Source organism: Mesorhizobium sp. BR1-1-2, from assembly GCF_020165435.1.
GTDB lineage: Bacteria > Pseudomonadota > Alphaproteobacteria > Rhizobiales > Rhizobiaceae > Mesorhizobium.
This window is the reverse complement of record NZ_JAIUID010000002.1, coordinates 504304-558460: the sequence shown is the minus strand read 5'-3', so window position 1 is coordinate 558460 and position 54157 is coordinate 504304. Positions and strand designations below refer to the sequence as shown.

Sequence of the window (54157 nt, the reverse complement as noted above, 5' to 3'; positions counted from 1 at the left end):
CACCACGCCGATGTCGATGCGCACTGACGCCGGCCATGCGGCCGCGCGTGTCGTCACCTTCCTGCACGATCGTGCCAAGGCTTCGAACACGCCGACCGTCGCCACCGTCGGCACGATGCGTTTCGAGCCCAACGCCATCAACGTCATTCCCTCGCGAGCGGTCTTCACCATCGACCTGCGCGATCCTTTCGAGCACCGGCTGCAGGCGGAGGAAGCAGCACTCGCCGCTCACCTCGAAGAACTCGCCGCCGCCGAAGGCGTGACGATCTCGGTCGAGCGGCTGGCGCGCTTCGAGCCGGTGATCTTCGACAGCCGCATCGTGAAGCTGATCGAGGCCGCCGCCGACAATCGAGGGCTGGTTTCGAAGCGCATGACGTCCGGCGCCGGCCATGATGCGCAGATGATGGCGCGTATCGCACCTGCCGCGATGATCTTCGTGCCGAGCGCCGGCGGGATCAGCCATAATCCGCGCGAATACACCGAGGATACCGAGCTCGTCGCCGGCGCCAACATTCTGCTCGATGTCGTCACCCGACTTGCAACCTAGTTGAGAGGGGCGGAGTAATGGCCAAAATCGATCTCGATGCCTTGAAGCAGGAGATGACCGGCTGGCGGCGCGATCTGCATGGCCATCCGGAATTCGGGTTCGAGGAAAAGCGCACCGCGGCCTTCGTCGCCGCCAAATTGCGGGAATTCGGCCTCGACGATGTGACCGAGGGCGTCGGCGGCACCGGTGTCGTCGGCACGCTGAAGCGCGGCAGCGGCAACAGAGCGATCGCGCTCAGGGCCGATATGGATGCCCTGCGCATCACCGAGCAGTCGGCCGTGGCCTATCGCTCGCAAAATCCCGGAATCATGCACGCCTGCGGCCATGACGGTCACACCACCATGCTGCTCGGCGCGGCAAAGCTGCTGGCCGGGGAGGGTGGGTTCAACGGCACGGTGCGCTTCATCTTCCAGCCGGCCGAGGAGTGGGGCAAGGGCGCGCTGGCCATGCTCGATGACGGCCTGATGCGCCGTTTTCCCTTCGATGAGATTTTCGGCCTGCACAATCTGCCCGGATTGCCGATTGGCCATTTCGAAACCCGCCCCGGCCCGATGATGTCGGCCGAGGACGTCTTCGAGATCGTTCTGAGAGGTCTCGGCGGCCACGCTGCCGGGCCGCAGGACGGCCAGGAGACACTGGTCGCCGCTTGCGCGCTGGTTACCAATCTGCAAACCATCGTCTCGCGCCGGCTGAGCCCGGCCGACATATCGGTGGTCTCGGTGACCGAACTGATCACCGACGGCACCCGCAACGCGCTGCCCGGCCTTGCCCATATCCTGGGAGACGCCCGCAGCTTTCGCCCCGAGGTCAGCGCCGAGATCGAAAAGCAGATGCGCACCATCGCCGCCGGCACCGCCGCCGCCTACAACGTCACCGCCGAGGTCGCCTACAGCAGGGAATTCGTGCCGCTGCACAACGACGCCGAATTGGTCGACGAGGCCTTTGCAGCCGCCGGAAACGTGTTCGCGCCCGAAGACATCGCCGTGGCCCGCGAGCCGATGACCGGCTCCGAGGATTTTGCCCGTTTCCTCGATCACGTGCCCGGTTGCTTTGTCTTCCTCGGCAATGGCGAGACGGCGCCGCTGCACAATCCGAGCTACGACTTCAACGACGACGGCCTGCTGTTCGGCACGAATTTCCATGCCGCGGTCGTCAGACGGCGATTGGGAGCATGAACGGCGCGGTCTTTCCAGAACTTCGCGGGAAGCCAAAGGGGTGGAATCCCCATGACGCTGCGGCAAGACTCAGCTAACATCCGCTTTGCGGCGGACCTGATATCCGCCTGGCCGGCGCTATCAGGCACCTCCCAAGCGGCGCCGGCCGTCCTTTCCAGGCTGTGCTACTGTCCCGCTGTGGTCCGCGCCATTGCTGCACGCATGCCAACTCATTTGCCGGTCTTATCGGCTACAGGGTTGCCGTCGGCGTGCGGGTTTTCCGCTGCCGGAGCTTTGGTTGGCGGGACGTTGTTGTCGCAGGCCGAGACTGCCAGAATGATCAGCAAGAGGCTTAGGGAGAGCTTCTTCATCGCTACCTCCTCTCGCCTGACAACGGGACGACCTCGGTTTGGTTGCGACGATCAAGCCAGGGGAACAAAACCCCATGTCCCCGGTTGGATCAGGCAAAGGAGGACTGCTGGATGATCCGTCTGCTCTTGGCCTGCACCATCGCCTTTGTCACTTACCGCCTCGCGCGCAAGCTGATCGAGGACGTGCCCGACACCGTCGATCCCCTGTTGCTGCCGGTCCCAAAGAATGATCGGGAGGCATTGCGCAGGCAGTCTGCGGCCATGGGTGTCGATCCGGAACGCTGACCTGTCGACGCTGAGCTCGTTGCGCCGCTTCCTTGTTGCGAACAAAGCGGAAACGATGCTTGATGGGCGATGAACCTCGCCGCTCATGATTCGACATTTTCGGAATCGACTTCCCAGCCCGCTTATCTCGCGAGGCTGAACGACGCCCAGCGCCAGGCCGTCGAGCATGGCGACGGCAGGATCGCCGGACCGCTCCTGGTCATTGCCGGCGCCGGCTCGGGCAAGACCAACACGCTGGCGCATCGCGTCGCTCACCTGATCGTCAAGGGCGCTGATCCGCGCCGCATCCTGCTGATGACGTTTTCACGTCGCGCCGCCTCCGAAATGGCCAGGCGCGTCGAGCGCATCGCCGGCGAGGTGCTCGGCCGCGACGCCTCTATCGTCATCGATGCGCTGACCTGGGCCGGCACCTTCCATGGCATCGGTGCGCGGCTGTTGCGCGATTACGCGCAGGAGATCGGTCTCGACCCGGCTTTCACCATCCACGATCGCGAGGATTCGGCCGACCTGATGAACCTGGTGCGCCACGAGCTCGGCTTCTCGAAGACGGAAGCGCGCTTTCCCACCAAGGGCACCTGCCTTGCCATCTATTCGCGCGCCGTCAACGCGCAGGCGCCGCTAGGCGAGGTGCTCGGCTCCGCCTTTCCGTGGTGCGCCGGTTGGGCCGAACAGCTGAAGCAGCTGTTCGCCGGCTATGTCGAGGCCAAGCAGGCGCAGAACGTGCTCGATTACGATGACCTGCTGCTCTACTGGGCGCAGATGACGGCAGAACCGGAGATAGCGACGCACCTGGGCGGGCGCTTCGACCATGTGCTGGTCGACGAATACCAGGATACCAACCGGCTGCAGGCCTCGATCCTCATGGCGCTCAAACCCGATGGCGCCGGGCTGACGGTGGTCGGCGACGATGCGCAATCGATCTATTCGTTCCGCGCCGCTGAGGTGCGCAACATTCTAGATTTTCCCAAGCAGTTCGCGCAGGCCGCCGATGTGGTGATGCTGGAGCGCAACTACCGCTCGACCGAAACCATTCTGGCCGCCGCCAATGCGGTGATCGGCGAGGCCTCGGAGCGCTTCACCAAAAACCTGTGGTCGGAGCGCAAATCCGCCGCCAAGCCGAGGCTGGTGACCGTGCGCGACGAGGTCGAGCAGGCCAATTTCGTCTGCGAGGCGATCCTGGCCGAGCGCGAGGCCGGCACGGCGCTGAAATCGCAGGCGGTGCTGTTTCGCGCCTCGCACCACAGCGGGCCGCTGGAGATCGAGCTGACGCGGCGCAACATTCCCTTCGTCAAGTTCGGTGGGCTGAAATTCCTCGATGCTGCTCACGTCAAGGATGTGCTGGCGGTGCTGCGCTTTGCCGAAAACCCGCGCGACCGCGTCGCCGGATTTCGCGTGCTGCAGCTTTTGCCGGGCATCGGCCCCTCGGCCGCCGCGCAGATCGTGGAGACGATGACATCGGCGCTGGATGAGGCGATGGGCCTTGCCGGCTGGCGGCCGCCCCAACGCGCGGCGGATGACTGGCCGGGCTTCGTCTCGCTCTACACCGGGCTGCGTGCAGGCGCCAAATGGCCGGCCGATCTCGAACAGGTCAGGCTATGGTACGAGCCGCATCTCGAGCGCATCCACGAGGACGCAACCACACGCCGGGCCGACCTTCTGCAGCTCGAGCAGATCGGATCCGGCTACGCTTCGCGCGAACGGTTCCTGACCGAGTTGACGCTCGACCCCCCGGACGCGACCAGCGACCAGGCCGGGCCGCCGCATCGCGACGAGGACTATCTGATCCTGTCCACGATCCACTCGGCCAAGGGCCAGGAATGGAAGAACGTGTTTGTGCTCAACACTGTCGATGGCTGCATTCCGGCCGATCTCGGCGTCGGCACCAGGGAAGATATCGAGGAGGAGCGCCGGCTGCTTTACGTGGCGATGACAAGGGCCAAGGACAGCCTCAACCTGGTCATGCCGCAGCGCTTCTTTCCGCATGGCCAGGCGGCGCGCGGCGACCGCCATGTCTATGCCTCGCGCACGCGCTTCATCCCGGCTTCCCTCCTTGCGGCATTCGAACAGACGGTATGGCCGGCAGCGCGAGCAGCACCGGGCAGGGCGCCTCGGCCGGAGATACGCGTCGACATTGGCGCGCGCATGCGCGGCATGTGGAAATAGCCGCGGCGATGGCGCCAGTCAGGATCGCAGTTGCCGGTGCGCTCGGCCGCATGGGGCGCCAGATGGCGGACGCCGTGCAGGCCGACTCTCGCCTGGCGCTCACCGCCCGCTTTCATCGAACGGGCATTGCCGGCGATGGCCTGGTCAGTCGGGACGAGGCGCTCGGCCTGGCCGATGTGGTCATCGATTTTACCGCGCCCGCGGCATCGGCCGATCTGGCAAGAGCCTGCGCCGGCCGTCGCGGGCCTGCCATGGTCATTGGCTCGACCGGTTTCGATGACGCTGAATTGGCAGCCATCGCCGATGCCGCGAAAGCCGTCGCCATCGTGCGCTCCGGCAGCTTTTCGCTTGGGCTGAACACGCTGGTCGGATTGGTTGAGCAGGCGGCGGGAGCGCTCGGTTCCGCGGACTGGGATGCAGAGATTTTCGAGGCGCATCACCGCAACAAGATCGACGCGCCATCGGGCACCGCCCTGATGCTCGGCCAAGCCATTGCCGACGGACGTAATGTCGAGCTCGATGCGATGGCGAGGCGTGTTCGCGATGGTGTCACCGGTGCGCGGCCTGCCGGCGAGATCGGCTTCGCGGTGCTGCGCGGCGGCAGCATCGTCGGCGAGCACGGCGTCAGCTTCTGCACCGGGGGCGAGACCGTCACCCTGTCGCACGCGGCCGAGGATCGCGCCATGTTCGCCCGTGGCGCCATCGCCGCAGCCCTCTGGGTGACCGGGCGACCGCCCGGTCAATACGGTATGCGCGACGTCCTTGGCTTTGGCGCTTCTTGACGGGCCAGAACCCGCCGCTTTCCATTTCTCCAGTCGCCAAAATGATTGAAGGCTCGGGCCTGCCACGGCGAGTGCGAAGCCACCCCGTGGAGAATACGGCGCGCCTCTGGGCCGTCCTCCACCCCGTTTGCAAGCCATAATCCCGACCCAGCTCAACGCCCGGATGCCGCTCGCGCGACCGCTCCTGCAAAAAACCGAACCGTTCGGTTCGATTTCTGTTGACGGACCGTGCATCAAACGGTGAACGCAGGCTCCGCAAAAAACGGGTAGGCGCAATAGAGTTCCCTCAATAAACCCCTGAATAGAAATGATAAAATTGTGGCACGCAGCGAGGGCTTTCAATTTCAAGGGTCATTTCCAGAGCTTTTTCGGCACATTTTCGTGACTGGAAACGACAACATCACAGACCCATCTCGGGGTGGTCCGAGCGACGCGAAATCCTCCCAAGGGCACGCCACTAGACGGACAGAACAAACATACTGGAGTAACCAAAATGACCAAGATCGCTCTTACCGCCGCTGCCATCCTCGTTGCCACGGGCACCGCTTTCGCCGGCAGCGACAATTATGGTTCGGCCAACGCCAATCAGCCCGCCGCCGCTGTCGACCATTCCGTCACCGCTTCGACCTCGAAGACGAACGGAACCATCCAGGCCCCGGCTTCGCAGGGCGCCGACCGCAACCTTTTCGGCCGTTGATCGCGACTGCCGACATCAATCACTTGAACTCAGGAGTAAAGAAATGACCAAGATCGCTCTCACCGCCGCCGCCATTCTCATTGCCACGGGCAGCGCCTTTGCCGGCAGCGACAATTATGGCTCCAACAATGTCAACCAGCCGGTTGCCAACCAGTCGACCTCCAACGTCGACACCACCCATACCGGCTCGATCGCCAAGTCCGTAAAGGCGCAGGGCGACGCGAACGCCAACGTGCCGGCTCAGTCTGGCCAGGGCATCTGGGGCCGTTGATTCTGTAAGTCTTCGACCACAAAGAGCGGTGGGCCTGGCCCGCCGCTCTTGTTTTTGCGCATGACCAATCCTCCAGCTCGGCAGAAAACAATCCGAGCCCAGGAATAAAACAGGACTGCCTGGGGTCTTGTCCTTAGCGGAACCGTCCTCCCAAGACGCCGCCTAACGGATGAACCCAGGAGATTGAAATGAACAAGATCGCCCTCGCCACCGCCGCCATCCTCGTTGCGACCGGCAGCGCCTTTGCCGGCAGCGACCACTATGGCTCCGACAATGCCAACCAGCCCGTCGCCCCGATAGCGGGCGTGGACCACGTTGTCACCGGCGCGCTCAAGGATACCGGCATGGCCGGCCACGAGACAGGCGATGCCGAGACGAAGCCCGCTACCGGCTGGCCCGAACCCGGCCAGGGCATCTGGGGCAATTAACGTCCCGCGCATGCAGCGGCCTTTGGCTGCCAGCTTAACCCCGGATTTCTAGCGCAGGTCCTTCGGACGCAGGCAATGCGTCAGCCGCGCGGACGACAGGTTGGACCAGGCGCCCTCGAAAACGAAGCGCGCAAAGGCTGCCGTTGGAAATTTTCCTTCGAGCCTCCTGCGCGCCTTGGCCTCCGACCCTGGCCCGGCAAGTTGTTTCGCCAGATATTGCAGGCCGGGATTGTGGCCGATCACCAGCAAGCTGCCGTTCGACGGATCGACGTGACGAATCTGGCTCAGAATATCCGTCGCGGAGGCTTCATAAAGCGCCTCGGAGAACGCGACCCGTGGATGCGCCGGCAACTCCGCGTCCACCAGCCGCCAGGTCTCGCGGGTGCGCAGCGCCGGCGATACCAGCGCCTGGTCCGGCAACCACCCGCGCGCCGCGAGTTCGCGCCCTATCAATTGGGCCGCCTTCAATCCGCGTTCGGCGAGCGGCCGATCGAAATCGTCGAGATCCGGGTCGTCCCAACTCGACTTGGCATGGCGAAGCAGCAGAAGCTGGTTCACCGGCATTGGTCAGGGCCGGCGAAGCTGGCCAGACGAGTGCGGGCCTTGTGCTTGATCGCCTCTATGTCGAAGGAATCGAATAGGCCGCTTTCCAATCCTTCAAGCCAAGCTCTGCGTAGCCTATCCGTTTCGATCTGGTGTGAATTCTGATTTAGCGATTCCGAGCCAAGCGACATGCCATCATTCCCGATCTGAGTCCCTACGGCGTGATCCGCGCCAATTGCTCGAAATCGATTTCCTCGCGCAGCGGGCTCGGTGCAATGATCGTCGAGGTTGCATTGTCGGCATCGTCGGCGAAGCGGGCAAACACGGCGCGGCCCTTTTCCATCCGGACCTTGCCCTCGGCGACCAGCCCCAGCGCCAGCGGATAGAGCTGGTGTTCCACCTTCAGCACCCGTGCGGCAAGTGTGTCGGCATTGTCGCCGACCATTACCGGCACCGCCGCCTGTGCGATGATCGGGCCGTCATCCATCTCGGACGTGACGAAATGCACCGTGCAGCCATGGATGCGCATGCCGGCGGCAAGCGCGCGCGCATGCGTGTCGAGCCCCTTGAAGGCCGGCAGCAGGGCAGGGTGGATGTTGATCATGCGGCCCTGCCATTTCTGGACGAGGCCGGTGGTCAGAATGCGCATGTAGCCAGCCAGCGCCACGATCTCGGCATTGAAGGCCGTGAGCGCCGCATCGATCGCGGCGTCATGGGCCTGCTTGCTGGCGTGGTCGGCCCGGGAAATCACCTGGGTGGCGATGCCGCGCGCCCTCGCCATGCCGAGTCCGGCGGCATCCGCCTTGTCGGAGATGACGCCGACGATTTCGGCGGGGAAAGCCGGGTCGCTGGCGGCGGCGATCAGCGCCGTCATGTTGGAGCCGCGCCCCGAGATCAGGACGACAGTGCGTTTCTTCTGCGCGCTCATAGACCGATCGAACCCCGATAGATGACGCCGGCGTCGCGGCGCGGCACGATCCGGCCGATCGGCGTCACCGTCTCGCCGGCCTCCTGCAAGACGGCAGCGACCTGCGCCGCCTGGCCGGATGCCACCGCCAGGATCATGCCGATGCCGCAGTTGAAGGTGCGCATCATCTCTTCCGGCGCCACACCGCCGGTCTTGGCCAGCCATGAGAACACAGGCGGCACGTCGATGGCGTCGAGATCGAGCTCGGCCGAGAACTCCTTCGGCAGAACGCGCGGAATGTTTTCAGGGAAGCCGCCGCCGGTGATATGAGCCAGCGCCTTGATGCCGTGCGTGTTGCGGATCGCCTTCAGGATCGATTTCACATAGATCCGGGTCGGCTCGAGCAGCGCCTCGGCCAATGTGGCCTCGTCATTGAAGGGAGCCGGATCGGTCCATGCCAGGCCGCTGGTCGCAACGATGCGGCGCACCAGCGAAAAGCCGTTGGAATGCAGGCCCGAGGAACCCAGCCCCAGCAGCACGTCGCCCTCGACGATGTCGTCGGTGGGCAGAAGCTGGCCGCGCTCGGCCGCGCCCACGGCAAAACCGGCAAGGTCATAGTCCTTGCCGTGATACATGCCCGGCATTTCCGCCGTCTCGCCGCCGATCAGCGCGCAGCCGGCCTGCCGGCAGCCCGCGGCGATGCCGCCGACGATCGCCGCACCCTGGTCCGGATCGAGCTTGCCGGTGGCGAAATAGTCGAGAAAGAACAGCGGTTCGGCACCCTGCACGACGATGTCGTTGACGCACATGGCCACCAGGTCGATGCCGATCGTGTCGTGCTTGCCGGCGTCGATGGCGATCTTCAGCTTGGTGCCGACGCCGTCATTTGCGGCGACCAGCACCGGGTCGGCAAAGCCGGCGGCCTTGAGGTCGAACAGGCCGCCGAAACCGCCGATCTCGCCATCGGCGCCCGGCCGGCGCGTGGCCTTGACCAGCGGCTTGATCTTCTCGACCATGAGATTGCCGGCATCGATGTCGACGCCAGCCTCGGCATAGGTGAGCCCGTTCTTACGCTTGACTGTATCGCGCTTCATATCTGGCTTGTCGCTGTTTCCTTTGCGGCTCTTCGCATGAACGGTTTCGGTCCGCAAGGAAAACGGCGCTGAAACTGCTGCTCCCCACCAGGGGAAGCTCGGCAGCTTCTCTCTTGCGCCTATCCCCCATCTCCATCATCTATCGTTCAGACAGAAGCGACCGGACATGCGCTTGACCATCCCCAACCTGATCACAATCATGCGCCTTGTCCTGGTGCCTGCCGTGGTGCTGGCCATGCTCCAGGCGCGCTGGGATTGGGCCTTTGCCGGGTTCCTCGTTGCCGGCATCTCCGACGGCATCGACGGCTTCATCGCCCGCCGGTTCAACCAGCATTCCAAGCTCGGCGCCTATCTCGATCCGGTGGCCGACAAGCTGCTCCTGGTTTCCGTGTTCGTCGTCCTTGGCTTCATCGGGCAATTGCCGCTGTGGCTGGTCGTCACCATGGTATCGCGCGACGCGCTGATCATTTGTGCGGTGCTGTTGTCCACCGTGATGGCCCACCCCGTCGAGATGAAGCCGCTCCTCGTCTCCAAGGTCAACACCGCCATCCAGATTGTACTGGCGGCGCTGGTGCTGGGTGAGCTTGCTTTTTCGATCCATCTCGATCCACTTCGTCCCGCCCTCATAATGCTGTCCGGGGTCTTGACCGTGGCTTCGGCCGCAGCCTATCTCGTGGCTTGGCTGAGGCATATGAGCGGCTATGGCGAAGGCTCCACCCCGGGCACCTGACAAAGAAGTTGCGGCGAGCGCGCCGGCGGCAGCCGGTGATGATCCATCCGCCGGATTCCGCCGGCAGATCTTCTTCTGGCTGGCCGGCGTCGCCGCGCTCGCGCTTTTCCTTTATGTTTTCAGCGCCATCCTCTTGCCCTTCGTGGCCGGCATGGTGCTCGCCTATTTCCTCGATCCCGTGGCCGACCGGCTGCAGCGGCTCGGCCTCAGCCGTTTCATGGCAACGGTAGTCATCCTCATCACCTTCCTCGTCGTGCTGGTGCTGGCCTTCGTCATCCTCATCCCGGTGCTGGCGACGCAGATGGCCGATTTTGCCGGCAAATTGCCTGAGTACCTGACCCGGCTGCAGAGCCTGATCACCTCGTTCGATCCGAAATGGCTGGAACAGAAATTCGGCGTCAACGCCAATGGCCTGCGCGACGGATTGAACTCACTGCTGACATCCGGCTTCGGTCTGCTGACGACCGTGTTCACCTCGATATGGAGTTCGGGCGTGGCGCTGGTCTCGGTGGTCAGCCTGTTCGTGGTGACGCCGGTGGTCGCCTTCTACATGCTGCTCGACTGGGACCGCATGGTGGCGGTGATCGACAGCTGGGTGCCGCGCGACAATGTCGCCACCGTGCGCGCCATCGCCAGGGACGTCAACACGGCAACGGCCGGCTTCGTGCGCGGGCAGGGCACGCTGTGCCTGGTGCTGGGCGGCATGTATGCCACCGGCCTGACGCTAACCGGTCTCAATTTCGGCATCCTCATCGGCCTGTTCGCCGGGCTGATCTCCTTCATCCCCTATGTAGGCTCGCTGACCGGGCTGGTGCTGGCCGTTGGCGTTGCCTTCGTCCAGTTCTGGCCGGACTGGACCATGATCGTCGCGGTCGCGGTGGTGTTCTTCATCGGCCAGTTCGTCGAGGGCAATATCTTGCAGCCGCGGCTGGTGGGCAAAAGCGTCGGCCTGCATCCGGTGTGGCTGATGTTCGCGCTGTTCGCCTTCGGCGCGCTGTTTGGCTTCGTCGGCCTGCTGATTGCGGTGCCTGCATCGGCCGCGGTCGCGGTGCTGGTGCGCTTTGCCATTGCGCGTTATCTGGAATCGCCGCTCTACAAAGGTCACGGCAAGGCCGTGCCGCCATTGCCGGCCGATCGTCGCAAAGGCATCAATCCATGATCCGGCCTGGCCGGGTCGCGCGGCTGAGCCTGGCATGAGCGACCAGAGGGCCGACCCGCCGCGCCAGCTGCCGCTCGATCTCGGCCATGGCACCGGCTATTCGCGAGACGAACTCGTCGTCTCCGGCACCAACAGCCAGGCAGTGGCGCTGGTCGACCGCTGGCCGGAATGGCCCTCGCCGGTTGTCGTGCTGGCCGGCCCGGCCGGCTCCGGCAAGACCCATCTGGCCTCGATCTGGCGGGCACGGGCGGATGCCGTTCAGGTCGACGCGCGCCGCGTCGGTGACAGCATCGCAAATCTCGGTGCCCGGCCGGCGCTGATCGACGATGTCGATACCGGCACCGTCGACCAGCAGGGTTTGTTTCATCTGATCAATGCGGTGCGCGGCAGCGGCTCGCACTTGCTTTTGACGGCGCGCCGCTTTCCCTCGGCCTGGGGCGTCACGCTGCCGGATCTGGCGTCGCGGCTGAAGGCGGCGGCAACCGTCGAGATCCACGAACCCGACGATCTCCTGCTGGCAGGTGTCATCACCAAGCTGTTCGCCGACCGCCAGGTCGAGGTCGAGCCGCATGTCGTGCAATATCTGGTCCGCCGCATCGAGCGCTCCCTGGCGACGGCCATGCGCGTAGTGGAGCGGCTGGACCGCGCCGCGCTCGAACGCAAGACGCCGATCACCCGGGCGCTGGCGGCTGAAACCGTCAGCGCCATGGACGAGGGGCAGGGCGAGTTCGAGGTCTAGCGCGCGATGGTCGCCGGCCAGCAAACGGTGGTTCCATGTCCCTTTAGCCGTCCCATTTCGGGAAACAAAAGCTGGCACCGATCTTGCGATACAAGCTTGCCGGCTGACCCCGGTCCTGATTGCGTTCCAAATCAGGTTGTAGGCTCGCCGGGAGTGGGGCGGTTGGGGTTCTCGCCCGGCGAGCTTGCCTTCATGTGGCTTCAGTCACCCTCACTATTGCCGCGCGTTCGGCTTGCCTGCGCAATGCCAAGCTGCGTGAGAGATGAACGGGTATTCGTCAAGTGGCGGTTACCCAAAACGGCGACGAGGCCACCGAGTCGCTGAAATGCCGGCGCTCGGATGAACTCCGTGGCTAAGGCGAGCGAGCGATATGCCCGCTGCTTGGCGTTGATCTCGTCAGTTGGCCTTCTTCGCCTTGTTCACATAGTCGTTCGTGTACGTCTGCGTGATGTCGATCTTGGCGTTGGCCACATCGGGCGAACCGAGAGAGAAAACGTCGAGCACGGCCTGCGCGCCTTTTGGATCCATGAGCCCAGTGGTCGAATACATGGGGATCGCATTTTTCAACGCGGCCAGGTAGGCGTCCTTGTCGCTGCCGATCAGATTGGCGGGGATCTGGGCCATGATCTCTTCGGCGCTATGGGAGTGAATGTAATCCAGCGTGGCAAGCATGGCATTGGTCAATCCCTGTGTTGCTTGGGGATGCGCGGCCATCCATTCCGGCCGGGTGTAAAGCGCTCCGCCGGGATAGTCGCCTCCGAATACCGCCTCCGTATCCTTCTGGGTGCGCGTGTCCGCCAGGATGGTCAGGTCCTTATGCCTGGCCTGAAGCACGGTGACGGCCGGATCGAGCTTCACCACGGCGTCGATCTGCCCTTGCTCCATGGCGGCGACGGCGGTAGCGCCCAGCCCAACGCCGATCACCGCGGCGGATGTCGGGTCGATGCCGTTCTTCTGCAGAAGGAACTTCAGGAAGAAGTCGGTCGAGGAACCGGGAGCGGTCACGCCGACCTTTTTGCCAGCAAGGTCCTTCACTGACTTGATCTTGCCGGTCTGGCCCGGCGCCACCGCCAGCACCAGTCCCGGGAACTGGTCGTAAACGACGAAGGATTGCAGGCGCTGGTTCTTGGCGGCCAATTTCACCGTGTGATCGAAATAGCCGGAAACGACATCCGCGCTGCCGCCCAATACTGCGGTCAGCGATTGAGAACCGCCCTTGAAATCGACCAGGTCTGCATCGATGCCGGCTTTTTCGTAGGCGCCGATCTGTTTGGCGAGCACGGTCGGCATGTAGCAGAGGCATGACGCTCCGCCGATCGAAATGGTGACTTTTTCGGCAGCGCCCGCGCTTGTGGCCGCCGCAAGCAATACGACGGCGGCGGCCGCCAGTTTCGAAATGATCCTCATGATCTCCTCCTTGAGCTGGATTGGGCCCTATCGGCCTGGTTTCGAGAATTCAGGCCGCCAGACAAGCAGTCTTTTTTCGACCAGCGTGACGATCCAGTCGATCAAGAGCACAAAAGCGGCGAGGACGAACATTCCGGCAAAGACGCCCGCCACGTCGAACACGCCTTCGGCTTGCTGTATCAGATAGCCCAGTCCGCCGGCGGCACCGAGATATTCGCCGACCACGGCGCCGACCACGGCAAATCCGACGGAGATATGGAGCGATGAAAACACCCAGGACAATGCCGATGGCATATAGACGTGGCGCAGCAATTGCCGTTCGTTCATGCCGAGCATTCGAGCATTGGCCAGCACCGTCGTGTTCACCTCCTTTACGCCCTGGTAGACATTGAAGAAGACGATGAAGAAAACCAGCGTCACGCCCAAGGCAACCTTGGACCAGATGCCGAGACCAAACCAAAGCGTGAAGATCGGCGCCAGCACGACGCGGGGAAGCGCATTGGCCGCCTTCACATATGGATCGAAGACGGCCGCAAGTGTCGGCTTGCGGGCAAACCAGAAGCCGATCGCGATCGCTGCCAGCGAGCCGATGGCGAAGGCCAGCATGGACTCCCACAGAGTGATCCACAGATGATGCCAGATCGTCCCGGTGGCAAACCACTTCCATATCTGGCCTGCCACCGCCAACGGGGTCGAGAAGAAGAAGGAAATGTTGTTCGGATCGCCGATCAGGTGCGTCGTCGACGCTGCCTGCCAGAGCGCGATGACGATGACGGCCACGGTTAGCTGTGCGAAAAACAGAGTCGTCCTTTTCATCAGATCGCTCCTTCTTCAATCTCGCCGTAAGCCTTGAGCACTTCCTTCTTCAGCATGTGCCAGATGTCGCGATGCAATTCCTGGAAGCGCGGTTCCAGCCTGATTTCCGAAATATCGCGTGGACGCGCCAGCGGGATTGGAAAGTCGCCGATGATGCGTGCGGAGGGACCGGCCGACATCACCACCACACGATCAGCCAGCGCGATCGCTTCCTCGAGGTCGTGGGTGACGAACATCACCGCCTTGCGGTCATCCGACCACAGCTTGAGCAAAAGGCCGCCCATGATCAGCCGCGTCTGTGCGTCGAGCGGTCCGAAGGGTTCGTCCATGAGGATGATCTTGGGGTCGCGGATCAGCACCTGCGCAAGAGCAACGCGCTTTTTCTGGCCGCCTGAAAGCATGTGAGGGTAGCGCTCGCAGAAAGCAGCCAGGCCGACGCGTCCGAGCCATGTTCGCGCGCGTTCCTTTGCTTCGGAAGAGGGCACGCCTGCCACTTCCAGCCCGATGGCCACATTGTCCAGAGCGGTCTTCCAGGGCATCAATGCATCCTGCTGGAAGAGGTAGCCAGCCTGTCTGTTGAGACCGCGAAGCGGGGCGCCGAACACACGGACGCTGCCTGCCGAAGGCACGAGAAGCCCTGCGCCGGCATTCAGCAGCGTTGACTTGCCGCAGCCCGTCGGACCAATGATCGCCACGAATTCCTGGTCGCCGACTTTCAGATCGGCGCGGGCGACTGCCTGGAAGCTACGCCCAGCCGCCAATGCGAAATCTATGGTCACTCCATCGAGATCGACGGCGATCCCGGGTCCGGCTGGCGGCTGCCTGAATTTTGTCTCCGTGGCGCCCGTGGCGGTTTCCGTCGTCATGCTGAATGCCGCCCTGCGCCGAGACGGGTGGGTGTCCAACTGTCGCTCATGGTTCCTCCGTGAGGCTTTAGCGGAGACCGTCGATGTCCGATGGTCATCTGTCGCCCCACACAGTGTCGTGTTCCGGCTCACAATAGTCGATGCGGTGGAGCAGGCAACTTTGCCGTCCGTGGCTTTTCTTGCGACCGTGACATGCAGCAGCAAAGACCACTGGGCGCGCGGAGATTGCCGACAGCCCCATTCTGCACCCGACACATTGCCATTCGCAGGCGCCAACGGCCCTCGATTGCCTTTTCTGTGTGAGGTGGTCGGAGTGGAGAGATTCGAACTCCCGACCCTCTGGTCCCAAACCAGATGCGCTACCAGGCTGCGCTACACTCCGAACGGTCTGTTGCCTATTCATTTCAGTGTTGCATGGCAAGTGCAAAAACCTGCAAGTGCAAAAACCTTGCCGCCGTCGGCATTGCGCAGTAATGACGGGCGAAGAGGCGGCCATGCTGCCTTGCACAGCAACGAGGTGGTCATGTCCGCGCGCATTTTCAGTCCAGCCAAAACCGCGATGCAGTCCGGCACGGCCAAGACCGGCCACTGGGTGCTGGAATTCGATCCCGAGATGCGCAAGAAAATCGACCCGCTGATGGGCTACACCACTTCCGGCGACATGAGGAGCCAGATCAAGCTGACCTTCGACACGCGCGAAGAGGCCGTGGCCTATGCCGAGAAGGAAGGGCTCGCCTACCGCGTCGAGGAGCCGAAAGAGCCCAAGCGCCGCCAGATTTCCTATGCGGAAAATTTCCGCTATGACCGTAGGACGCCCTGGACGCATTGACCGGCAAGCCCGGGCGGGCGCCAGCGCAGACATCTTACCGGCTCCGAGCCGGCCAGCGGTCCCGTAGCTCAGCTGGATAGAGCACCGGCCTTCTAAGCCGATGGTCACAGGTTCGAATCCTGTCGGGATCGCCAATCTTTCAATGGCTTAGCTGCTCCGGAGGGGAAAAGTTCCAACGCGGGCAGGAACCCGGTTGGACCTTTTCATCCCTTTTCGTCTGAACGAATGCGCTTGCAGCCGAGTCGGCGGGATCCCCGCCGCCGCCGCGCCCTTTCCGTATTATTTCGTGACCTTGTCGCGCGGGAACCTTCGCAAGGATCAGGCGTTCGGGGCCTTGTATTCGCGGCGTCTCATAAACATAAGCATGCGGGCTGCGAATGGCGGGCAAACAAATATGGGTTGGGGAAGGAGAGAACGCCGTCATGTCGAAACGTGAAATTGGAACGTCGCCCGCCTTGGGGCGACGTATCGCCGAGCTCAAGGCCAAGATGCAAACCGCCCGGATTTCCGACCATGAGATGAAGGCCTTCCACAAGGTTGCCGCCATCATGGGGGCCGGCGAAGGCTCTCTAGGCCTGGATGCCGACGATCTGATCGCGGCATCCTTTGTTGCAGAGACGCTGGGCGAATCGGCGCCCAACGGCTGACGGCAGGACCCTCCTGTCGTAGGTCCGGATCGATCATCCGGACAAATCTTCCAAACGCAGGCCGGAGGCGGCCGCCGGTCCGGCGGCCGTGATCCTGCGACTTCCGCTGTCGAATTGAAGGGAAAGTCTTATCCTTTTATTTGCGTTAGCGCGTCATAGTAGACGCGGCTAACGGAGTACAAGGGAATGAAGCTCGACCTGTCGCCGACGAGTTGGGGCAGGGTGATCGCCGTCACCGCCGCCGGCACGGCCTTCTTCATTGGCGTGGCGTTTTTCGTTGATTCGTTCAATTTCCCCTATCTTTCGCCCGAGGCTGTGTGGCGGGCACAGCTGACCGACATTCTGTTGCCGCTGGTGCTGGGTGGATCGTTTCTCTTCTTCCTGATGTGGAAGATACGTCAGTTGGCCATTGCCCAGCGTGACCTCAGCGTCGTTGCCGCCACGGACAGCCTGACGGCGGTCCTCAACCGGGGCGCTTTCTCCATGCTTGTCGAAGCCTATCTCGAACAGGTCCGCAAGCAGGCGTCGGCCAATTCCGGTGCGCTGCTGATCATCGACGCCGATCACTTCAAATCGATCAACGATCGGCTTGGGCATGACTGCGGCGACCAGGCGCTCAAACTGATCGCGCAGACGATCAAGGATCAGCTCCGCGGCACCGACATCGTCGGCCGCATCGGCGGCGAGGAATTCGGCGTGTTTCTTCCCGGCGTCGATCCCTCGCAATCCTGGCTGGTTGCCGAAAGCATCCGCCGGCGAATTCGTGAGGTGGAATTTTCGCCGGGCGGCCGGTCCTGTCCGCTTTCCGTCAGCATTGGCGGCACCGCCTTTAACGGCCCGACCACCTATGAGGAGATATTCTCGGCAGCCGACAGGCGGCTCTATGCCGCCAAATCAAATGGACGCGACCAGGTCAGTTTCGATCCGATGGTGTCTCAGCAAACGCCGCCAGCCGCGACAATCACGGTTCACTGAGGCGGATCCGGCCAGCCACCGGCGCCGGGGGCGCGTTGCTGGGGATTTCTGTAGCCATCACGCAGAAGGTATTTTCGCTTTGCGCGCCGCCCGCTAAAGGTGGTGGCCGCAGTTCCGGCCGGGGCTGAATGCATCGGGCAGGGCCTTCTTCGCATGACATTGATGGGCGCGGCGGCACTGCTGATCCTGGTCCTGACCTATGCCGGCGTCGCTGTCGGCCGCATACCGGGCCTGCGTCTCGACCGGGCGGGCATCGCACTGCTCGGCGGGGCCGCGATGATAGCCATCGGCGCGATCAGCATGGAGGACGCCTATCGCGCCATCAATTTCGACACCATCACGCTTTTGCTCGGCATGATGATCGTGGTGGCGCATCTGAAGGTCTCGGGCGCCTTTCGCGGTCTTGGCGCGATCGCCATCGAGCACGCGCATGCGCCGTTCATGCTTTTGGTTATGGTGACGCTGCTGACCGGCCTGCTGTCGGCTTTCCTGGTCAATGATGCCATCTGTCTTGTCATGGCGCCGATCGTCGTTCACGTCACCCGCGCCATCAAGCGCAATCCGGTTCCTTACCTCATCGCGACCGCCACCGCGTCGAATTGCGGCAGTGTCGCCACCATCACCGGCAATCCGCAAAACATGGTCATCGGCGCGCTGTCGGGCATTTCCTATCCGGCCTTTTCAGCGGCTCTGGCTCCGGTTGCGCTGTTCGGTCTCGTCGCGGTCATCGCCATTGTTCGCATCGTCTACCGGGCCGAATTCACGCGCAACGGCGAATTGACGCCGCAGGTCTCGCGCGGCCGCATGCATCGCCGCCAGGTGCTGAAAGCGGTGGTGGTTTGCATCGGACTGGCCGTGGCCTTCTTCGCCGGTGTGCCTGTCGCCAAGGCGGCGCTCATCGGCGGCGCCATCCTCCTGCTCACCCGCGCCATCAAACCAGAGCGCATCTATCGCGAGATCGACGGCCCATTGCTATTCATGTTCGCCGGCCTGTTCATCGTGGTTGCCGGCGCCGAAAGGACGCTGCTGACACCGGACATCGTTGCCTCGGCCAAGAACCTCGGGCTGGACGACGTCTGGCGCCTGTCCGGCTTCACCGCCTTGCTCTCCAATGTAATGAGCAACGTGCCGGCCGTGCTGGCGCTGCGCCCCTTCATCCCCGGCCTGGAAAACCCCGAGCGCGCCTGGCTGGTCGTCGCCATGAGCTCGACGCTGGCCGGCAATTTCACGCTCCTGGGTTCGGTCGCCAACCTGATCGTCGCCGAGCAGGCGCGCGCGGCCGGCACGTCGCTGTCGTTCGGCGCTTTCTTCAAAGTCGGCCTGCCATTGACGCTGCTGACGCTGGCGGCCGGCACGGCATGGCTGGCGCTCTGATCCCGCGACTGTTCCGTGCTCAATTGCTCCGGAGTGACGGTGCTCCGGAGTGACGGGGCTTGGTTTTTGCCGCCAAGTCCCGCCACTGGCCCAGATTTTCAGGGCGCCACTACCAATCGGCCTTTCATGTTGGGATGGAAGCGGCAGAAATAATCAACCGCTCCCGCTGTCTTGAGGGTCAGTTTTCCCTTCGCCTTCGGCGGGATCATTACCTCCCAGCCGCCCTTCACCGTGGCCGTGTGGGCGAATGCGTCCTTGTTGACCCACTCGATCGTATCGCCAACCTTGGCCTCGATATTTACCGGCGAGAAGACGAGCTTGTCGATCGTCACTTCGATGGTCGCTGCCGGCGCCGGGCCGGCGGCAAGCACCAGCGCCAGCCCGGCAAGGAGCGGTCGGATCAGCGCGGCCGCTTTCATTTCAACATGCCGGCGACATGTTCGGCATGCTGCTCATGCCCCTGGAAGATCTTGAGGCCGGTTTCGAGCAGGCTCTTCAGCTCGGCATTGCTGGCTGACGGAATGAGCAGGGTTTCGAGCGCTCCATTGACCTGCTTGTGGTAGGCCACCTCGTTTTCGATATAGGCCTTGTCGAAGGCAGCCCCTTTCAGCTTGGCGAGCTTGGCATGTTCCTCTTTCGCCGCCTTGGTCAGCGCCTGGCTGGTGGCATTGTCTTCCGGCTTCACCTTGAGCTTCTTGAGCAGGTCGAGCGCCTGCTTGTTCACCGCTTCATGGTCGCGCTCCATGTCCTTGGCGAAATCGACAACCTGCTTGTTCTTGGATTTCTTGATTGCCTGCTTGGCCGCCTCGATGTCGATCATGTCGGCGGTGTAGGCGATGTGGGCGATCTGTGGGTCGGTCGGCTTGTCGGCCGCTTGCGCGAATGGGGCAGCGCCAAGCAGCAAGAGGGCGGCAAGCGCTGCGGTGTGTCGGATAAGCATGGCATCTCCTTCCGCCCGACAGCCTGGGCAGCGGGCTTCATCTGGGTTGACATTCATTGGATGAGGATGGCGCGGAAACGTTCCCGACAATCGGCGAAAGATCCGGCCTTGAAGATCACCCCTCGAATCCGAGCCGCTTCATCACGGCCTGCGTCAGCCGCTCGCAGCGCCGGCCGGCGAAGGGGAAGGCGTCGAGCAGCACCGGCCCGATCTCGTCGTCCAGCGCCTTGCGCAGCAAAGCGCGGGCGCGGTGCAGTCTCGTCTTGACGGTCTCTGGCCGCACGCCAAGCAGGTCGGCGGTCTCCTCGATGCTCAGCCCCTCGATGACGCGGGCTACGAAAACCGCGCGATAGGCGTCGGGCAGGCTGTCGGTCGCCCGCTCGACAAGAGCAAGAATCTGCCGCTGCGCCATCGTCCGCTCCGGATCGTCGCTTGGGTTGAGGGGAAACCGGATGATCTGCGCTTCCGGGTTTTCAGGCATTGCCACGGTTCGCCGTCCTTTGCGAAGCCGCCCGAGCGCTTCGTTGATGACGATGCGCGACAGCCAGGTGGAAAGCGAAGCATCGCCGCGATAAGTGCTGAGATTGGTAAAGGCCCTGACATAGGCCTCCTGCACGATGTCCTCGGCCTCGCTGTCATTGCGCACCATGCCGCGCGCCAGTCGGTAGAGCCGCTGGTTGTTCAGCTTCATGATCTTGCGAAAGGCATCGCTGTCGCGGGCGAGCGCGCGGGCTACGAGCCGCAGCTCGTCCGTCGTGGTTGATGCTGCCGTCAGCGCGGGCATGTGTCCTCCATCGATCCTTGCACGGAAGATTGGATGCAGGTTTCGAAAAAAGGTTCCCGAAAAGTCAAGCCAGGCGCTCGCCTGGCGGCCTATGCTAGCACTTTGGCCGGCTCCCTGCCGGTGTTTTGCATCCGCGCCGTCGCGGCCAGCAGATCGGTCTGCGTGATCAGCCCGAGGATGTGGTTTTTATCGTCGACGATGATGACGGCGTGGCTGCGCCCGTCGGTCAGCACCGGCAGCAGCGCCATGGCGGCCGAGCCGGCAGGCGCGGTTGCAGCCGGCGAAATCACGGTTCCGACCGTGCCGGCCGCCAGCGTCAGTTCCCGCAAGCCCACGGTTCCGGCCAGCCTTGCCTCGGCATCCACCACCGGCAAGGTGCGTATGTTGTGGTCAAGCAGCAATTGGCGCGCAGCGGCGGCTGGCGTGTGCTCGTCCACCGAGATGACGTCGCGCGACATGATGTCTTGGCACCGCAACGTCGCATGCTCGCGCACCATGGCCTGCAATTCGACCTGCCGCAGCAGCCGGTCGAGATCGCCCCGGTCGATGTCGAAGGTCTCGTCGAGCGCTCCAAGCGCGGCATCGATGTCCTCGGAGCGAAAACCGACGCGCAATTGCGCCGGCGGATCGATGGTGCCGTGACTGTTTACCGGCGCCGGGGCCGGCACGTGCGGGTAGTTGCGCCGGGCCAGCTTGTGGAAGCCGTAGCCAAGCGCCACCAGCAGCATCGAATTGACCGCCACCGGGACGAAGGGAAACAGGAAGCCGGCGCTGATGACGGCTGGACCGCCGAACACCGCGGTCAATGCCGCCGCGCCCCCGGGTGGATGCAGGCAGCGCGTGAACGACATGGCGGCGATCGCCAGGGCCACTGCAATGCCGGTGGCGAGCACCGGCTGGTGGACGAATTGCACCACGATCACGCCGATAAGCGCCGAGATCGTGTTGCCGCCGATGATCGACCAGGGCTGCGCCAGCGGGCTGGCCGGCACCGCGAACAACAGCACCGCCGATGCCCCCATCGGCGCCACCAGCAGCGGCACATGTGGCCCGCTGCCCAGCGTAAGCCCGCTGATCGCGCCGGTCAGCGCAATGCCGATCATCGCACCGACGCAGGCGATGATGCGTTCGCGCAGCGTCGCGCCGGCAAGAATAGGAACAAAGAGGCGGAACGCCATGGGCAGGCTCTTGGTGCGGTGGCTGGGGAATGATTTCCGCTGCCGCAATGAAGCGGAAGCCGGCAATTTGGAAGTCAAACAAATCCGCAAAACTGCGGATGGGGAGAATAATATTGCCGACATGGCCGAACCGGGGTGCCGCGAGCGGCCCTCGTTTGCTCAATCGCGTCAAGGCGTTGCGGGTGTTGCTGGTATGGTCCGGAAGGTCGCGTCAGGCCGCTGCGGCGGCGGTGAGCCCGCGAAGAATATCGGTCATGAGGTCCTCGACATCCTCGAGGCCGATCTGCAGACGAATCAACGGCCCTTGATAGGAGCCCTTGGCAACGACGCGGTCGCCGAGCCAGACCGGCACGGCAAGGCTCTCGTAACCGCCCCAGGAGTAGCCGAGACCGAAGATCCGCAATGCGTCGAGGAACGCGTGCTGCTGTTTCTGGCCGCCGCCGGCAAGCACGATGGAAAAGATGCCGCTGGAGCCGGAAAAGTCGCGCTTCCACAGGGCGTGGTCGGGATGACTGGGAAGGCCAGGGTGGAGCACGCGCGCCACGCCCTTCTGGCCCTCCAGCCATGCCGCGATGGCAAGCGCGCTGCGCTGATGGTGATCGAGGCGCACGCCCATGGTGCGCAGGCCGCGCAGCACCTGGTAGACGTCGTCGGGTCCGGCGCAGCAGCCAAGCGTGCAGAAGCTTTCATACAGCTGTTTCCAGCAGGCCTCGGTGGCCGACACCGTACCCAGCAGCACGTCCGAATGACCGGCGGGATATTTCGTCGCCGCATGGATCGAGATGTCGACGCCATGGTCGAGCGGACGGAAATAAAGCGGCGTCGCCCAGGTATTGTCCATCATGACGATGGCACCGGCGGCGTGCGCGGCCTTGGCGATGGCTGGTATGTCCTGTACCTCGAAAGTGTTTGAGGCCGGCGATTCCGTGAACACCACCTTGGTGTTCGGCTTGATCAACGCGGCGATGCCCGCGCCGATGCCGGGAGCATAATACTCGACCTCGACGCCGAGTCGCTTCAGCATCGTGTCGGCGAAGTTGCGCGTCGGATGATAGACGCTGTCGACGATCAGCAGGTGGTCGCCCGCCGAAACGAAGGCGAGCAGCGGCACCGTCACCGCCGCCAGGCCCGACGGGACCACGATCGTGCCGGCCGACCCCTCCAGCGCGTCTATGGCCTGGGCCAAGGCGTCGGTGGTCGGTGTGCCGCGCGTGCCGTAGGTGTATTTCTGGTCCCGTCCAGCCATCGAGGCGGCATTGCGGAACAGCACCGTGGAGGCGTGCACGACAGGCGGATTGACGAAGCCGAAATAGTCGTGCGGGTTGTTGCCCGAATGGGCAAGCCGCGTGTTGATGCCCATTTTGCCAGTCACCGGCTCGTTGCCGTCTTTTGCCATTCGTCGTCGCCTTTTTGGTAAGCCGCTAGCCATAGTGCGGCGACATGGACCGCGCAACAGCCTGCTTTCGCCAGGAGCCGGACTTCGAATGTGCCAATTGCCGAGCCGCCGCAGGCCGACTGCAAGCGGCAATGCCGCGGCCAGAAAGCCTGCCGACGGTAGCGGCATGCGTCTCCTGATAGCGCAAAGCGCACCTCACCATAACCCAGATCCAACCAGAGGGCGCAGACATCGGCACGCAACCGGCCGGCGGAGCACAGTAACGCAGAGTAATCCCGGCGGATGGATTTTTTGCCGACAGAGCGCAGCCTGGCGCTGGGCGAGCTTCGCCGGCTTTATTCGCCCTTGTGACTAAATTGCGGGCGCGTTTGTCTGCGATTCAGGCAATTGCGGCAAACGATTTTCAAACCCATCTGAATTCGGTCATTTTCCTTGACCTCACAGGAATTATCGCCTTCGATGCTGTTCGTGAATGGGAGGCGGCGCGTCGACTGCGATGCGGGGTTCCGGAAATGGGCTGGAACGGAAAGCTGCGTTCACGCGGGAAAAAAGATCAGGTTTACCTGAAAACAGAAAAGGGTCTGTGGGTCATGAAACACATTGCAATCGGCATCCTTGGGGCCGCCGCGCTTGGAGCCGTGGCTTCAACGGCTTCAGCCACCACGCTCGACACGGTCAAGCAGAAGGGCTTCATCCAGTGCGGCGTCTCGACGGGCCTGGCCGGCTTCTCGGCGCCGGACGACAAGGGTGACTGGCAAGGCATCGATGCCGATTTCTGCCGCGCCGTGGCGGCAGCCGTCTTTGGTGACGGCTCCAAGGTCAAGTTCACGCCGCTCAGCGCCAAGGAGCGCTTCACCGCGCTGCAGTCGGGCGAGATTGACATCCTGTCGCGCAACACCACCTGGACCATAAACCGCGACACGGCGCTTGGCCTGAACTTCATCGGCACCACCTACTATGACGGCCAGGGTTTCATGATCAACGCCAAGAAGCTGCCGGGCGTCAATTCGGCGCTTCAGCTGTCGGGCGCCGCCGTTTGCGTGCAGAGCGGCACCACCACCGAGCTCAACCTCGCCGACTACTTCAAGGCGAACAAGATGGAGTACAATCCCGTCGTTTTCGAGAAGCTCGAAGAGGTCAACGCGGCCTATGATGCCGGCCGCTGCGACGTCTACACCACCGACCAGTCGGGCCTTTACGGCATCCGCCTGACGCTGGGTTCGCCGGCCGATCACGTCGTGCTGCCGGAGATCATCTCCAAGGAGCCGCTCGGACCGGCGGTGCGCCAGGGCGACGACCAGTGGTACCATATCGTCAAGTGGACCTATTTCGCGCTGCTCGACGCGGAGGAACTCGGCATCACCAAGGCCAATGTCGACGAGATGAAGAACTCGGCCAGCCCTGAGATCAAGCGCGTGCTCGGTCAGGAAGCCGACACCAAGATCGGCACCGATCTCGGCGTCTCCAACGACTGGGTCGTCAACATCGTCAAGGCGGTCGGCAACTACGGCGAAATGTTCGACCGCAATGTCGGCTCGGGCAGCCCGCTGAAGATCGCCCGCGGCATCAACGCGCTGTGGACCAAGGGCGGCCTGCAATACGCTCCGCCGATCCGCTGATCGAAATGTGATCCGGAAGGCAGAACCATCTGCCTTCCGGTTTCTCTTTCACAGGGGACGGTGATATGGCATCGCAGGAAATCCTTCGCGAGGACACAAGTCGCGGCTCCTTTATCAACGACCCGAAAGTCCGCAGCCTCTTCTTCCAGACACTGGTCGTCGTCGTCCTGTTCGGCTCGGTCTGGTGGATCGTGCAGAACGTCATCGACAATCTGCAGCGTCTTCACATCGCCTCCGGTTTCGGCTTCCTCAGGGGCCGCGCCGGATTCGACATCTCGGACACGCCGATCGCCTACACGTCCGATTCGACCTATGGTCGCGCCATCATTGTCGGCCTGATCAACACCATCATCGTCGCCGTGGCCGGCATCGTCACCGCGACCATCATCGGTTTCGTCATCGGCATCGGCCGGTTGTCGCAGAATTGGCTGATCCGCAAGATCTGCACGGTCTATGTCGAGATCTTCCGCAACATCCCGCCGCTGCTGGTCATCTTCTTCTGGTATTCGGGCGTGCTGGCCGTGCTGCCGCCGCCGCGCGAGAGCTATAATCTTCCGTTCGGCTCCTTCCTCAACCAGCGCGGCTTCTATTTCCCGCGTGCCGTCTGGGGCGAGGGTTCCTGGCTGATCTTCGTCGCGTTCATCGTGGGCATCGCCATGGCCTGGTTCGTCGCCCGCAAGGCGCGCCAGCGGCAGATGGCGACGGGTCAGCAGTTTCCCGTGTTCTGGACGTCCGTCGCGCTGATCATCGGCCTGCCGCTGCTCGCCTACGCGCTGAGCGGGTTTCCGCTGAGCTTCGATTTTCCGAAACAGTCGACCTTCAACCTGACCGGCGGCTTCCAGGTCAAGCCGGAGTTCCTGTCGCTCTACCTCGCGCTGTCCTGTTACACAGCGGCCTTCATCGCCGAGATCGTGCGTGCCGGCATCAGGGGTGTCAGCAAGGGCCAGACCGAGGCCGCCGCCGCACTTGGCCTGCGCTCGGGATCGATCCTGCGGCTGGTCGTGGTGCCGCAGGCCATGCGCATCGTCATCCCCCCGTTGACCAGCCAGTATCTCAACCTGACCAAGAACTCCTCGTTGGCCATCGCCATCGGCTATCCGGACCTGACGGCGACCGCCGGCACGGTGCTCAACCAGACCGGCCAGGCGGTCGAGGGCGTGCTGATTATGATGATCGCCTATCTCATACTCAGCCTGGTGACCTCCGCCGTGATGAACGTGGTCAATGCCAGGATGGCGCTGGTGGAAAGGTAGGGCCATGCAGGAACACGACATGTCCTGGGTGCGCACCGAAATGGCCCTGGCGGAGCCGGCGCCGATCAGCGAGCGTGGCCTGTATGCCTGGGTCCGCAAGAACCTCGTCGGTTCGGTCGGCGACACCATCCTCACCATCCTCGGCATCATCATCGTCGCCTGGGTCCTGCCTCAGGTCATCAACTGGGCCTTCATCAATGCCCAGTGGACCGGGCCGGACCGGACCGTCTGCGCGACCGTGGCGCAGGGCGGCATCCAGCCCGACGGCTGGAGCGGTGCCTGCTGGGCCTTCGTCAACGCCAAGTTCGGCCAGTTCATGTTCGGCACCTATCCGGTCGAGGAGCGCTGGCGGCCGATCCTGGTCGCCATCCTGTTCGCGGCGCTGCTGGTGCCGATGCTGATCCCCAGCGTGCCGCGCAAGGGCCTGAACGCCGTCCTGCTGTTCCTGGTGCTGCCGATCGTCGCCTTCTTCCTTCTGGTCGGCGGCGTGTTCGGCCTGCCGCATGTCGAGACCTCACGGTGGGGCGGACTGCTGATCACGCTCAGCCTGTCCTTCGTCGGCATCGCCGTGTCGCTGCCGCTGGGCACCGTGCTGGCGCTCGGCCGGCGCTCCAAGATGCCGATCGTCAAGATGTTGTGCATCATCTTCATCGAAGCCGTGCGCGGCATCCCGCTGATCACAGTGCTGTTCTTCGTCAGCGTCATGCTGCCGCTTTTCCTGCCGGCCGGCGTCACCTTCGACAAATACCTGAGGGCCCTGATCGGCGTGTCGCTGTTTGCCGCTGCCTATATGGCCGAGGTGGTGCGCGGCGGCCTGCAGGCGATCCCCAAGGGCCAATATGAGGGCGCCGATTCGCTCGGCCTCGGCTATTGGCAGAAGATGGCACTGATCGTACTGCCGCAGGCGCTGAAGCTAGTCATTCCCGGCATCGTCAACACGTTCATCGGCATGTTCAAGGACACCAGCCTGGTCCTCATCATTTCGATGTTCGACCTGCTCGGCGTGGTCAAGCAGAACTTCTCGGACGCCAACTGGGCGACGCCGCAGACCGCGAAATCCGGTCTCGTCTTCGCCGCCTTCGTGTTTTGGCTGTTCTGCTTCGGCATGTCGCGCTATTCAATGTATACGGAACGCCGGCTCGACACCGGTTACAAACGATAAAAGGGGATTGGTTCATGGCCACCGAAAACGCCGTCAGCGCGGAAGAGATCAAGGTCAATGCCGCGAAGATGCACATCTCGACCACCGATGTCGCCATCGACATCATCGCCATGCACAAATGGTATGGCGAGTTCCATGTGCTGAAGGACATCAACCTCAAGGTGATGCGCGGCGAGCGCATCGTCATCTGCGGCCCGTCCGGCTCCGGAAAGTCCACCATGATCCGCTGCATCAACCGGCTCGAAGAACACCAGAAGGGCAAGATCTTCGTCGACGGCAAGGAATTGACCAACGATCTCAAGAAGATCGACGAGGTGCGCCGAGAGGTCGGCATGGTGTTCCAGCACTTCAACCTGTTCCCCCACCTGACCATCCTGGAGAACTGCACGCTGGCGCCGATCTGGGTCCGCAAGACGCCGAAGAAGCAGGCCGAGGAAATCGCCATGCATTTCCTCAAGCGCGTCAAGATCCCCGAACAGGCCAACAAATATCCGGGCCAGCTCTCCGGCGGCCAGCAGCAGCGCGTGGCGATTGCCCGTTCGCTGTGCATGAACCCGCGCATCATGCTGTTCGATGAGCCGACCTCCGCTCTCGACCCGGAAATGATCAAGGAAGTGCTGGAGACCATGGTTAGCCTTGCCGAGGAAGGCATGACCATGCTGTGCGTCACCCACGAAATGGGCTTTGCGCGGAAAGTCGCGAACCGGGTGATCTTCATGGATCAGGGCCAGATCGTCGAGCAGAACACGCCGGCCGAGTTCTTCGATCACCCGCGCCACGAGCGCACGAAGCTGTTCCTGTCGCAGATATTGCACTGAGCGCTGCTTCGTCGAAATGGAAGGAGCCCGGCCGCGCCACGGTCGGGCTTTTTCACACTTGGCCGACCGGATCGTTTCGATTGAAACGTGCTGGAATCGCAAGAACTATGCCCGGATGAGAAAACGCCTTCGTTTCCTGGCCGTGCTGGTTGCCGCGGTGGTGCTGGTCGCGGCACTCGGCACGCTGGTGCCGCGACCACTCTGGCCGGCTGCCGCGGCCGGCGAGGGCGTCAGGCACATTCTGGTGCTGAGCAATCCGATCCACACCGACATCGCCATTCCCGTCGATGACGGCGTGCGCCGACGCTTTCGCTTCCTCGCCGCTGCCGGCCAGCCTTCCGATGCGCCCGAGGTGCGCTACATCGTCTTCGGCTGGGGCGGCCGCGCCTTCTACCTGGAGACGCCGACCTGGTCGCAGCTGAAGGCGATGCCCGTATTCAAGGCCCTGACGCTTGACGCTTCAGTGATGCATGTCGAGGTCGCCGGCGATATCTCCGGACCCGATGTCGCCGGCTTCGACATCCCGGAAGACCGCTTTGCCGCATTGCTCGACTTCATCGATGCGAGCTTTCAGCAAGGACCAGGCGGGCCGATCGTCATCGCCGGTGCCGCCTATTCCGATTTCGACCGCTTCTATGAGGCGAACGGCCATTTCAATGCGCTGGTCGGCTGCAACACCTGGACGGCCGCCGCCTTGCGAACCGCCGGCCTGCGCACCGGTTGGTGGAACCCGCTGCCGGTCTCGCTTGGGTGGTCGATGCGGTTGTACAATTGATGATCCGGCCATCAGCCGACGTCACATGGCTGAAGAGCGCAGTTCAAAACATGGGTGCTGTCCCGCCAGCCTGTCGCGGCTGCGTTTTCACCGCCTCACAATCTTCCGCTCCTCCCATCCATAGAGCCAGTCCAGATCCGCCGCGAGCTTCTCCGCCGGCCGCGTCGCCAGGATCAGGTTGCGGGCGATCGCCACCGGGCCCGAGGCATGCCAGGCGAGGCGATTGAGGGCTCCACGCCGGATAACCTTGGCGACGCGCGGTCGCCGCAGGTTCTCCCAGATGGTGAGGCTTTGCCCTGGGTCGGCTGGGAAGTCGGCGATCAAATTGGCAAGCGTTACCGCATCCTCGATGGCCATTGCCGCGCCCTGCGCCGCGAAGGGCGTCATGGCATGCGCCGCGTCGCCGATCAGTGCCACCCCCTCCGGCATCGTCCAGCGCCTTTGCTCCACGGTGTGGATCGGAAAGGCGGTCCATGGACCGGCTAAGGTGACGAGTCTCGCCAGCGCTGGCGACGTGCCGCGCATAGCACCGGCAAGGATGGCGGGATCGGCATGACCCGACCAGCCTTCGGCAATGCGCTTGCCCTTGGTGAAGGCGACCAGGTTAAAGGCGCTGCCCCTGCTGACGGGGTAGGCTACCATGTGGAAATCGGGATGCAGGAAGGTGGTGACGCAGTCGGCGGCGCCGAGCGCGGCAAAGGCTCGCCCTGCTTCGCTGTCCGCGCCGACCGTGGCGCGCCAGGCCAGCTCGCCGGCGAAATGGCTATTCGCGAAGCCGGCTCCGCCGCCTGGACTGGCAAACCTCCGCACCGCTGACCAAACGCCATCGGCACCGACCAGCAGAGATTCTTCGGTATCCATGACCTTGCGGCCGACCCCGTCTGTCATGGTGATAACGAGTGAACCGGTGGCCACGCTGCTGACCTGCGCGCCGGCGGTGAGATGGATGCCAGGCATCTGGGCAACACGCGCCATCAGCGCGTTTTGCAGGTCCGCTCGATGCGCCACGAGGTAGGGCGCACCCCAGCGTGCCTCACCGGCTTGCCCAAGCGGCACGCGCGCCAGTTCACGCAGACTTGCGGCATCCTTCAGCACCACGGCTTCCGGCTTGACGGCATTGGGAAGAAGTGCGTCGAGTACGCCGCGCTCACGCAGGATGCGCGTCGCGTTGGGCGAAAGCTGGATGCCGGCGCCCGCCGCCTCGAGGCGCTGCGCCTGTTCGAAGATCCGTACGGGATATCCGCGCTCGGCGAAAGCCAGCGCCGCGGTCAGCCCGGCAATACCCGCCCCGGCGATGATGACTTGCCGGGACTGTGCGTCTGCCATTGGCCCGGCCGCTGGAGGTCAGGCGGCCTGGTCGATGTAGAGGCAGCCAGCCGGCAGCGTTTCCATCGCCGTCAGCTTCGGCGAATAGCGGTAAAGCGTCGAGCAGTAGGGGCAGACCTTCTCATTGTCGTCGCCCATGTCGAGAAACACATGCGGATGGTCGAAGGGCGGGTTGGCCCCGGTGCACATGAATTCCTTGACGCCGATATCGATCGCCGGATGGCCCGCATCGTTCTGGAAATGGGGAATGGAACCGCCTGCCATCGTCGTCTCCTTTAGCGCAGTCTGCTCAGCGTTTGGATCATAACCGGCCTGTTTGCAAGTTCGATGAAATGAAACTGTCGCAAAAGCCTGTCAGAGGATAAGTTAAGCCGGTTAACCGGCTGGAGCATCGCAGCCAGGCGCAACAGCCTGGGCGCCGCCCGAAAGCGGCGAAGCAACCAGACGTGGGAAGAGCAGGAACCATGAACGAACTGAAGCCGGTCCAGAGCGAGTTCATCAATGCGGAAGCGGCAAGCCCGGAAGGCAATCCGGATCGTTTCGTCAATCGCGAGTTCTCCTGGTTGCAGTTCAACCGCCGCGTGCTCGAGGAATCGCAGAACGCAAACCATCCGCTGCTGGAGAGGGTACGTTTCCTGTCGATCTCCGCAGCCAATCTCGATGAGTTCTTCATGGTGCGCGTAGCCGGTCTCGCCGGCCAGGTTCGCGAAGGCATCGTGTTGAGAAGCCCGGACGGGCGTACCCCCGAACAGCAGCTCGAACAGCTGCTGCGTGAGGTCGAACGGTTGCAGGAAGACCAGCAGAAGAGCCTCTCGGCGCTGACCGTGCTGCTCAACAAGGAAGGCATCGAGAGCATCACCCGCGACGCGCTGACGAAGGATGAGAAGGCCTGGCTTGAGGAGCACTTCCAGGATCAGGTGTTTCCTGTTCTCACGCCATTGTCGATCGACCCGGCGCACCCATTCCCGTTCATCCCCAATCTCGGCTTCTCGATGGCGCTGCAGCTTCGCCATCGCAAGAACGGCGAGGAGATGAGCGCGCTCCTGCGCCTGCCGGTGGCGCTGAAGCGCTTCATCCGCCTGCCGGACCGCAAGCACCATGTCCGCTTCATCCCGCTGGAAGAGGCGGTCGGCCTCTACATCGGCAAGTTGTTCCCGGGTTACGAGGTCAAGGGCTCCGGCACGTTCCGCATCATTCGCGACAGCGACATCGAGGTCGAGGAGGAATCGGAAGATCTCGTGCGCCTGTTCGAGACCGCGCTGAAGCGCCGCCGCCGCGGCTCCGTCATTCGCATCGAGTTCGACATGCTCATGCCGGCCGAACTGCGCGAATTCGTCGCCGGGGAACTCGGCGTCTCGTCGAGCCGCATCAGCGTCCTGACCGGCCCGCTGGCGCTCAGCCAGATTTCGGAGATCGTGGCCGTTGCCCGCGACGACCTCAAATTCACGCCCTACAATCCGCGTTTCCCGGAGCGCATCCGCGAGCATGGGGGCGATTGCTTCGCCGCCATCCGCGAGAAGGACATCATCGTCCACCACCCTTACGAATCCTTCGACGTCGTGGTTCAGTTCCTGCGCCAGGCGATGGCCGACCCGGAAGTGGTGGCGATCAAGCAGACGCTTTACCGCACCTCCAATGACAGCCCGATCGTGCGTGCGCTGGTCGACGCGGCCGAGGCCGGCAAGTCGGTGACGGCCCTGGTCGAGCTCAAGGCCCGCTTCGACGAGGAGGCCAACATCCGCTGGGCGCGCGACCTCGAACGCGCCGGCGTCCAGGTCGTGTTCGGCTTCCTCGAGCTCAAGACCCACGCCAAAATGTCTCTGGTGGTGCGGCGCGAGGACGGAAAGCTGCGCAACTATGTGCATCTGGGCACCGGCAACTACCATCCGGTGACTGCGCGCATCTACACCGACCTGTCCTTCTTCACTACCGATGCCACGATCGCGCGCGATGTCGCGCAGTTGTTCAACTTCATCACCGGCTATGCCGAGCCGACCGCGGAAATGCGGCTGGCGATCTCGCCCTTCACGCTGAGAAACCGCATCCTGCAGCACATTTCCGATGAGGTCGCCCACGCGCTCGAGGGACGCCCGGCGCGCATCTGGATGAAGATGAACGCCCTTGTCGATCCGATCATCATCGATGCGCTCTATGACGCCAGCCGCGCCGGCGTCGAGATCGACCTCGTCGTGCGCGGCATATGCTGTCTGCGGCCGCAGGTACCGGGCCTGTCGGAAAACATCAGGGTCAAGTCGATCGTCGGCCGTTTCCTCGAGCACAGCCGCATCTATTGCTTCGGCAATGGCCATGGCTTGCCGTCGGACGAGGCGGTCGTCTACATCTCCTCGGCCGACCTCATGCCGCGCAATCTTGACCGTCGCGTCGAGACCATGGTGCCGATCACCAATCCAACTGTGCATGAACAGGTGCTGGGTCAGATCATGCTCGGCAACATCATGGACAATCAGCAAAGTTTCGACGTATTGGCTGATGGAACCTCCCGGCGCGTCGTGCTCGAGGAGGGCGAGGAACCGTTCAACGCACAGGAATATTTCATGACCAATCCGAGCCTGTCGGGACGGGGTGATGCGCTGAAATCGCATGCGCCGAAGCGGATCGCGCAATTCAAGCGCCGCAAGAAGAACGCCGCCGCCTGATGCTGTCCGATTCCCAGGGCCGGCTGCAGGATCGCCGACCGCTGTCCATCATCGACATCGGCTCGAATTCGATCCGCCTTGTCGTCTATGAGGGGCTGGCGCGCTCGCCGACCATGCTGTTCAACGAAAAGATGCTGGCGGGCCTCGGCCGCGGCATCGTGTCGACGGGGAAGCTCGACCCCGAGGGCGTGACGCGGTCAATGGAGGAATTCCGCCGCTTCCGCGCGCTCTCCGACCAGGCCGGCGCCGAGCACATGTACGTGCTGGCGACCGCGGCTGCCCGCGAGGCCGTCAACGGCCCCGATTTCATCCACCGCGCCGAAGACGTGCTCAAGACCGAGATCCGCGTGATCAGCGGCCGCGAGGAAGCCTATTATTCCGCGCTCGGCGTCATCTCCGGCTTTCATCCGGCCAACGGTATTGCGGGTGACCTCGGTGGCGGCAGCCTTGAACTGGTCGACGTCAATGGCGAAGCGATCGGCGACGGCATAACGTTACCGCTGGGCGGCCTGCGCCTGCAGGACATGGCCAAGAACTCGCTTGCTCAGGCGGCGAAAATCGTGCGCGACGAGCTGGGGCGAGCGAAGCTGCTGAAAGGCGGGCAGGGCAGGCCTTTCTATGCCGTTGGCGGCACCTGGCGAAATCTCGCCCGGCTGCACATGGAGATGACCAACTATCCGCTTGGCGTCATGCACCACTACGAGATCGGCGTCGAAAGTGCCGCCAATTTCCTGCGGCAAGTGGCGAAAGGCGAGATCGAGAAGATCAAGGGCATCGAGGGCGTTTCGAAGAACCGCCGCTCGCTCCTGCCTTACGGCGCCATCGTGCTGCAGGAAATCATGGCGGCGATGCAGCCGTCGAAGATCATCGTCTCGGCGCTCGGCGTGCGCGAAGGCTTCCTCTATTCCCTGCTCGACCAGGCTGAGCAGAAGGCCGATCCGCTGATCTCGGCATCGGAGGAACTCGCCCGGCTGCGCTCGCGCTCGGTCACCCATGCGCATGAACTCGTCGACTGGACGGCCAGGACCTTTGCCGCTTTCGGCATCGACGAGACCGAGGACGAGGCGCGCTACCGCCACGCCGCGGCATTGCTGGCCGACATCGGTTGGCGCGCGCATCCCGAATATCGCGGCAAGCAATCGCTCAATATCATCGCGCATGCCTCCTTTTTCGGCGTCGACCACCCTGGCCGCGCCTATCTGGCGATGGCCAACGCGTATCGGCACGACGGCATCTTCAACGAAGCCATCGCGCCCGAGATCAAGGCGCTGGCGACACCGCGCTATCTGGAGCGGGCGCGGGTGCTGGCGGCGTCGATGCGCGTCGTCTACCTGCTGACCGCCTCGATGCCCGGCGTCATGCCGAGACTGAAATGGGAACAGCGCGGCAACGGCGTGCTAGCGCTGGTCTTGCCGGCATCTCTGGCGGATCTCTATGGCGAGCGGCCCGCCGGGCGCTTGGCGCAACTGGCGCGAATCACCGGCCGCCGCCTGGTGCTGGCGGTCGAAGGCGGCCCGAGCGTTTCGGTGAAGTAGGGCCTCACGCCGAACCGCGGCCGTCGATCGACCAGGCGCCGGCCCCGGCCATCGCCAGCGCCAGGAAACCGCCCGCAATGGCGATGTCCTTCATCAGCATCTGCGAATGCAGCAAGGCGAGCATCGCGTCGCCGCCGCCTTGGCCGTAATGGCCGATGAAACCGGCGACGATGCAGAAGGCGGCGAGCAGCAGCGCAACGACCCTGGTCTGGAAACCGACCAGGATAAGCAATCCGGCGATCAGCTCGAACAAGCCGGTTCCCCAGGCGGCAAGCGTCGGCAATGGCAGGCCGAGGCCGGAGAAATAGCCCGCCGTGCCGGCAATGTCGCTCAAGGCATGAAAGCCGGACGGGACAAACAATGCGGCCAGCAGCAGCCGGGAAAGCAGAAGCAGCGCGTTGCGAGGCATGCTGGTTATCCTCCATCGTCGGCGGTCGCCGGCTCTGCTCGACCATCCCGATTCTAGCAGAAATTGCCGACTGGCGGAAAACTCCGGCCGGTATATCCCGACAACGAAAAGGCGGCGCGGAAAATTCCGCGCCGCCTTTTGGCTCAGCTATTTGCCAGGGTGGCTTCAGCCGCGCTTGGCGTCGATCGAATAGGCGCCGGCGCCTGAGGAAGCCAGCACGAGGAAGCCGCCGGTGATCGCCAGGTTCTTCATGAAGTTGATCATCTGCATCTGGTCGGCCCAGCCGGTGTGGGCGACCAGGGCCGTGGCGACGGTGAAGATCGCCAGCACCCAGGCGGCAATCCGGGTCTGGAAGCCGACGAGAATGGCCAGACCGCCGAGCAGTTCGATGAGGCCGACGACGAGGGCCGTCACGGTCGGCAAGGGCAGGCCGAGGCCGCCGAAATAGGCCGCGGTGCCGGAAAGGGCGCTGAGCTTGCCGAAACCGGAAAGCAGGAAAATGACCGCGAGCAGGATGCGGCCGAGCAGGATCGTGACAGAACTGTTGGACGCGGTGCCGGTGCCGGCGAAGGAAGTGTTGGTGGACATGGTGGCTCTCCGAATAGGTTGATCGCCCGTCAGATAGACCATGCCGACTGTTCACCAAAGCCGCCTGTCTGGCGACACATTGTTCACAGTACATACATTTCCGTGAACCGGTGAAAAACGGAAATTCGTGCCGGTTGATGCGGTGGCGGGAGGATATTCTCCCGCCGAAAACAATGCCTTTATCCCGGATGGGTCATATCTTCGGGCCGCACGATCCGGTCGTAGTCGGCTTCGCTGACCAGCCCGGTGGCCAGCGCTTCCTCGCGCAGCGTGGTGCCGTTCTTGTGCGCGGTCTTGGCGATCTTGGCAGCGTTGTCGTAGCCGATGGTGGGTGCAAGCGCCGTCACCAGCATCAGCGAGCGGTCGAGGGCCGCCTTGATGTTGTCTTCGCGCGCCTCGATGCCGACGACGCAATTGTCGGTGAAGGAGACCGAGGCGTCGGCGAGCAACTGCACCGACTGCAGGAAGTTGTACGCCATCAGCGGGTTATAGACGTTGAGCTCGAAATGGCCCTGGCTTCCGGCGAAGGTAAGCGCTGCATTGTTGCCGAACACCTGCACGCAGACCTGGGTCATCGCTTCGCACTGCGTCGGGTTGACCTTGCCCGGCATGATCGAGGAGCCCGGCTCGTTTTCCGGCAACGACAACTCGCCAAGACCCGAGCGGGGCCCTGAACCGAGGAAGCGGATGTCGTTGGCGATCTTGAACAGCGCGGCGGCAGCGGCGTTGATGGCGCCATGTGAGAACACCATGGAATCATGGGCTGCCAGCGCCTCGAACTTGTTCGGGGCAGTGACGAAGGCGATGCCGGTGATGGCGGCGATGCGGTCGGCCACCCGCTCGGCGAAGCCGACGGGCGCATTGAGGCCGGTGCCGACGGCGGTGCCGCCCTGCGCCAGTTCCTGGAGGCCGGGCAGCGTCAGTTCGATGCGTTTGATCGACGAAGCGACCTGCGCGGCGTAGCCCGAGAATTCCTGGCCCAGCGTGAGCGGTGTGGCGTCTTGCGTGTGGGTGCGGCCGATCTTGATGATATGGTTGAACTCTCTGCTCTTGGCGGCGAGCGCCTTGTGCAGGTGCTTCAGCGCCGGTAACAGGTCATGCACGATGCGTTCGGCGCAGGCGACGTGCATGGCGGTCGGGTAGGTGTCGTTCGACGACTGGCTCATATTGACGTGGTCGTTCGGGTGCACCGGCTTCTTGGAGCCCATGACGCCGCCCAGCATCTCGATCGCCCGGTTGGAGATCACCTCGTTGGCGTTCATGTTGGACTGCGTACCCGAGCCGGTCTGCCAGACCACCAGCGGGAAATGGTCGTTGAGCTTGCCGTCGATGACTTCTTGGGAGGCTTCCACGATCGCGTTGCCGATGGCCGGGTCGAGCCGCTTCAGCTCCATATTGGCTTCCGCCGCCGCCCGCTTGACGATGCCGAGCGCGCGCACGACCGACGCCGGCTGCTTCTCCCAACCGATCTTGAAGTTGCCGAGCGAACGCTGCGCCTGCGCGCCCCAATAACGGTCGGCGGCGACCTCGATGGCACCGAACGTATCGGTTTCGGTTCTGGTCTTTGCAGCGCTCACGGCAAGTCTCCGGTCTGTCGATTTGGGCAACGGCGTATCGCGTTGCACAAAACGCATCAAGCGGAGATTGCGGGCGGTGAAGATGCAAATCGGTTGAAGACGGAGCCCAATCTCCCCGCTCGCGGGGAGATCGGCTGTCCCGCTCACCCGGCCGTATATCCGCCATCCACCGCGAAAATCCCGCCGCTGGTCCATGCCGCCTCGTCGCTGGCGAGATAGATTGCCATGCCGGCGAGATCCTCAGGGCGGCCGATGCGGCCAAGCGGATAGCTGCGCTCGACATAGGCCTCGAGCTCAACCTTTGCCTGCGCCGGCAGATTGTCGACGGTCCTGCGCCGCATGGCGGTGTCGACGGTGCCGGGCGCTATGGCGTTGACCCTGATGCCACGCGGACCGAGTTCGAAGGCGAGTGACTTGGTCAGCGAATTCAGTGCGCCCTTCGACAGGGCATAGAGGCTCGACGGCCGGTTGGGGATCATCTTGTTGGCGAAGTAGGAGGAGATGTTGATCACCGATGCGCCGACCGGGAGATGCGGCAACAGCCCTTGCGTGAGGAAGAACGCCGCCGCCACATTGAGCGCGAAGGATTGCTGGAATTGGTCAATGCTGACAGTCTCGAACGGCACGAGATAGGCGACACCGGCATTGTTGACGAGGATGTCGGGTGGTCGGCCGGATCCATTCACGTAGTCGACAACAGCCGCGACGCCGGGGCTCGTGGCGAGGTCGGCCGACAGCGCTTCGACGGCGCCGTTCGGATGGGAAGCCGTGAGTGTTTCGCGGGCCGCCTCGAGTTTTGCGATGTCGCGCCCGATGATCAGGACCTCGGCACCCTCGCGCAAAAAGGCGTCCGCTATGGCAAGGCCGATGCCGTCCGAACCGCCGGTCACCAGCGCGCGTTTGCCGGAAAGTCTCATTGAACGCTCCAAGCCTGTTTGGTGACGAGAGCACCGCATATCGGCGGTCGAGGTCAAGCCGGCTGCCTATCCCATGGTATGAACTTCGGCGGCGGCCGGCGTCGGGCCAGCTGCCGACGCTTGCATTTGCAAACTGGGCAGGGAGCCGGCGGGCATTTACGCCTCGCCTCGATGGCGGGGAGATTCGGTCGAGCTTACGCCGTCTTCGCGCGGACTGGGGATCAGCAACAAAGCCGCGAGCGCGATGTCGCCGACAGGCGCAAGATTTCGGTCGGTCTGGTCAGGTCATGTCGGACGCCGTGCGAGAAGGCCTGCCATGCAGGTGAGGCGGCAAGCGCGGTTTCATGCAGGGCGTGCGCTTCTTCGCCATCAAAACCCATCACGCTGATGAAAACATTCTCAGTCGCTCGCACCGGCAGGCGTGGAAAGCTGTTTTCCGCATGCTCCGTGACGAAAGCGGCGAGCAGCCGCGCACCGGGCAACGCCGTCATCGGCGCCGCTTCAGCCTCGAAGCGGCTGGCGAACGCGGCTTCTGCGCCCGGCCGCAAATGATCAATCCGAATCACGACGATGCCTGACAGCGGCGCGCTTCTGCCTGGCTTTTCGTCGGCGGCCAAGCCCGCGCGCAAGGCGCCGGAGAGATCGAAGCCAGCCCCGGGCCACGCAGGTTTGAGCAGCAGCACATCGTCGGAATCGATCATCGTGGCGTTGGCGGCATCGCGGTGCGCTGCCCATACCGGACCGTCATAGAAGGCGCTCAGGGCACGTCTCCGCGCCTCCATGTCCTCGAAGCCGCGCAGCCAGACGAACATGTCGGGGCGATCGAGATCGCGGAACTGGCCGATGATGGTCATCCCGGCCTCTTCCTGGCCTTCGATCAGCTTGCCGTCAAAGAGGTCGATAAGGGTATCGCACTTGCCGGGTTTCAGCGTGTACTGCCGCAGTTCGACGACCGGGGAGGCGAGCGCTGCCGCCTCCGATGTGGCACTCAGGGGCAGGCTCATAGGCTCGTCTCCAAAAACAGGGTGATCATCCTGTTTATAAAACAGACCGGTTGTCCTGTTTTGTCAATGTGCTAGCTTCTTTTTCTTCCCTCCTGGAAGGAGAAGGTGGAGATTCGCGATGGCAGGGCATGCCCAGAAGCGCACCAATGATCCCGAAGGCATGCGCAACAGAGTGCTCGATGCCGCGCAGGAGTCATTTCAGACGCGCGGCTATCACGCCTCCAGTCTCGGCGACCTGATGGCGGCGGCGGGTGTCAGCGGCGGCGCATTGCATCATCATTTCCCGACCAAGAAGGCGTTGGCGCTGGCGGTGATCGAAGAGCGTGTGGCCGCGGCGGTCGAAGAGACATGGATAGCGCCCGTGCGGGAGGCGGCTTCGGCGCGCGAGGGCGTGCGTGCAACCTTCGAAGCCGTGGCGGCGGAACTTGAGCGGCAAGGTTTCGTGCGCGGCTGCCCGCTCAACAACCTTGCGCACGAGCTGTCGCTCGCCGATGCCGAATTGCGCACCGCCCTTGCCGGCATTTTTGCCGGCTGGCGCCAGGTGATCGCCGACAAGATCCGGGCCGATCAGCAGGCGGGCAGGGAGCAGGACACCGACCCGCAGCGTTTCGCCGCCCTGGCGGTCGCGGCCTATTCCGGCGCGATGTCGATGGCCAAGACGGCGCAGGATGCCGGCATGTTGCGCGATTGCCTGGCGGGGCTGGAGCAGAATGTCGCCCAAGCTTCGCCCGTGGCTGCAACGAGGCGGCGTCGCAGGATATTGCTGCCACCGGGAAACCTTTGATGCCGAGGACGAGAACGATCCCTACAACTCGGTTCGGTCTGGGGGAGGGCAGCCGTGGGCCGGGCGCTGAACTTTACTGCTGACCGGTGTCCGTGCTGAACTTCAACCCATGATGAAGCGCTTTTCACCAAAATCGGTATCACGACGCCGTTTTCTGGCGCGAGCTGCCGATCTTGCCACGGCCCTTGCACTTCCACGCCCGGCGCTCGGCCAGACCGGGCAGCGCATTCAGCCGATCGACGCCACCTTCCTGTTCATCGCCGATGTCCATGCCTGCCGCATGGCCAGCGGCTTGAGCCCCAATTGCCAGCAGGAAGGCAAGACCGATGCTGCCTTGCTGCGCAATGTGGCGGCTCTGAACGGCATTGGCGACAAGACATGGCCCCTCGAGATCGGCGGCGTCCCGACGGGCCTGCGCTCCGCCGGCAGCCGAATCGGCACGCCGCTCGGCCTGGTCGTCGGCGGCGACATGACCGACGATGGTGGCGGCCAGATCACCCAGCCGAGCGAAGGCACGCAATTGCTGCAATTCAGCCAGCGTTACCAGCAAGGCATGGGGCCTGACCGCGTGCATGTTCCAGTCTATGTCGGGCTCGGCAATCATGACCTCGACCAGAACGGCCCGCGGCATCACGTCGACTGGTACCGGCGCGAAATGCGCGACTACGTCGAGGTCAATCACCGTGCCGGCGTGTTCTTCAAGCCGCCGGTTCCGGCCACCGACTACGATGTCGAGACCGACTGCTATGCGTGGGACTGGGGCGGGCTGCATCTTGTCCAGACGCACCGTTTCGCCGGCGACACCGGCCATGGCGCGGACAGCAGCCTGCCCTGGCTGAAGCAGGATCTGGCGACCTATGCGGCGGACGGCCGCCCGGTCATCCTGTTTCAGCATTATGGCTGGGATAGTTTTTCGACTGAGCGATGGGATCCCGCAAAAAAGGCTTTCGACGACGACGGCAAGGGGCCGCCGCATTGGTGGAGCGATGCGGACCGTCAGGCACTGCTTGCGGCTCTGAAGGGCTATAACGTAATTGCCGTCTTCCATGGCCATCAGCACGAGGTGCCGATGATCTATCAGCGCGACGGCCTTGATCTCTTCAAGCCAAAGGCGGCCTATATGGGCGGGTTCGCACTGGCGCGGGTCACCAATGATGGCATGGACGTCGTGCTGGGCGAAGCCAGCGACGATTACGGCGAGGTCACATTCACCAACGCCTTCAGCAAACCGTTTCAGACATGAAAGCCCGCAGCCCCGGACGCTGACTGACGTGACCCGCCGGTGGCTCGGGCGGCTTTCGCTACGAGATCGTGCCGATGACGGCCGCCGTGACGTAAGGGCCGAGAGAAAACGCCCCTCGCACCTTTTATCGTGCGGGGGGCGTCTTTGCCGTCAACTTTTCCTTCAATTGCTCTCGTGAATTGCTGACGACAACCATGAAACGCGCTTCGACCGAAATGGCTCCCGGCACGTCGAGATTTTTTTAGGGCCGCCCTGTTCAGTGCCCGGTTGGCGTGGACCGTTGCGGCGGATGAGCCAAGAATTGACATGGCTGTTTAAATAGCTTACAAGACCTTTGTCGATATTTGTTGACCGACTTTTGTTATCCGCGTTTTGCAGCGCGCCTTTGACGAACTTCCCACACAAAAAATCGAGACAAACGACGTTATGCATCCGCATGGCGGCGAACGAGTATTTGCCATGGAAAGGGTTCGTCATGAGCACCGGCACAGTTAAATGGTTCAACGCCACCAAAGGTTTTGGTTTTATTCAGCCTGACGACGGCTCTGCCGACGTTTTCGTCCACATCTCGGCCGTAGAGCGCGCCGGCATGCGTGACATCGTCGAGGGCCAGAAACTCGGCTACGAGATGGTCCGCGACAACAAGTCCGGCAAGATGTCGGCCGACCAGTTGAAGGCGGCCTGAAAAAGGATTCAGCCCTCCCGGTGACCACGGATGTACTGGCACCGGTGAATGGCGAATTCGGGCGCATGGCGGCGGAAACCTGAGTTTTCGCACCGTGCGCACCGGGGCGTCCTGTGCATCCACTGGATGCGCGACGCTCTCATGGAAGGTCAGGCGGTGCCTGGCCTTTTTTATTTTACGCGTCCCGCCGCCGAAAATGCGCTGCATCCCGGCCTGAACGTGCTAAGGGACGCTTAAACAATTGATCCGCCGCCCCAATGCTTTTGCGCAGGGTCCTGACTGAAGACCGGTCTTGCCCTATCGGCACAAGACTCCTGACAGGAGAAAGATTTTGACCGCCAATTCGAAAACAGCTGCTGATCAGGCAGTGCCCTTGTTCAGCAAGACGCAAACTCAGTCGATGTCGCTCAACCGCATCATTTCCGAACGCGATGCCGTCACCGAGGCGCGTGAAGCCAAGACCGCGCGGTTGCGGGAACTGCGTCTGGAAAAAGAGGCTGATGAAATGGCTGCGGCGGCCGCCCAGGCAGCGTTGCCGAAACGGGTCGGAAGACGCTGATGGCCACCAAGCGCGTATCTCAGACACCCATCGCCACGGACGCGACCATCGCCGACATGGTCGAAACATTGGACAAGCCGGTCGAATATGTCCGGCGTGTGCTGGAAAAACTCGAACGCTGCAAGCGCGCCCATGGCGATGCACAGGTGCGCGTTGGCGTGCGCGGCCGCGCCGAGTGCCCGAACTATTTGATCGAATATGTCCGGCAAGACGCCAAGACCCGTGAGCCGGTGATCCATCAGGACGCCGCCTACAGCGGCAGCACGCATCGCGAATTGGCGCCGCATCACATCGCGGAGGCGAGAAACTGGTCGCCTGAGGAAATGAACATAACGGCGGTTTCGGCTCTGATCGGCCGTTTGCGCAGTCCGCGCACACCGTCGCGCTTCGCCGACGAGGACTGACATGGCCATAAAATTCTCCGCCAAGGACCACCCGCCGGCGCCGGCCGCCGCTGCAAAGCCGGTCAAGCCGGGCGCCGCGCCGAAGGCCGACGCAACTGCCGAGGCCGCGACCGATCTATTCAAGTCGCCTGCCGAGGCGCCGTCGCGCAAGGCAGGCAAGAAGAAATAGCGCCTTGCCGCAAGATACCGACCGCAATCCTGCCGCGCAGGGGCTGTTCGCCCCGGTGACCGCGGCAGGTCTTTCCTCGTTGCAACGAGACACCGTCCCCGCATTCGATTGCCAGAGCTGCGGCGCCTGTTGTTCCTTCTCGGCCGAGTGGCCGCGCTTTTCCACCGAGGACGACGCGCAGCTCGACCGTATTCCTGCCAAGTATGTCGCGGCCGATCTGTCGGGTATGCGCTGCGAGGGCGCGCGCTGTTCGGCCCTCTGTGGCGAAGTCGGCAAGGCAACCGTTTGCGGCATTTACGAGCTTCGCCCGGATGTCTGTCGCGCCTGCATGCCCGGCGACGAGGATTGCCTGATGGCGCGCCGGGCGCACGGGCTGCCTGTCCTCTGAAGCTGACGGCGCCGGCTTGTGCGCGGGGATTTCGCTGCTACGCTCTGTCAGGCAGGACAGCGGAGGATCAAATCGTGAGCATCGAATTCTTGTTGACGTCGCTGATCGTGGTGGCTTCGCCCGGCACCGGCGTTCTCTACACGCTGAGCGCCGGGCTTTCCCGCGGCGTCCGCGCCTCAATCGTCGCCGCTTTCGGCTGCACGCTCGGCATCATCCCGCATATGGCTGCCGCCATCACGGGCCTCGCCGCGCTGCTGCACACCAGCGCGGTCGCTTTCGACACGCTGAAATATCTGGGCGTCGCCTATCTCCTTTACATGGCCTGGAACACGCTGAAGGAGAGGGGCGGTCTGAGCGTCGAGGACAATGTCGCGCCGCGTTCCACCGGCAAGGTGATTGCCACCGGCATCCTCGTCAATGTGCTCAACCCGAAGCTGTCGATCTTCTTCTTCGCCTTCCTGCCGCAGTTCGTCAGCACGACCGAGCCGCACGCATTGTCGAAGATGCTGGAACTGAGCGGCGTCTTCATGCTTTTGACCTTCGTCATCTTCGTCGGCTATGGCATCTTCGCCGCCTCGATCCGCAGCCATGTCGCGTCGCGGCCGATGGTGCTGACCTGGATGCGCCGCACCTTCGCCGGCGCGTTCGTCATGCTCGGCGCCAAGCTTGCACTGGCGGACAGGTAGAATTTGTCCGCGTCGCCTCGGCACGCAATCGATGCCAAACAATGAGAAGGCGAGCCGGGGCCCGCCTTCTTCTGTTCTCCAACTCCGGGCCAGCCGGCAATCACTTGTTCGCGCCGCCGAGCGCCTTCAATTTTTCGCAGAACGGGGCATACGGCTTGCTCATCGCCGCATCCTGACATTCCTTCATCATCATGGCCTGGTCGTCCTTGGACATTGCTGACCAGGCAGCCTTCATCTCGGCGTCGGATTTCATCGTCTTCATGTTCGCATCGGTGAAGAACGGTTCCATCATCTTGGGCGAGTCGAGCGCCCCGGCAAGTGCCGTGCCGCTGAGGACGGTCAACGCGAGTGCTCCAAAGCAGGCGGTTCTGATGTTCATGACATTAGTCCTCCCTATGGTCTTTCTCGATCGTCGAATGGCGGTCGGGCTCAATTCCTAGCACAAACCGGTGTGTATTAGGAGTAACTCATATGGTGAAGCCGGCCTATCCCTTGACGTAGCCCATGGCCTCGACGATCCGGCCGCCCTCGACGCGCATCAGATTGACGCCACGCAATGAATTGCCGTCCGCCATCCAGTAGCGCCAGCGGATCGTCGCCCGCTCGCCCGCCACGAAGGTCTCCTCGAGTTCGAAGCGCGTGCCGGCCTGGGTCGCGATCGCCGTCCATAGTCCGACGCAGGCTGCCTTGCCGGCATGGCGCGCGCCGTCCGGCGCCGGCACGGTGTTTTCGATCACGCAATCCTCGCCCACCAGTTCGGCCAGCGCCGACGGGTCGTGCAACTGGAACACATCGTTGAAGCGCCGCATGATTTCGGCCGTCTGCCGCGACTGGACGTCGGGATGGATGTCCATGATGCCGTCCTGTTTCATCTCTTGTTTCTCCTTATTTTCATTGTTTCGTGGCGGTGCCCAGGAGGGTCGCCTTGAGGTTGATCCGGGGCACGCCGGCCAGTGCGCGCGAGACGAGACAGCTTGCCTTGGCGGACTGGGCAAGACGCTCGAACTGGTCTTCGGCGAGCCCCGCGACCTCGACCGACGTTTCAAGGTCGATGCGGGTGATGGTCGGCCCGGCCTCCGTCGCCCCGAGGTGCACCCTGGCGATGGTGCGGATGTCCCGCGGAATATGACCTCCCTGGCCCAGGATGAAGGTCAGCGCCATAGAGAAACAGCCGGCATGCGCGGCCGCGATCAGTTCTTCCGGGTTGGTGCCGGGGCCGTTCTCGAAACGCGACGGAAAGGAATAGGCGCCTTCGAACACACCGCTGCCGAGCCGCAGCCGGCCTGAGCCTTCCCTCAGCGTGCCTTGCCACTCGGCCGAAGCTTCACGAATTGTCATTGCTGTTCTCCCTTCAGGTTCGATCGATGTTGAAGATCAGGCGCCGTCGATGACGACCTTCCCGAACACGTCGCCTTGCTGGAAATAGCGGTAGGCGTCGCGGGCCTCGGCGAAGGGGAAGATTTTGTCGATCACCGGCCTCAACCGGTGCGCCGAGACGGCGCTGAGCATCGTTTCGAGGTTCGCCCGGCTGCCGACGAACAGGCGGCCGATGGTGGCGAGGCTGCGCTGATAGACGGCGCCCGGGATCTGCAGCGTTGCGCCCTTCGCATCCTGAATGGTGAGCAGCACGATGCGCCCGTAAAGCGCGCTGGCGATCATCGACTGCGCGAAGGTCGGCGGGCCGCCGGTTTCGACGGCAAGGTCGACACCGCCGGTCTCGCCACGCACCATCGCCCCCCATTCCGGCATGTCGATCGAGGAGACGACGAGGTCAGCCCCCATCGCCCGCAGCCTGCCGGCCTTCTCGGCGCGAGAGGTGACGGCGACGACGCGGCAGCCGAGCAGCTTGGCGAACTGCAACGCGAACAGCGAGACGCCGCCCGAGCCGATGACCAGAACCCATTGGCCGGGCTTGGGAATCTCCGCCCCGGTCAGTGCGTTCCAGGCTGTCAGGCCGGCGCAGCTCAGCGTTGCCGCCTCGCGCCAGTCGAGATGCTCGGGAAGTCGCACCGCCCATTGCTCGTCAAGCACGGCGTATTCGCCGAGCATGCCATCCAGCGTGCAGCCCAACTGGTCGATCAGTCCGGCATTGATGCGGCCATCGATCCAGCGGGCGAAATAACTGCCGGTGACGCGGTCACCGACGGCAAAGCGTGTGACATCATCGCCGATGGCGACAACCTCTCCGGCGCCGTCGCTCAGCGGAACGATCCCGCGGCGCGGCGTCAAGGGGTAGGTGCCATTGAGGATCATCGTGTCGCGTCGGTTGAGCGAGGTGGCGCGCACCCGCACCACGATCTCCTGGGACCTTGGCTCCGGCCGCACCTCTTCCCGCATCACCAGACATTCGGTTCCGGCCGAACCTTCAAGACGATAGCTGCGCATTTGGGTTCCACTGAATATATAGACTGATCTACATATTATGTAGACCAGTTGTCATATTCCTGGCAAGGCTTATAACGATCTCTCCTGACAGAGGTTGACATGGCAAACGACACGAGAGCCCGCATACTCGAAACGACCGGATTGCTGCTCAGGCGGCGCGGCTATCACGGCACTTCGCTCAACGATATTTTGAGCGCCAGCGGTGCCCCGCGCGGCTCGCTCTATTTCCACTTTCCCGGTGGCAAGGATCAGCTGGTCGTAGAAGTGACGCGCGCCAGCGTGGCCGAGGTGACTGAGAGGCTTGGCGCCGAGCTGGCGGCGGAAAGCGATCCGGCGGTTGCCGTCCACCACATTTACCAGTCGGTCGCTCGCATGCTGGAGGATAACGAATTCTCGCTCGGCTGCCCGGTCGCGCCGGTCGTGCTGGATGCGCCGAACGACGTGCCGGACTTGGAGGAAATCTGCCGCTCCGCTTTCGAGCAGTGGATTGGCCTGCTGCGCCAGGCGTTTGCCAGGGCAGGGGTGGTCGAGCGCCGCGCCCGGGCGCTGGCGCTGTTGGTCGAGTCCTCGCTGGAAGGCCTGATGGTGATTGCCCGCGCCACCCGCGATCGCTCATCGATCAACGTCGTGGCCGATGAGGTGGCTGCCCTGATCGAGCAGGCAGTCCTCGCGGGCAAGGCGACGCGGCAAGCAGAGAACACTGCTGTCTGACGCTGGTTCCAACCGACTACGGTGGAGCAAAGCCTGAATGTGCAAAGAAAAGGGCGGCATCGCTGCCGCCCTTTCCGCATGCATAAAGCAGATGGCTGGATTAGAAATCCATGCCGCCCATGCCGCCCATGCCGCCGCCGGGCATACCGCCAGGCATACCGCCAGCCGACTCCTTCTTCGGAGCCTCGGCGATCATGGCTTCGGTGGTGACCAGCAGGCCGGCGACCGAGGCCGCGTCCTGGAGAGCCGTACGCACGACCTTGACCGGATCGACGATACCCATGGCGATCATGTCGCCATATTCGCCGGTCTGGGCGTTGTAGCCGAAGGTCGCGCCCTTGTTCTCGAGGATCTTGCCAGCAACGATCGATGCTTCCGCACCGGCGTTGGCAGCGATCTGACGGGCCGGAGCCTGCAGTGCGCGGCGCACGATGTTGATGCCGGCGGCCTGGTCGGAGTTGACGCCGGTGGCCTTGAGGTTGCCCGAAGCGCGCAGCAGGGCCACGCCACCGCCGGCAACGATGCCTTCTTCCACGGCCGCGCGGGTCGCGTTGAGGGCGTCATCGACGCGGTCCTTCTTTTCCTTCACTTCCACTTCGGTCGCACCGCCGACGCGGATCACGGCAACACCGCCGGCGAGCTTGGCCAGACGTTCCTGCAGCTTCTCCTTGTCGTAGTCCGAGGTGGTCTCCTCGATCTGCTGCTTGATCTGGGCAACGCGGCCCTGGATCTCGGCCTTCTTGCCGGCGCCGTCGACGATGGTGGTGTTCTCCTTCGAGATCGACACCTTCTTGGCGCGGCCGAGCATGTTGAGGCCGACATTCTCAAGCTTGATGCCGAGGTCTTCGGAGATGACCTGGCCACCGGTCAGGATGGCGATGTCTTCCAGCATGGCCTTGCGGCGGTCACCGAAGCCCGGAGCCTTGACGGCGGCGATCTTCAGGCCGCCACGCAGCTTGTTGACGACCAGCGTGGCCAGGGCCTCGCCTTCGACGTCTTCGGAGATGATGAGCAGCGGCTTGGAGGTCTGCACGACCGCTTCCAGGACCGGCAGCATGGCCTGCAGGTTGGAGAGCTTCTTCTCGTGGAGCAGGATGTAGGCGTCCTCGAGATCGGCAACCATCTTATCGGGGTTGGTGACGAAGTAGGGCGAGAGATAGCCGCGGTCGAACTGCATGCCTTCGACGACCTCGAGTTCGGTCTCGGCGGTCTTGGCTTCCTCGACGGTGATGACGCCTTCGTTGCCGACCTTCTGCATCGCTTCCGCGATCATCTTGCCGACCGACTCGTCGCCATTGGCCGAGATCGTGCCGACCTGGGCAACTTCCTCGGAGGTCTTGATCTTCTTGGCGGCCTTGCCGAGAGCTGCGACCACTTCGGTCACGGCCAGGTCGATGCCGCGCTTCAGGTCCATCGGGTTCATGCCGGCGGCAACCGCCTTGTGGCCTTCCTGGACGATCGACTGCGCCAGAACGGTCGCGGTCGTGGTGCCGTCGCCGGCGATGTCGTTGGTCTTCGAAGCGACTTCGCGGACCATCTGCGCGCCCATGTTCTCGAACTTGTCCTCAAGCTCGATTTCCTTGGCGACGGTGACGCCGTCCTTGGTGATGCGCGGTGCGCCGAACGACTTGTCGATGACGACGTTGCGGCCCTTGGGGCCGAGCGTGACCTTCACCGCGTCGGCGAGGATGTTGACGCCGCGCAGCATGCGCTCACGGGCGTCGCGGGAGAATTTTACGTCTTTGGCAGCCATGTTCAACTCCTGGCAGGGGCTCGGATTGAGCCCGAAGATTCAAGATTCAGGTGACGGAAAGGCCGATATTCAGCCGATGATGCCCATGATGTCGGATTCCTTCATGATCAGAAGGTCTTCGCCATTGAGCTTGACTTCGGTGCCCGACCACTTGCCGAACAGGATGCGGTCGCCAGCCTTGACGTCCAGGGGCACGAGCTTGCCAGCTTCGTCGCGGGCGCCGGAGCCGACGGCGATGATCTCGCCTTCCTGCGGCTTTTCCTTCGCCGTGTCCGGGATGATGATCCCGCCGGCGGTCTTGGATTCGGATTCGACCCGGCGTACGACCACGCGGTCATGAAGCGGGCGGAACTTCGACTTTGCCATGTTTTCTTCCTCGATGAGAACGGTGAGAAACAGTTCCTCCGTCCGGCGAAGCCGGACAATCTACAAAGCCCGGCGGAGCCGGGCCTGTGGTTAGCACTCACCAAGGGCGAGTGCTAACGTGGCGGTGAAATAGGCTGCTGGCCGGCGAGAGTCAAGGCGCGTGCGATCGGACAGCGGCGCGAAATTTGTTTTCCGTCAGAGCCTCCTCGCAGAACGCGCCGGTTGCCGCTGGCCTCTCATGCAAAATGCGCCGGTTCTGCCGGCAATCGACGGCAGAACACGGCGCGAAGGGGGGCTCTGCCGCTGCCGGTCAGAGATCCATGCCGCCCGACACTTCGATACGCAAGACGTGTCGACGTCACGGGAGAGTGGGGCGCGAAAGCCGCCGCCGGAAAACTATAGAAACAATCTCAGCTGCGTATGGATGATGGACCTGTAGTCGTCGATCGTGCGGCGACCCTCCTTCTCGTCCTGCGTCAGTGCCAGCCGCACGACCCCGCCGGCAAGCTGGAAGATCAGGAACACCACGCGCGCGAAGTCTTCGCGCCGGTCGGGCCGCAGCATCGGAGCGACGTGGTCGCAGAACATCTTGGCCTGGTGCCTTGTCTCTGCGATGTCGAGATTCTGCAGCGCCTTGTCGGCCTGGATCGCGTTCTGCAGATCCTGGATGGCGGGGTCGTCGGCCACGCGCCGGTAATAGTCCTCGAGCATGCGGTCCGCGGCAGTCGTTACGTCCTCAAGCCCGCTTATTTCTGTGATGATCGCACCGAAGCGTGCTCGGCTTTCCTCCGAGAAGCGCTCATAGAGCATCGCCAGGATCGCCGATTTGTTGGGAAAATAATGGTAGACGGTGGCGATCGGTCCACCCGCCAGAGCGCCCACCTCCTTCATCGTCACGGCGTCGATGCCTTTTTCGCCGATCAGCCGCATGGTCGTCGAAAGGATCGCGTCGATGCGTTCGCGGCTCCGCTCCTGCTTTGGCCTGCGCCTCGGCTCCGTCCCCGTCCGCCTTGCTTCCGCCATGCGCCCAATCTCTCGCGAGAGCTTCAACATTCCCGGTTGACAAGAAACATGATCAAGTATCAGTTTCGTAATGCTGACAAGTTGTCAGTTTTTTTATCGCGCTGCAAGGACGTTGGGAGGCGCCTCGTGACTGCGACACAAGCCGCACAAGCGGAAAATGGCGATTGGCTGGTCGGCAATCCGACCGGCGTCGAGCTCGGCTCCGCATTATGGATCGGCTCGGTCGGGCTGCTGATCCTCGGGCTTCAGCCCGTGCTGCTTGGCGCGCTCTACACCGAGGGCCATGTCAGCGGCGATGAGCTGGCGCTGGTCGCCACGGCGGAGATGATCGCGATCGCCATCGGTTCAGCCGTGGTGGCGATGCTGCTTTCCGCGCGCAACATGCGCTGGAAAAGCGCCGTCCTTTTGATCCTGCTGGCCCTGGCGAATGTATGGACCGCCCATGCCGCAAGCGCCAATGCGCTGATCACCGCCCGCGCCATCGCCGGGCTGGCTGAGGGCGGCCTAGTCGCGATCGCCACCGAACTGATCGCCCGTTCGCGCCGGGCCGAGCGCATCGGCGGCTATTTCGTGACGCTGCAGACGCTGGCGCAATGCGCGCTCGCTCTGCTTTTGGCGCTCTATGTCATCCCCGCCGCCGGGTCGCCCGGCGGCTTCATCGTGCTTGCCGTCGTCTGCGTCGTTTCGCTGGCGGCCGCTTTCACCGTACCCGGTGACTACGCCGACCTGCCGAAAGAAGAGAACCTGGCCAATGTGCTGACGGTTCCGTCGATCACCGCGCTATTGTCGGTCTTCTGCTACTTCATGTTCTTCGGCGCGATCTGGGCCTTCCTGGAGCCGCTCGGTGCGCAGTATGGGATTGATAGCTGGACGGTCGGCCTGATCGTCTCGGCCAGCCTGGCGACGCAGGTCCTGGGCGCGATGACGGCAACCGTGTTCGAGGCGCGCATCGATTACCGGATTGCCATTACGGCCATCGGTGCCGTCGCGCTGGTCTCCTCCCTTGTTCTTGCCAGCGCACCTGGCCTGACGACATTCTGGATCGCCGCCTTGGTCATGGGCTTCATCCTGTTGTTCATCGTGCCCTACCAGATCCGCCTGGCGATCACCGCCGACGAGACGCGCACGGCCGTGCTGCTGGTGCCGGCGGCACAACTCCTCGGCCTGGCGATAGGCCCGATCGCGGCGTCGTTGCTGATCGACGGCAAGGATTTCCGGCCGGTGCCCGAATTCGCCGCTGCAAGCGCCTTTGCCAGCGTGGCGCTGCTTGGCCTGTTCGTGACCATTAAGCGCCGTCGGCGCGCGTGACGGGACGGCCAGATGTCGACGATCACCGCGCAAAACTGGAGCAACTGGTCGGGCTTCGTGCGCGCCGAGCCGAAGCTGGTCGCCGCCCCCGCCGACGCCGGTGAGCTTGCCTACCTGGTGCGCACGGCACCCGGACCTCTGCGCGTGGCGGGTGCTGGCCACTCCTTCACGCCGCTGGTGGCATCGCAAGGCTCGATCGTTTCCCTGGAGAAGATCGAGGGGCTGGTCTCCCACGATGTGCAAAGCCATCACGCGCGGGTGCGGGCAGGGACGCGGCTTGGTCCGCTGATGCACATGCTGCAAGGCATCGGCCAGGGCCTGCCCAATATGGGCGACATTGACCGCCAGGCGATCGGCGGCGCGCTGGGCACCGCCACCCATGGTTCCGGGCTGACGCTGGGTGCCTACCACACCCGGTTGGAGACGGTGCAGATCGTCGACGGGCGGGGCGAATTGCGCGAATTCGATCGGGCCCGCGACCAGGACATGATCCATGCGATGGGCGTTGCGCTCGGCGCCTTCGGCATCTTGAGCGAAGTCACGTTGAACAACATCGCGACCTACCGGTTGCGCCGCCGCAAGTGGGTGCTGCCGATCGCCGACATGCTGCGCGATTTCGAGACGATGATGGCCGCGCACCGCTCGGCCGAATTCTACTACATTCCGTTTTCCGGCTACGCGCAGTTCATCGCCAGCGACCTCAGCGACGCGAACCCGACCACCAGGCCTACCGAGGACGACGAGGCCGGCCTGGCGACGCTACGCAAGCTGAGCAGGGCGCTGCGCCGGCTGCCGTGGCTGCGCCGCTCCTTGATCCGCGGCGCCGTGAAAAAGGTGCCGGCCGAGGATTATGTGCAGGACTGGCTCAACGTCTATGCCAGCGACCGCCAGACCAAGTTCAACGAGATGGAGTATCATCTGCCCTTCGAGGAGGGACCGAAGGTGATCACGCAGATCATCGAGCTGACCGAGAAGCACTTTCCGGAGGTTTATTTTCCGATGGAGGTGCGCTCGGTGGCACCCGACATGTTCTGGCTTTCGCCCTTCTACAAGCGTCTGACCTGCTCGATCGCCATTCACCACGATGCCGCCAACGACCCTGAGCCCTTCATGCGGGCGGCCGAGCCGATCTTCCGCAGGCATGGCGGCCGGCCGCATTGGGGCAAGATGCACAGCCTGAAGGCGGCGGATTTCAAAAAACTCTATCCGCGCTGGGATGAGGCCATGGCCGTTCGGCGAGACATCGATCCCGAGAACCGTTTCGTCTCGCCCTACATGGCCGGCCTGTTCGGCATCGGCCAATGAGCGGCTATTTCACCGCCCTGTCGGATGCCTTGAGGGCGGCCGGCGTCTTTCAGCCTTGTCTCGTGCTCGACCGCGACCGGCTGGACCGCAACGTCGACCTGGTGAAGCAGAGACTGGCGCCCGGCCTTGCCGTGCGGCTGGTCGACAAGTCGCTTGCTTGCCTGCCGCTGCTTTCGCACATCGCCGGGGCGCTCGGCACCCGTCGCTTCATGACGTTTCATCCGCCGATCACAAGAGCCGTGCTCAACGCTTTTCCCGATGCCGACATGCTCTACGGCAAGCCGATGCCGGTCGGCGCGGCAAGGCAAGCGATTTCCAGCGGCGCCGCCGACTGGTCGCGGGTCTGCTGGCTGATCGACAGCGAGGAGAGGCTGGCGGAATACGGCGCTCTGGCCGCCGAACTGGACATCGGCTTGCGCATCGCTTTCGAGATCGATGTCGGGCTGCATCGGGGCGGGTTCGCCGAACCGCAGGCCCTGTCGAAGGCATTGAACGCGCTGCCCGCCCGGTTGCGCTGCGAAGGCGTCATGGCCTACGAGGCGCACGCGCCGCATATTCCCGGTCTGTTCGGCGGTCCCAAAAAGGCGCTGGCGGAGGCGTCGCAGCGGGCCGCGGCGTTCATCGCGGCTCTCGGCGAGGAGCAGCGCCGAACACTGAACATCGGCGGCTCGAAGACCGCATTGCTTCATCGTGGCGGCATGGCCAGCGAAGTGTCGGTCGGGTCGGCCTTCGTGCTGCCCGGCGATTTCGACACGCCCGGGCTCGACGGCTTCCAGCCCGCGGCCTTCATCGCCACGCCTATCCTCAAGGTGGTCGAGCCGATGCTGCCAGGCCCGCCGGCGGTCACCCGTCTGCTGCAGGCGCTCGGCCGGTTTCCGCGCAAGGGCTGCTATCTCTATGGCGGCAAATGGATGGCCGAACCGATGTTTCCCGAAGGCATGAAGGCCAATGGCCTGCTTGGCTTTTCCTCGAACCAGCAGTTCATGGGCCTGCCCGGCGATGCTACCACCAGGTCCGGCGACTACGCCTTTCTGCGCCCGACGCAGAGCGAGGCGGTGCTGCAGCAGTTCGGATCGATCGCGGTGTTTTCGGGCGGCAGGCTCGTGGACCGCTGGCCCGCGCTGCCGATGGGGTAGGGCATTGCGGCCATTGCTGTCACCACCCCGGTGAGCTCGGACGGTCGTGCCGAACGGCAATGCTTCAGCGGTAGCGCGCCTGGTTCCAGCGGTGGCCGAGCAGCGACAGGATGATGATCAGCCCGTTGAAGAACTGCACATAGAAGCCGCTGAGGCCGGCGGCGACGACGCCGGTCTGGATGAACGCCACCGTCAGCGCGCCGATCGCGCCGCCAAGCACGGTACCGATGCCGCCCCAGGTCGGCGTGCCGCCCACGAACACCGAAGCCAGCACCGGCAACAGATAGCCGTCGCCGGCTGTTGGCCACCAGGTGAAGTTGATCATCGTCGAGAAGGTGCCGCCGATCGCTGCCCCGATGCCGACGAAGACGAACACCTTGACCTTCACCCGCTTGACGTCGATGCCCATCTGCTGGGCGCTGTCGGGATTGTCGCCGACCACCTTCACCTGCGCTCCGAAGCGGTGGCGGTTGTAGAGCAGCGCGGCGAAGACGACGAAGGCGAGCGCCCATAGGATCTGCACCGGAATG

The 54157-nt window shown here is 63.5% G+C and carries 61 protein-coding genes and 2 tRNA genes (2 of these 63 running past the window's edge); 35 read left to right on the top strand and 28 right to left on the bottom strand.

Features of this window, described 5'->3' with window-relative positions; translation table 11 throughout:
- On the top strand, positions 1–547 hold the end of the coding sequence (locus LB551_RS06105) for a Zn-dependent hydrolase (RefSeq protein ID WP_224658535.1). It extends 680 nt beyond the left edge of the window; only the last 547 of its 1227 coding nucleotides appear in the window; its start codon lies off the left edge, out of view; the stop codon is at positions 545–547.
- 17 nt (positions 548–564) lie between these two features.
- Complete coding sequence (locus LB551_RS06100; RefSeq protein ID WP_224658534.1) at positions 565–1722, top strand: M20 aminoacylase family protein; 1158 nt, start codon at positions 565–567, stop codon at positions 1720–1722.
- 209 nt (positions 1723–1931) lie between these two features.
- Here the strand turns inward: LB551_RS06100 and LB551_RS06095 are convergent, their stop codons facing one another.
- Complete coding sequence (locus LB551_RS06095; RefSeq protein WP_224658533.1) at positions 1932–2072, bottom strand: hypothetical protein; 141 nt, start codon at positions 2070–2072, stop codon at positions 1932–1934.
- A 111-nt stretch (positions 2073–2183) separates the two neighbouring features.
- Between LB551_RS06095 and LB551_RS06090 the strand changes: the two genes are divergently transcribed.
- The 6 genes from LB551_RS06090 (at position 2184) to LB551_RS06065 (ending at position 6698) form a co-directional block, all read left to right on the top strand.
- Positions 2184–2357 carry a hypothetical protein gene (locus LB551_RS06090; protein ID WP_181169231.1) on the top strand — a complete coding sequence of 58 codons (174 nt, stop codon included), beginning with the start codon at positions 2184–2186 and terminating at the stop codon, positions 2355–2357.
- 69 nt (positions 2358–2426) lie between these two features.
- Positions 2427–4520, top strand: coding sequence for an ATP-dependent helicase (locus LB551_RS06085; RefSeq protein ID WP_224658532.1), 2094 nt, complete (start codon positions 2427–2429; stop codon positions 4518–4520).
- A gap of 8 nt (positions 4521–4528) precedes the next feature.
- Positions 4529–5302 (top strand): 4-hydroxy-tetrahydrodipicolinate reductase, encoded by a 774-nt coding sequence (dapB, locus tag LB551_RS06080; RefSeq protein WP_224658531.1) that lies wholly within the window; start codon positions 4529–4531, stop codon positions 5300–5302.
- A 493-nt stretch (positions 5303–5795) separates the two neighbouring features.
- Positions 5796–5999 carry a DUF680 domain-containing protein gene (locus LB551_RS06075; RefSeq protein WP_224658530.1) on the top strand — a complete coding sequence of 68 codons (204 nt, stop codon included), beginning with the start codon at positions 5796–5798 and terminating at the stop codon, positions 5997–5999.
- 43 nt (positions 6000–6042) lie between these two features.
- Positions 6043–6270, top strand: coding sequence for a DUF680 domain-containing protein (locus tag LB551_RS06070; RefSeq protein ID WP_224658529.1), 228 nt, complete (start codon positions 6043–6045; stop codon positions 6268–6270).
- 188 nt (positions 6271–6458) lie between these two features.
- Positions 6459–6698 carry a DUF680 domain-containing protein gene (locus LB551_RS06065; protein ID WP_140549241.1) on the top strand — a complete coding sequence of 80 codons (240 nt, stop codon included), beginning with the start codon at positions 6459–6461 and terminating at the stop codon, positions 6696–6698.
- 48 nt (positions 6699–6746) lie between these two features.
- Here LB551_RS06065 and LB551_RS06060 read toward each other — a convergent pair whose 3' ends face one another.
- The 3 genes from LB551_RS06060 to purM form a co-directional block, all read right to left on the bottom strand.
- A complete protein-coding gene (locus LB551_RS06060; protein WP_224658528.1) occupies positions 6747–7262 on the bottom strand; it encodes a SixA phosphatase family protein in 516 nt (171 codons plus the stop codon).
- A 193-nt stretch (positions 7263–7455) separates the two neighbouring features.
- Complete coding sequence (gene purN / locus LB551_RS06055) at positions 7456–8169, bottom strand: phosphoribosylglycinamide formyltransferase (RefSeq protein ID WP_224658527.1); 714 nt, start codon at positions 8167–8169, stop codon at positions 7456–7458.
- Positions 8166–9242: a phosphoribosylformylglycinamidine cyclo-ligase gene (gene purM, locus LB551_RS06050; protein WP_224658526.1), complete on the bottom strand. Its 1077-nt coding sequence runs from the start codon at positions 9240–9242 to the stop codon at positions 8166–8168. The genes purN and purM overlap by 4 nt, the downstream gene beginning before the upstream one ends.
- Positions 9243–9414: 172 nt before the next feature.
- Here purM and LB551_RS06045 point away from each other — a divergent pair, with 172 nt between their 5' ends.
- Genes LB551_RS06045 through hdaA form a run of 3 tightly spaced genes read left to right on the top strand, consistent with a single transcriptional unit; the run spans position 9415 to position 11870 of the window.
- Entirely contained in the window at positions 9415–9972 is a 558-nt protein-coding gene (locus LB551_RS06045; protein ID WP_224658586.1) for a CDP-alcohol phosphatidyltransferase family protein, read from the top strand.
- On the top strand, positions 9944–11131 hold the full coding sequence (locus tag LB551_RS06040; RefSeq protein ID WP_224622762.1) for an AI-2E family transporter: 1188 nt from the start codon (positions 9944–9946) through the stop codon (positions 11129–11131). Before LB551_RS06045 ends, LB551_RS06040 begins: the two co-directional genes overlap by 29 nt.
- Before the next feature lie 34 nt (positions 11132–11165).
- Positions 11166–11870: a DnaA regulatory inactivator HdaA gene (hdaA, locus tag LB551_RS06035; protein ID WP_140549237.1), complete on the top strand. Its 705-nt coding sequence runs from the start codon at positions 11166–11168 to the stop codon at positions 11868–11870.
- A gap of 396 nt (positions 11871–12266) precedes the next feature.
- Here hdaA and LB551_RS06030 read toward each other — a convergent pair whose 3' ends face one another.
- The 4 genes from LB551_RS06030 to LB551_RS06015 form a co-directional block, all read right to left on the bottom strand.
- Positions 12267–13277 (bottom strand): ABC transporter substrate-binding protein, encoded by a 1011-nt coding sequence (locus LB551_RS06030; protein ID WP_224658525.1) that lies wholly within the window; start codon positions 13275–13277, stop codon positions 12267–12269.
- Between the two features lie 27 nt (positions 13278–13304).
- Positions 13305–14093, bottom strand: coding sequence for an ABC transporter permease (locus LB551_RS06025; RefSeq protein WP_140549235.1), 789 nt, complete (start codon positions 14091–14093; stop codon positions 13305–13307).
- Positions 14093–14959 (bottom strand): ABC transporter ATP-binding protein, encoded by an 867-nt coding sequence (locus tag LB551_RS06020; RefSeq protein WP_224658524.1) that lies wholly within the window; start codon positions 14957–14959, stop codon positions 14093–14095. The genes LB551_RS06025 and LB551_RS06020 overlap by 1 nt, the downstream gene beginning before the upstream one ends.
- Before the next feature lie 305 nt (positions 14960–15264).
- Positions 15265–15341, bottom strand: a tRNA-Pro gene (locus LB551_RS06015).
- 141 nt (positions 15342–15482) lie between these two features.
- Between LB551_RS06015 and LB551_RS06010 the strand changes: the two genes are divergently transcribed.
- The 5 genes from LB551_RS06010 to LB551_RS05990 all read left to right on the top strand — a co-directional run bounded on the left by LB551_RS06010 (position 15483) and on the right by LB551_RS05990 (position 18784).
- The gene (locus LB551_RS06010) at positions 15483–15788 is read left to right on the top strand and encodes an ETC complex I subunit (RefSeq protein WP_140494338.1); all 306 of its coding nucleotides are present in this window, start codon (positions 15483–15485) and stop codon (positions 15786–15788) included.
- Between the two features lie 57 nt (positions 15789–15845).
- Positions 15846–15922: transfer RNA gene (locus LB551_RS06005), tRNA-Arg, on the top strand.
- A 288-nt stretch (positions 15923–16210) separates the two neighbouring features.
- The gene (locus LB551_RS06000; protein WP_140549395.1) at positions 16211–16435 is read left to right on the top strand and encodes a hypothetical protein; all 225 of its coding nucleotides are present in this window, start codon (positions 16211–16213) and stop codon (positions 16433–16435) included.
- A 186-nt stretch (positions 16436–16621) separates the two neighbouring features.
- Positions 16622–17410 (top strand): GGDEF domain-containing protein, encoded by a 789-nt coding sequence (locus tag LB551_RS05995; protein WP_140549233.1) that lies wholly within the window; start codon positions 16622–16624, stop codon positions 17408–17410.
- A 153-nt stretch (positions 17411–17563) separates the two neighbouring features.
- A complete protein-coding gene (locus LB551_RS05990) occupies positions 17564–18784 on the top strand; it encodes an anion transporter (protein WP_224658523.1) in 1221 nt (406 codons plus the stop codon).
- A gap of 98 nt (positions 18785–18882) precedes the next feature.
- Here the strand turns inward: LB551_RS05990 and LB551_RS05985 are convergent, their stop codons facing one another.
- The 5 genes from LB551_RS05985 to LB551_RS05965 all read right to left on the bottom strand — a co-directional run bounded on the left by LB551_RS05985 (position 18883) and on the right by LB551_RS05965 (position 23082).
- Positions 18883–19203 carry a cupredoxin family copper-binding protein gene (locus LB551_RS05985; protein WP_140549231.1) on the bottom strand — a complete coding sequence of 107 codons (321 nt, stop codon included), beginning with the start codon at positions 19201–19203 and terminating at the stop codon, positions 18883–18885.
- Positions 19200–19724, bottom strand: a complete 525-nt coding sequence (locus LB551_RS05980; RefSeq protein ID WP_140549230.1) for a DUF4142 domain-containing protein — start codon at positions 19722–19724, stop codon at positions 19200–19202. Before LB551_RS05980 ends, LB551_RS05985 begins: the two co-directional genes overlap by 4 nt.
- Positions 19725–19839: 115 nt before the next feature.
- A complete protein-coding gene (locus LB551_RS05975) occupies positions 19840–20508 on the bottom strand; it encodes an RNA polymerase sigma factor (protein ID WP_224658522.1) in 669 nt (222 codons plus the stop codon).
- Positions 20509–20597: 89 nt separating this feature from the next.
- Positions 20598–21686 (bottom strand): HPP family protein, encoded by a 1089-nt coding sequence (locus tag LB551_RS05970; protein WP_224658521.1) that lies wholly within the window; start codon positions 21684–21686, stop codon positions 20598–20600.
- A gap of 211 nt (positions 21687–21897) precedes the next feature.
- Positions 21898–23082: a cystathionine beta-lyase gene (locus tag LB551_RS05965; RefSeq protein WP_224658520.1), complete on the bottom strand. Its 1185-nt coding sequence runs from the start codon at positions 23080–23082 to the stop codon at positions 21898–21900.
- A gap of 590 nt (positions 23083–23672) precedes the next feature.
- On the opposite strand from LB551_RS05965, the gene LB551_RS05960 reads away from it, so the two are divergent.
- The 5 genes from LB551_RS05960 to LB551_RS05940 all read left to right on the top strand — a co-directional run bounded on the left by LB551_RS05960 (position 23673) and on the right by LB551_RS05940 (position 28709).
- A complete protein-coding gene (locus tag LB551_RS05960) occupies positions 23673–24701 on the top strand; it encodes an amino acid ABC transporter substrate-binding protein (RefSeq protein WP_140549226.1) in 1029 nt (342 codons plus the stop codon).
- Positions 24702–24766: 65 nt separating this feature from the next.
- Positions 24767–25954: an amino acid ABC transporter permease gene (locus LB551_RS05955; RefSeq protein ID WP_224658519.1), complete on the top strand. Its 1188-nt coding sequence runs from the start codon at positions 24767–24769 to the stop codon at positions 25952–25954.
- A gap of 4 nt (positions 25955–25958) precedes the next feature.
- The gene (locus tag LB551_RS05950) at positions 25959–27116 is read left to right on the top strand and encodes an amino acid ABC transporter permease (protein WP_224658518.1); all 1158 of its coding nucleotides are present in this window, start codon (positions 25959–25961) and stop codon (positions 27114–27116) included.
- Positions 27117–27184: 68 nt separating this feature from the next.
- Entirely contained in the window at positions 27185–27934 is a 750-nt protein-coding gene (locus LB551_RS05945; RefSeq protein ID WP_181172374.1) for an amino acid ABC transporter ATP-binding protein, read from the top strand.
- A 115-nt stretch (positions 27935–28049) separates the two neighbouring features.
- Entirely contained in the window at positions 28050–28709 is a 660-nt protein-coding gene (locus tag LB551_RS05940; RefSeq protein WP_224658517.1) for a TIGR02117 family protein, read from the top strand.
- Positions 28710–28796: 87 nt separating this feature from the next.
- On the opposite strand, the gene LB551_RS05935 is transcribed toward LB551_RS05940, so the two are convergent.
- Entirely contained in the window at positions 28797–30035 is a 1239-nt protein-coding gene (locus LB551_RS05935) for an FAD-dependent monooxygenase (protein ID WP_224658516.1), read from the bottom strand.
- A gap of 18 nt (positions 30036–30053) precedes the next feature.
- Positions 30054–30299 carry a zinc-finger domain-containing protein gene (locus LB551_RS05930; protein ID WP_140494310.1) on the bottom strand — a complete coding sequence of 82 codons (246 nt, stop codon included), beginning with the start codon at positions 30297–30299 and terminating at the stop codon, positions 30054–30056.
- A 200-nt stretch (positions 30300–30499) separates the two neighbouring features.
- On the opposite strand from LB551_RS05930, the gene LB551_RS05925 reads away from it, so the two are divergent.
- Both LB551_RS05925 and ppx read left to right on the top strand, forming a co-directional pair.
- Positions 30500–32692, top strand: a complete 2193-nt coding sequence (locus LB551_RS05925; RefSeq protein WP_224658515.1) for an RNA degradosome polyphosphate kinase — start codon at positions 30500–30502, stop codon at positions 32690–32692.
- Complete coding sequence (gene ppx, locus LB551_RS05920) at positions 32692–34227, top strand: exopolyphosphatase (protein WP_224658514.1); 1536 nt, start codon at positions 32692–32694, stop codon at positions 34225–34227. Before LB551_RS05925 ends, ppx begins: the two co-directional genes overlap by 1 nt.
- A gap of 4 nt (positions 34228–34231) precedes the next feature.
- Here the strand turns inward: ppx and LB551_RS05915 are convergent, their stop codons facing one another.
- From LB551_RS05915 to LB551_RS05895, 5 genes are all read right to left on the bottom strand, one after another.
- Positions 34232–34636, bottom strand: coding sequence for a DoxX family protein (locus tag LB551_RS05915; RefSeq protein WP_224658513.1), 405 nt, complete (start codon positions 34634–34636; stop codon positions 34232–34234).
- A 165-nt stretch (positions 34637–34801) separates the two neighbouring features.
- Positions 34802–35224, bottom strand: a complete 423-nt coding sequence (locus LB551_RS05910) for a DoxX family protein (RefSeq protein ID WP_224622737.1) — start codon at positions 35222–35224, stop codon at positions 34802–34804.
- 179 nt (positions 35225–35403) lie between these two features.
- Positions 35404–36801, bottom strand: a complete 1398-nt coding sequence (gene fumC, locus LB551_RS05905; protein ID WP_224658512.1) for a class II fumarate hydratase — start codon at positions 36799–36801, stop codon at positions 35404–35406.
- 143 nt (positions 36802–36944) lie between these two features.
- On the bottom strand, positions 36945–37718 hold the full coding sequence (locus tag LB551_RS05900) for an SDR family NAD(P)-dependent oxidoreductase (RefSeq protein ID WP_224658511.1): 774 nt from the start codon (positions 37716–37718) through the stop codon (positions 36945–36947).
- A gap of 221 nt (positions 37719–37939) precedes the next feature.
- Positions 37940–38722 (bottom strand): NIPSNAP family protein, encoded by a 783-nt coding sequence (locus tag LB551_RS05895; RefSeq protein WP_224658510.1) that lies wholly within the window; start codon positions 38720–38722, stop codon positions 37940–37942.
- A gap of 118 nt (positions 38723–38840) precedes the next feature.
- Between LB551_RS05895 and LB551_RS05890 the strand changes: the two genes are divergently transcribed.
- The 8 genes from LB551_RS05890 to LB551_RS05855 all read left to right on the top strand — a co-directional run bounded on the left by LB551_RS05890 (position 38841) and on the right by LB551_RS05855 (position 43640).
- Entirely contained in the window at positions 38841–39506 is a 666-nt protein-coding gene (locus LB551_RS05890; RefSeq protein WP_224658509.1) for a TetR/AcrR family transcriptional regulator, read from the top strand.
- Positions 39507–39615: 109 nt separating this feature from the next.
- Positions 39616–40749 carry a metallophosphoesterase gene (locus LB551_RS05885; RefSeq protein ID WP_224658508.1) on the top strand — a complete coding sequence of 378 codons (1134 nt, stop codon included), beginning with the start codon at positions 39616–39618 and terminating at the stop codon, positions 40747–40749.
- A gap of 475 nt (positions 40750–41224) precedes the next feature.
- Positions 41225–41434, top strand: coding sequence for a cold-shock protein (locus LB551_RS05880; protein ID WP_010915421.1), 210 nt, complete (start codon positions 41225–41227; stop codon positions 41432–41434).
- Positions 41435–41765: 331 nt separating this feature from the next.
- Positions 41766–41993: a hypothetical protein gene (locus tag LB551_RS05875; protein ID WP_224622724.1), complete on the top strand. Its 228-nt coding sequence runs from the start codon at positions 41766–41768 to the stop codon at positions 41991–41993.
- Positions 41993–42397, top strand: coding sequence for a hypothetical protein (locus LB551_RS05870; protein WP_224622722.1), 405 nt, complete (start codon positions 41993–41995; stop codon positions 42395–42397). Before LB551_RS05875 ends, LB551_RS05870 begins: the two co-directional genes overlap by 1 nt.
- Before the next feature lies 1 nt (position 42398).
- Complete coding sequence (locus LB551_RS05865; RefSeq protein WP_181172353.1) at positions 42399–42566, top strand: hypothetical protein; 168 nt, start codon at positions 42399–42401, stop codon at positions 42564–42566.
- 4 nt (positions 42567–42570) lie between these two features.
- On the top strand, positions 42571–42954 hold the full coding sequence (locus tag LB551_RS05860) for a YkgJ family cysteine cluster protein (protein WP_224658507.1): 384 nt from the start codon (positions 42571–42573) through the stop codon (positions 42952–42954).
- Between the two features lie 74 nt (positions 42955–43028).
- Positions 43029–43640: a LysE family translocator gene (locus tag LB551_RS05855; protein ID WP_224658506.1), complete on the top strand. Its 612-nt coding sequence runs from the start codon at positions 43029–43031 to the stop codon at positions 43638–43640.
- Positions 43641–43740: 100 nt separating this feature from the next.
- Here LB551_RS05855 and LB551_RS05850 read toward each other — a convergent pair whose 3' ends face one another.
- From LB551_RS05850 to LB551_RS05835, 4 genes are all read right to left on the bottom strand, one after another.
- Positions 43741–44019: a hypothetical protein gene (locus tag LB551_RS05850; RefSeq protein WP_140549208.1), complete on the bottom strand. Its 279-nt coding sequence runs from the start codon at positions 44017–44019 to the stop codon at positions 43741–43743.
- A gap of 106 nt (positions 44020–44125) precedes the next feature.
- On the bottom strand, positions 44126–44512 hold the full coding sequence (locus tag LB551_RS05845) for a nuclear transport factor 2 family protein (RefSeq protein WP_224658505.1): 387 nt from the start codon (positions 44510–44512) through the stop codon (positions 44126–44128).
- A 19-nt stretch (positions 44513–44531) separates the two neighbouring features.
- Entirely contained in the window at positions 44532–44978 is a 447-nt protein-coding gene (locus LB551_RS05840; RefSeq protein WP_224658504.1) for an OsmC family protein, read from the bottom strand.
- Between the two features lie 36 nt (positions 44979–45014).
- Positions 45015–46025 carry a zinc-dependent alcohol dehydrogenase family protein gene (locus tag LB551_RS05835; protein WP_224658503.1) on the bottom strand — a complete coding sequence of 337 codons (1011 nt, stop codon included), beginning with the start codon at positions 46023–46025 and terminating at the stop codon, positions 45015–45017.
- A gap of 99 nt (positions 46026–46124) precedes the next feature.
- Here LB551_RS05835 and LB551_RS05830 point away from each other — a divergent pair, with 99 nt between their 5' ends.
- Positions 46125–46736, top strand: coding sequence for a TetR/AcrR family transcriptional regulator (locus tag LB551_RS05830; protein WP_224658502.1), 612 nt, complete (start codon positions 46125–46127; stop codon positions 46734–46736).
- A 100-nt stretch (positions 46737–46836) separates the two neighbouring features.
- On the opposite strand, the gene groL is transcribed toward LB551_RS05830, so the two are convergent.
- The 3 genes from groL to LB551_RS05815 form a co-directional block, all read right to left on the bottom strand.
- Positions 46837–48489: a chaperonin GroEL gene (groL, locus tag LB551_RS05825; protein ID WP_224622708.1), complete on the bottom strand. Its 1653-nt coding sequence runs from the start codon at positions 48487–48489 to the stop codon at positions 46837–46839.
- Between the two features lie 69 nt (positions 48490–48558).
- Positions 48559–48855, bottom strand: coding sequence for a co-chaperone GroES (gene groES / locus LB551_RS05820; protein WP_006203049.1), 297 nt, complete (start codon positions 48853–48855; stop codon positions 48559–48561).
- 396 nt (positions 48856–49251) lie between these two features.
- Positions 49252–49878, bottom strand: coding sequence for a TetR/AcrR family transcriptional regulator (locus LB551_RS05815; protein WP_140549203.1), 627 nt, complete (start codon positions 49876–49878; stop codon positions 49252–49254).
- Positions 49879–50004: 126 nt separating this feature from the next.
- Between LB551_RS05815 and LB551_RS05810 the strand changes: the two genes are divergently transcribed.
- Genes LB551_RS05810 through LB551_RS05800 form a run of 3 tightly spaced genes read left to right on the top strand, consistent with a single transcriptional unit; the run spans position 50005 to position 53627 of the window.
- Positions 50005–51186 carry an MFS transporter gene (locus LB551_RS05810; protein WP_224658501.1) on the top strand — a complete coding sequence of 394 codons (1182 nt, stop codon included), beginning with the start codon at positions 50005–50007 and terminating at the stop codon, positions 51184–51186.
- A gap of 12 nt (positions 51187–51198) precedes the next feature.
- Positions 51199–52491 (top strand): D-arabinono-1,4-lactone oxidase, encoded by a 1293-nt coding sequence (locus tag LB551_RS05805; protein ID WP_224658500.1) that lies wholly within the window; start codon positions 51199–51201, stop codon positions 52489–52491.
- Positions 52488–53627 (top strand): DSD1 family PLP-dependent enzyme, encoded by a 1140-nt coding sequence (locus tag LB551_RS05800; protein WP_224658499.1) that lies wholly within the window; start codon positions 52488–52490, stop codon positions 53625–53627. Before LB551_RS05805 ends, LB551_RS05800 begins: the two co-directional genes overlap by 4 nt.
- A gap of 64 nt (positions 53628–53691) precedes the next feature.
- On the opposite strand, the gene LB551_RS05795 is transcribed toward LB551_RS05800, so the two are convergent.
- On the bottom strand, positions 53692–54157 hold the final stretch of the coding sequence (locus LB551_RS05795; protein WP_140557115.1) for an ABC transporter permease. The gene runs 578 nt beyond the window's last position; 466 of the gene's 1044 nt are visible here — the last part of the coding sequence; the start codon falls outside the window, past its right edge — the gene reads right to left on this strand; the stop codon is at positions 53692–53694.

Excerpts from the sequence above, each read along its gene's own strand:
- LB551_RS06100 (WP_224658534.1), top strand. The coding sequence starts at position 565 with ATGGCCAAAATCGATCTCGATGCCTTGAAGCAGGAGATGACCGGCTGG.
- LB551_RS06095 (WP_224658533.1), bottom strand. The coding sequence starts at position 2,072 with ATGAAGAAGCTCTCCCTAAGCCTCTTGCTGATCATTCTGGCAGTCTCG.
- LB551_RS06090 (WP_181169231.1), top strand. The coding sequence starts at position 2,184 with ATGATCCGTCTGCTCTTGGCCTGCACCATCGCCTTTGTCACTTACCGC.
- LB551_RS06085 (WP_224658532.1), top strand. The coding sequence starts at position 2,427 with ATGAACCTCGCCGCTCATGATTCGACATTTTCGGAATCGACTTCCCAG.
- dapB (WP_224658531.1), top strand. The coding sequence starts at position 4,529 with ATGGCGCCAGTCAGGATCGCAGTTGCCGGTGCGCTCGGCCGCATGGGG.
- LB551_RS06075 (WP_224658530.1), top strand. The coding sequence starts at position 5,796 with ATGACCAAGATCGCTCTTACCGCCGCTGCCATCCTCGTTGCCACGGGC.
- LB551_RS06070 (WP_224658529.1), top strand. The coding sequence starts at position 6,043 with ATGACCAAGATCGCTCTCACCGCCGCCGCCATTCTCATTGCCACGGGC.
- LB551_RS06065 (WP_140549241.1), top strand. The coding sequence starts at position 6,459 with ATGAACAAGATCGCCCTCGCCACCGCCGCCATCCTCGTTGCGACCGGC.
- LB551_RS06060 (WP_224658528.1), bottom strand. The coding sequence starts at position 7,262 with ATGCCGGTGAACCAGCTTCTGCTGCTTCGCCATGCCAAGTCGAGTTGG.
- purN (WP_224658527.1), bottom strand. The coding sequence starts at position 8,169 with ATGAGCGCGCAGAAGAAACGCACTGTCGTCCTGATCTCGGGGCGCGGC.
- purM (WP_224658526.1), bottom strand. The coding sequence starts at position 9,242 with ATGAAGCGCGATACAGTCAAGCGTAAGAACGGGCTCACCTATGCCGAG.
- LB551_RS06040 (WP_224622762.1), top strand. The coding sequence starts at position 9,944 with ATGGCGAAGGCTCCACCCCGGGCACCTGACAAAGAAGTTGCGGCGAGC.
- hdaA (WP_140549237.1), top strand. The coding sequence starts at position 11,166 with ATGAGCGACCAGAGGGCCGACCCGCCGCGCCAGCTGCCGCTCGATCTC.
- LB551_RS06030 (WP_224658525.1), bottom strand. The coding sequence starts at position 13,277 with ATGAGGATCATTTCGAAACTGGCGGCCGCCGCCGTCGTATTGCTTGCG.
- LB551_RS06025 (WP_140549235.1), bottom strand. The coding sequence starts at position 14,093 with ATGAAAAGGACGACTCTGTTTTTCGCACAGCTAACCGTGGCCGTCATC.
- LB551_RS06020 (WP_224658524.1), bottom strand. The coding sequence starts at position 14,959 with ATGACGACGGAAACCGCCACGGGCGCCACGGAGACAAAATTCAGGCAG.
- LB551_RS06010 (WP_140494338.1), top strand. The coding sequence starts at position 15,483 with ATGTCCGCGCGCATTTTCAGTCCAGCCAAAACCGCGATGCAGTCCGGC.
- LB551_RS06000 (WP_140549395.1), top strand. The coding sequence starts at position 16,211 with ATGTCGAAACGTGAAATTGGAACGTCGCCCGCCTTGGGGCGACGTATC.
- LB551_RS05995 (WP_140549233.1), top strand. The coding sequence starts at position 16,622 with ATGAAGCTCGACCTGTCGCCGACGAGTTGGGGCAGGGTGATCGCCGTC.
- LB551_RS05990 (WP_224658523.1), top strand. The coding sequence starts at position 17,564 with ATGACATTGATGGGCGCGGCGGCACTGCTGATCCTGGTCCTGACCTAT.
- LB551_RS05985 (WP_140549231.1), bottom strand. The coding sequence starts at position 19,203 with ATGAAAGCGGCCGCGCTGATCCGACCGCTCCTTGCCGGGCTGGCGCTG.
- LB551_RS05980 (WP_140549230.1), bottom strand. The coding sequence starts at position 19,724 with ATGCTTATCCGACACACCGCAGCGCTTGCCGCCCTCTTGCTGCTTGGC.
- LB551_RS05975 (WP_224658522.1), bottom strand. The coding sequence starts at position 20,508 with ATGCCCGCGCTGACGGCAGCATCAACCACGACGGACGAGCTGCGGCTC.
- LB551_RS05970 (WP_224658521.1), bottom strand. The coding sequence starts at position 21,686 with ATGGCGTTCCGCCTCTTTGTTCCTATTCTTGCCGGCGCGACGCTGCGC.
- LB551_RS05965 (WP_224658520.1), bottom strand. The coding sequence starts at position 23,082 with ATGGCAAAAGACGGCAACGAGCCGGTGACTGGCAAAATGGGCATCAAC.
- LB551_RS05960 (WP_140549226.1), top strand. The coding sequence starts at position 23,673 with ATGAAACACATTGCAATCGGCATCCTTGGGGCCGCCGCGCTTGGAGCC.
- LB551_RS05955 (WP_224658519.1), top strand. The coding sequence starts at position 24,767 with ATGGCATCGCAGGAAATCCTTCGCGAGGACACAAGTCGCGGCTCCTTT.
- LB551_RS05950 (WP_224658518.1), top strand. The coding sequence starts at position 25,959 with ATGCAGGAACACGACATGTCCTGGGTGCGCACCGAAATGGCCCTGGCG.
- LB551_RS05945 (WP_181172374.1), top strand. The coding sequence starts at position 27,185 with ATGCACATCTCGACCACCGATGTCGCCATCGACATCATCGCCATGCAC.
- LB551_RS05940 (WP_224658517.1), top strand. The coding sequence starts at position 28,050 with ATGAGAAAACGCCTTCGTTTCCTGGCCGTGCTGGTTGCCGCGGTGGTG.
- LB551_RS05935 (WP_224658516.1), bottom strand. The coding sequence starts at position 30,035 with ATGGCAGACGCACAGTCCCGGCAAGTCATCATCGCCGGGGCGGGTATT.
- LB551_RS05930 (WP_140494310.1), bottom strand. The coding sequence starts at position 30,299 with ATGGCAGGCGGTTCCATTCCCCATTTCCAGAACGATGCGGGCCATCCG.
- LB551_RS05925 (WP_224658515.1), top strand. The coding sequence starts at position 30,500 with ATGAACGAACTGAAGCCGGTCCAGAGCGAGTTCATCAATGCGGAAGCG.
- ppx (WP_224658514.1), top strand. The coding sequence starts at position 32,692 with ATGCTGTCCGATTCCCAGGGCCGGCTGCAGGATCGCCGACCGCTGTCC.
- LB551_RS05915 (WP_224658513.1), bottom strand. The coding sequence starts at position 34,636 with ATGCCTCGCAACGCGCTGCTTCTGCTTTCCCGGCTGCTGCTGGCCGCA.
- LB551_RS05910 (WP_224622737.1), bottom strand. The coding sequence starts at position 35,224 with ATGTCCACCAACACTTCCTTCGCCGGCACCGGCACCGCGTCCAACAGT.
- LB551_RS05900 (WP_224658511.1), bottom strand. The coding sequence starts at position 37,718 with ATGAGACTTTCCGGCAAACGCGCGCTGGTGACCGGCGGTTCGGACGGC.
- LB551_RS05895 (WP_224658510.1), bottom strand. The coding sequence starts at position 38,722 with ATGAGCCTGCCCCTGAGTGCCACATCGGAGGCGGCAGCGCTCGCCTCC.
- LB551_RS05890 (WP_224658509.1), top strand. The coding sequence starts at position 38,841 with ATGGCAGGGCATGCCCAGAAGCGCACCAATGATCCCGAAGGCATGCGC.
- LB551_RS05885 (WP_224658508.1), top strand. The coding sequence starts at position 39,616 with ATGATGAAGCGCTTTTCACCAAAATCGGTATCACGACGCCGTTTTCTG.
- LB551_RS05880 (WP_010915421.1), top strand. The coding sequence starts at position 41,225 with ATGAGCACCGGCACAGTTAAATGGTTCAACGCCACCAAAGGTTTTGGT.
- LB551_RS05870 (WP_224622722.1), top strand. The coding sequence starts at position 41,993 with ATGGCCACCAAGCGCGTATCTCAGACACCCATCGCCACGGACGCGACC.
- LB551_RS05865 (WP_181172353.1), top strand. The coding sequence starts at position 42,399 with ATGGCCATAAAATTCTCCGCCAAGGACCACCCGCCGGCGCCGGCCGCC.
- LB551_RS05850 (WP_140549208.1), bottom strand. The coding sequence starts at position 44,019 with ATGAACATCAGAACCGCCTGCTTTGGAGCACTCGCGTTGACCGTCCTC.
- LB551_RS05845 (WP_224658505.1), bottom strand. The coding sequence starts at position 44,512 with ATGAAACAGGACGGCATCATGGACATCCATCCCGACGTCCAGTCGCGG.
- LB551_RS05840 (WP_224658504.1), bottom strand. The coding sequence starts at position 44,978 with ATGACAATTCGTGAAGCTTCGGCCGAGTGGCAAGGCACGCTGAGGGAA.
- LB551_RS05835 (WP_224658503.1), bottom strand. The coding sequence starts at position 46,025 with ATGCGCAGCTATCGTCTTGAAGGTTCGGCCGGAACCGAATGTCTGGTG.
- LB551_RS05830 (WP_224658502.1), top strand. The coding sequence starts at position 46,125 with ATGGCAAACGACACGAGAGCCCGCATACTCGAAACGACCGGATTGCTG.
- groL (WP_224622708.1), bottom strand. The coding sequence starts at position 48,489 with ATGGCTGCCAAAGACGTAAAATTCTCCCGCGACGCCCGTGAGCGCATG.
- groES (WP_006203049.1), bottom strand. The coding sequence starts at position 48,855 with ATGGCAAAGTCGAAGTTCCGCCCGCTTCATGACCGCGTGGTCGTACGC.
- LB551_RS05815 (WP_140549203.1), bottom strand. The coding sequence starts at position 49,878 with ATGGCGGAAGCAAGGCGGACGGGGACGGAGCCGAGGCGCAGGCCAAAG.
- LB551_RS05805 (WP_224658500.1), top strand. The coding sequence starts at position 51,199 with ATGTCGACGATCACCGCGCAAAACTGGAGCAACTGGTCGGGCTTCGTG.
- LB551_RS05800 (WP_224658499.1), top strand. The coding sequence starts at position 52,488 with ATGAGCGGCTATTTCACCGCCCTGTCGGATGCCTTGAGGGCGGCCGGC.